Raw genomic sequence first — 55,700 nt, 5'->3', positions numbered from 1 at the left:
CTGCACGGACCATATGGGGAATCATCAACCCAATGAATACCATATTCCCTACAAGTGCAACGGCAGCCCCTGCGAGAAGGACGATCACGATGAATAGAACACCTTTGACAAAGACCGTACGCTGTCCCAGCCCAACCGCCACCTCTTCATTCAAGCTCAAGATCGTCAGTTGTCTGGAGAAAAATAAAGCTACGAGAATACCGATCACAATAAATGGAACGATCACCTGAAGCTGAGACCAGGTAGTACCGATCATTCCACCTGCCGTCCACATGGAAACATCTTTCGACAACTTGAAAAACAAGCCGACTCCTTCAGCTATGGCAAATAAAAAGGCAGATACGGCAGCACCCGCCAGTACGATTCTAAAAGGGGAAAAGCCTCCTCTTTTCATGGAGCTGATCCCGAACACCATTAGGGCACCGGCTGCAGAACCAATAAAGCAGGCAATCATGATCCCGTAATAGCTGATGGAAGGGATGAATGCGAGAGCGATTGCCAGGGAAGCATTCGCTCCGGCTGTCAGGCCAAGTAAACCGGGATCTGCCAGGGGATTACGTGTCATGCCCTGCATGATGGCACCTGATACGGCAAGGGATGCCCCGACCACGATGGCGGCCACTTCCCGGGGGAAGCGGATCTCCTGGAGAATAGTGATCTTGTCTCCCTCAGCCGAGAACGTGAGGGCATGAAAGACATCCTTCACCGTTGTCTCGGCAGCTCCAAAAGTAACAGATACCAAAAAGGCAGCTACAAAAAGAAGGGTCGCACCGATCAATTTATAAATAAAAGGAATTTGTTGATTTTGAATGGTCATCATCAATCATCTTTTCTTTTTAGAGTATAGAAAATGGGGAATTCTCATCATAAGAATTCCCCAATACCACTTAATTGCCTAGAAATTTCTCTTTGAAGAAATCCAGCTGATAATCCAGAGTAAGAGGATCATTAAAGTAAAATTCCATCATATTCACTTCAAATACCTGGTTGTTCTTCACTGCAGGAATGTTCTTGTATGTTTCGGTTTCCATAAACGAGTTATCTGCTTTAGGGTCCTTACTTATAATCAGATAATCTCCCGCAAACTCAGGCATCACCTCAGTGGAAAGGGCAAAGTACCCAGGTTCCAACGCTTGTTCTTTTACTTTTTCAGGCATCTTCAAATCCATTTCCTGATAAAGGATCTCTGTCCCGCGACCCCAATTGTTCCCGTATACGTATAATTGCTTATTGAAGCTTTCAATGACGGAAACGGTTGCATCTTCGCCGATTTTTGCTTTGATATCCTCACCGGCAGTTTGTGCGCGCTCTTTAAAGTCATCGACCCATTGCTGAGCTTCTTTTTCTTTGTTTAATAGTTTTCCAATTTCAATGTGCTGAGTTAAATAGTCTACTTTTCCGTAAGTGTATGTAACAGTAGGAGCGATTTCATTTAATTTATCCACATTTTTAATATTGGATAAACCGATGATCAGATCCGGATCAAGTTCAATAATCTTCTCAAGATTTTCGTCGGTAACTTCTTCAACACCTTCGAGCTTTTTTTCCCAACGAGGATTCATTTTGGACCAGGAATCTACACCAACGAGATCCACATCAAGTGCCATTACATTTCCTGCAAATGAAGATAGAACGACGACACGCTGTGGATCTGCCGGCACTTCAACGGGACCATTTTCTGACTGATATGTGATGGTATCTGATTTACTTTCCTTTTCCTTTGCATCTGAACCTTCTTCTTTTGATGAACCGTTGCTGCAGGCGCTAACCAGTAACACTAACAGCAGAGTGAATGGAATGACCCATTTTTTCATGTTGATCTTCTCCTTTGAGTAAGTTATATGTGATACACATTGGTTTATTTGTTCTAGGATCTCTCCCGATTTCGGCATCAATCTGAAAAACCTTTTTCAATACGTCGTGTGTGATGACTTCTTCGCAACTTCCCGATTTAACAATCTCACCTTCTTTTAAGGCTACGATATAATCGGCAAAACGGGCTGCCTGGTTTAAATCGTGCAAGACCATCACAATGGTGCGTTCCTGTTCCTGATTGAGCTTTTGTAACAGCTCAAGGACTTCAAGCTGGTGGGCCATGTCTAAGTATGTAGTAGGTTCATCGAGGAAGATGATGTCCGTTTCCTGGGCAAGCGCCATGGCGATCCATACCCGTTGTCGTTGACCACCTGATAATGCATCGACTTCTCTGTACTTAAATTGGAGTGTTCCTGTTACTTCAAGGGCCCAATTAATCACATCATAATCTTTCTTCTTCAGCCGACCCATTCCTTTTTGGTGGGGGAAACGTCCGTAAGACACCAATTCACCAACCGAGAGTCCACTTGCACTTTCTGGTGTCTGAGGAAGAATCGCCATCTTTTTAGCCAATTCCTTCGTATCACCTTTTGAAATATTTTCACCATCCAACACCACGTTCCCGGTTTGATGGGAAATGATCCGGGTAATCGCTTTCAGTAAAGTGGACTTTCCACATCCATTGGAGCCGATAATTGTCGTGATTTTCTTGTCGGGGATTACGACATTAAGATTCTTAACGATTAAGCGCTCACCATAGCCAATGTTTAAATCCTCCGTATAGAGGCGTGCCATTTTATAACCTCCCAAAAAGTATTGTGAGTGAATATCTAAGTGATAATGATTATCAGTCTCGAACAATTTCCATACTATAATTCATTTTTCCTAATGTCAATAGAAATTTTTTATTGTCATGGAAGAAAAAAAGTTGTAGGATGTAGTTGAGAATGATAATCAGTTGCGTTCTGATTACCAAGGAGTGAACGGATATGATAAAAGAAATATTCGACGTAACCGTCATTGGCGGAGGGCCTGCTGGACTTTACTCAGCCTTTTACAGCGGATTAAGAGAAATGAAAACAAAGATCATTGAATTTCAATCAACCTTAGGCGGAAAGATACACGTATATCCTGAGAAAATGATCTGGGATGTAGGGGGACTTACGCCAGTACCGGGGGCAAAATTGATCGAGCAACTTGTTCAACAAGGGTTAACGTTCAACCCGACTGTCGTCCTGAATGAAAAAGTGGAATCGATTACAAGGAACGAAGATGGAATCTTTATTTTAGAGGGTTCCTCCGGTGAAAAGCATTATTCAAAAACGGTCATCGTCGCAGTGGGTAGCGGGATCATCAATCCTCAAAAGCTTGACATTGAAGGGGCAGAACGATTTGAAGTCTCCAATTTAAACTACACTGTGAAGTCATTAAAACGATTTAAAGGAAAGACGGTCATCATTTCTGGGGGAGGGAATTCCGCAATCGATTGGGCAAATGAACTGGAGCCTGTGGCTAAGAAGGTGTATATCGCCTATCGAAAAGATGCTCTAAAAGGACACGAGGCACAATGCGCACAGCTCATGAACAGCTCGGCGACTTGTTTACTGAATACGTCTATATCCAAATTGCTTGCAGGAGCCAATCACGATTCCATTGAGAGGGTCGAGTTGACCAATCATCAGACAAAGGAAGTGTCCTATCTGTCAATCGATGAGGTGATTATCAATCACGGTTATGAAATCGATACATCCTTACTTAAAGATAGTTCACTCGATATCGCCATGATCGATGAATATTATATAGCAGGTTCGACAACGAGCGAATCCTCCATAGATGGACTATATGCGGCAGGAGATATCCTGAAACATGAAGGAAAGGTGAATCTGATTGCGGGTGCTTTCCAAGATGCTGCAAACGCAGTCAATAAAGCCAAGCAATTCATTCAGCCTGACGCAAATGAATTTGCCATGGTATCATCCCATAACGAAGTATTCAAGAAAAGGAACAAAGAACTGGTTAAACAGATGATGAAATCATAATCTAAAACCCCCTCCGCGTGTGGAAGGGGTTCTCATTTATACAGATAGATTTTTATTTGATCCTGCTTATCTATCGTTGCCAGCAAGACATCATGAACTGTTGCATCATAAGAGCTTCTCAATTGATCGTGCAGCCAGGATACGTCTTTATTCAGGTTCAGTAATTCAGATAGATTGATTCTGCCATCCTCAATAATCGGTATGGGGAGGTCAAATGCTTGAAATGGAAGCGCAACATCCTGATGTGTCACTGGCTGATATTGTGGTTTGAGGAAGAATGAAATTTCTCCTCCCGGCTCCCACATGGCTATTGCCACTTTGTGAACTTCTTCGATTTGTTGCTTCCTTAATTCAGATAACAGGCTTTCTAAAGGAATCCTTGCTTTCTTTAGATTTTTATATAAGATGTCACCATTATATATGATGGAGATAGGGGACGGGTCCAGTATTTTCCGTATGATGGTTGAATGAAGACTGAGGTAGACCCCTATGAGATAGAGAAAGACCAATGTACCCATAGTGAGCATAGATCCTTTCATTCCTAACCCTTCGTCTGACAAGGGGTGAGCCATGATATTCCCTATGAGGAGGGCCATAACAAAATCAAGGAATCGCAGTTGAGAGATGGACCGTTGTCCCATTAATTTGGTTATGACAAGTAAAAAGATGAATCCTATAGCCGCACGGAAAATCCATTCCATAGCAGTCAGTGAATGCTGGCTCATGAAGAAATCCAATACAAACGTCCTCCTCCTTAATTGACTGGCAATTAGTCTTTCCAAAAAGGTCTTTCACAAAACAAAAAAGATGCCTACGCGTGCAGGCATCTTTTTTGTTTATGCATTATATTGTTGAACATTTTTATGATCAGATTGAGTACGCTTATTTGCCAGGAAACCACCAAGAAGAATGGCGGCAGTCAGAACGATTGTAATAATGGTCGTAATCGCTCCATGCTCAATATTGATAAGGTGTAAGAACTTCTCATCTGACACGATCATTTCCCCTGCTGTGTAGGCAAGGATCCCTGCTCCAAGGTAGGCGATCCAGCGGTATCTTTCCAAAATTTTCACGATCGCTTTCGAGCCAAAGATCATAATCGGGATCGAAATGAAGACGCCAAGGGCGATCATACCGATATGTCCGTGAGCAGCACCTGCTACAGCAACGACGTTATCTAGACTCATCGCGGCATCGGCAATGATGATGGTCGTAATGGCCTGTCTAAGCCCTGTATGCGATTTGATATTGGCTTCTTCTTCATCCTCGACAAGTACCTGATAGGCAATCCATAGCAGCAGAACGCCACCGATGAGATGCACATAAGGAATCTGAAGTAAATAGACGATGATCGCTGCAAAGAAAATACGGAGGATGACGGCACCGGCCGTTCCCCAGAATATCGCTTTATTTTGAAGGTCTTTTGGTAATCGCCTTGTTGCCATGGCTATGACAATGGCATTATCGCCAGACAGAATGATATCGATGGCAATGATTTTTAAAAGGGCAATGATTGCACCGGTAGAGATGGCTAGTCCAAGTGGAAATAGGAAATCCATATTGCTTCCTCCTTGTGTATACGAATCTATGAAATAAATTACCAACTAATCTATTATACCACATTTTATTAATAGAAAAACGTTCGTCATTATAATAAAGAGGGAATCTCCATTCCATGGGAGGAATTTCATGGTTGAAAAAGAAACATGACATAAACCATAGTAGCCGACGTTTGATTAAATAATGCAACCGTAAAGAAATCCCCGACTCCATTCAGGAATCGGGGATTTACCTCGTTTCTATATTTATTGTGGGTACGGTGGTGGATAGGGATAAGGGTACGGATACGGATATGGATAAGCAGGCGCGGGTACCGGGTAAGGTCCAGGTGATACAGCAGCACCAACGGCTAATCCTGTCACTGTCCCGGCAGCAAAACCAGGGTATCCCCAGCCGTGATTCCAATTTCCTCCGTGATTCCAGTTCCCTCCCTGGTTCCAGGTTGTTCCGTGTCCCCAACTTGCGTGTCCGTGTCCATTTCCCCAACTTGCATGCCCTCCACCGCCATGAGCGGGTCTATACATATTCAATGGTTTTCTCACCTTTCTCAACTAAGAGGAGTTGTTATATCATATGTGGGTTTGGGTGAAGAGGAATACGAATTTGAAATCATCGGTTTTAATCATACAGCACGTGGTATATGAAACATAGTCTATAGTAAGAGGAGGATTCACAACGTTTTGGCAACCATCGTTACATTAGGGGCCCTTCTATTTATTTTGGTAAACCTAATCTATTTTTTAAAAGATAAGCATTTCAAGTATAGCTATTTCAGCACCGCGCTATTTTATAAACTGTTCTTTGTCCTTTTTGGTATCATGATTGCATTTGCTGTACTTTATTATGCATTGTCCTTCGATAATCCTATGCTACGGGTAAGCTCGCCTGGTGGAAAGCCCGTAGAGCATACATTTTCTAATTACCTTTATTATAGCGGCGTGACGATCCTGTCAGTTGGGTACGGTGATTATATCCCCACCGGGTATCTCAGGTTCTTTGCTTTGTTGGAAGCAGCTATCGGGTTGTTACTACCGACTGCCTATTTTATGAAAGTGTTGGATTCGAAGGGTAATAAGGGGAATGAATAGGGTGTTTTTACTTCCAAACAAAACTTGGCACAAGTTTTGTTATAGTGGCACAACAAAAGCTGATTAATAACATTAATATAGGTGTGGGTATGTGAAGATTGTCGCTATAAAAAAGCTCAGTCATACGAAAAAGCGTGTACCAGGCACAATCAACCAAAATTGTACCTGGCACACACTCTTTAAGCCCACATTTCCGGCTTTACAACCATAAACCACAGCATTGCCAGTAAGAGAATGAGATATATCCAGACGGTCCGGTGCAACTTTCCGACCAGCTTTTCCCTGTTCGCATCATCTTCCCTGAATTTCCTCAGGGTCGGTGAAAATGCCCGTGCGAGAAAGAAAAGGGAGCAGAACAGAATGACGAGGGTCATAATGATCCAGGGTGTCGTCCATGTCCATGGTCCAAGCAGAACCAGGAGAATGCCAGTTCCTACAAGGACGTGCCCTGAATGCTTTGAAAGCTGTACAGTGAAACGGAACGTTTCCAAGTAAGAAGGAAGGACGGTCTCAGAGGCGGAACGCAGCTTCTTCATCATCGGCAATAGAATGAAGAAAGGCCCAATTGAAGCTACGACACTAATGACATGAAGGTAAATCAGTGTTCTGTATAGAAGTTGTTCCATATATAGGACCTTATTCTGTCACTAAGCTGAATTCATGGACCCATACTTTCATGTCGGGGTGCCAAGGCATTCCAGGGTGATAGGAGAGAATGGTATTTTTATATTCCTCCACCGTTTGAAACCCTTCCTGCTTTGCATGATCATCCGTCAGTTCACCTAGTGATTGTGAATAGACACTGTTCACTATGTATTTCTTTCCTTTTAGCTCCATGATTTCCCCGATATCCGCGTATCTTCCATTGCGGCGTGTCGCCGTTTTCGTTCCTTGAAGAACCTTTTGGACATCCTCAGATTTTGTGACAAGACGTTCGATGGTACATGTCTTTGGTGGCAGTTGTTGATTTGTCATTTTTAGAAAACCCCTTTCGACTTTAACTATAGCATAGTCCATGAGTGATAAGAATATGGATTTATTCTCTGGCAGAGAAGGTTTTTGGGTGCTATGATTGGATGAAATATCCGAAATAGAAAGAAGGCGCCGTAAGTTTTGAAAAAATGGCAAACCTATTTGATTCTTGTATTCATCATGTTGATATGGGGATTTAATGTCCCGGCATTAAAAACGTTGGTAAGTGAATTTACACCTGTGACGATCACTTCACTCCGGATTTTTACGGCAGGTATTACGGTATTCATCATTCTTGGTTTAATGGGGAAGGTCAGGAAGCCGACAGCCAAAGAACTTCTGTTCATCACTAGCGGTGGTCTGTTGAATGTGGTCAGTCACCATTATTTTTTATCAGTCGGGTTAACGGGTACTTCGTCTACTAACGGTGGGCTGATCCTCGGAACGGGTCCACTCTTGACTGCTTTGATGGCGACGATCATTCTTCGGAACAGGCCGACTGTAATTAAGGTAATCGGGTTTCTTTCCGGGAGTGTCGGCGTGACGATCATCGTATTATCGGGAGGGGAGGGAATCGGAGGACTGAAAATGGGTGATCTGTTCATCTTCATCTCCATTTTTTCTCAGGCATTGAGCTTCATCATCATAAGCCATGCTGCCAAAACGCTGGACCCACGTTTGCTGACGGGTTATATGCTCGTATTCGGTTCCGTCGTCCTGTTTATCATCAGTCTGTTCACAGAGCCGGGGGGATTGAGACAATTAGGGGATGCTTCTGCCTCGATATGGGTATTATTCTTTGCATCGGCCATCTTGGCGACAGCTGTGGGACATATGATTTACAACCATTCAATTGGGAAAATCGGGGCTGCGGAAACATCGATTTTCCTTAATCTCAATACTTTTTTCTCCCTGGTTGGAGCATCTATCTTCCTGGGGGAAACCGTGACATATTATCATCTGATCGGATTGGTGTTCATTGTACTTGGCGTCGTGTGCGGTTCCGGTACTCTGGAAGAGCTGGTGACGAGAAAGAAACAAAAAAGGTACGTTGAACGAAAGCAGAACCATCAAATGTAGATGGTTCTGCTTTTTTATCTCCTCATATTTTAAGGTCCCTCTCAATAAAATAGAAGGTCAGTACATTATTGAGGAGGATTGCGATGCTTAATGATCAAATTCAATAACTGGTGAATAATCTGATTCAGATTGAGCATGTGTCAACGACATTATATCTGGCTATGTCGGCTTATATGGCGAACCAAAATTATAGCGGGATGGCTAAATGGTTAAGAATTCAATCGGAGGAAGAGCGAACACATATGTTGAAACTCATTGACTATCTGACGGACAGGGGAGGAGTGGTGGAGCTTCAGGAGCTTCCAGCCCAGCCGAAAGAATATGGCTCCCCTCTGGAAACCTTTCAAAAGGTGTTGGAGCATGAGCAATTCGTTACAAATTCGTATCGTCAAGCCTATAATTATGCAGCCCAGACGGATCAACAGACTGCGGTGATCATCCAGGAATTTCTAAGGGAACAAATCGATGAAGAAGCACAGTCCCAGAAAGTTGTCGACCGCTTAAAGATTGCCGGGGATAATCCTTCTGCCTTACTGGTAATGGATCAGGAGCTTGGTCAACGTGCTGCAGGACCAGCAGGTGGTTAAATACATCCGTAAATGCCGATTCCTGTACTCTGGGAAGCGGCGTTTTTTTTTTATTGATGCATGGAATGGGATACAGTCTGCTCATCAGGTTCATACTGAAGGAAAATGAACTTATTCAAAGGGTGGGCATATGATTTATATTTACAATGATTTCGGTGGAACCCATACAACGTCTATGGCTGCTGCCTATCACTTACAGTTATTAAAACAAGGTGATCTTACAAAGGATGACATCCTTTCAGTGCCTTTTTTTAACAAGCTTACCAAAAAGGACACCGGTCACATTCTTTTTCATGGGTTGGACCAAGATGATAATCCTGTGTATACAATTGGAAGGAGAAATTCCAAGTATGTTGTTCCTGCCTTAACTGATTTATGTGGCATTCTCCTTAGTCGATATGATCAACAAGAGAAAATCATCATTTCCAACACTTCTCCTACTGTACCCCCATTCATGACTGCGGGGGGATTATTCTCGAGAGAACTTGGCATCGATTGGATAGGGGTTCCCCTCCTTGTCAAAGGAGCGAAGCAATGTCACCGGCTCATTCAACATCTAGTGGAAGAAACCAAACATGTGGCAGAGCTATCATCTGAACAAATCGTCGTATTAGAAAATAAAGAATATCAATATAAAATGGGAAAAAAGGATATCTTCTGGAAATGAGACATATTATAATTAAGTAAATACTACCAGGTAAAAGGTCTGTGCCTGAAAAAATGGATAGACCGTTACATAATGGCTAAACTATAGTAAAACGGAGGTGTCGACATTGGAAGGTAAACCATTTCACTTTGATGGCAGTCACCATTTCACAACAGGGGAAGCACAAGAGAACACTCCATTTGAACTAACAGACGAAATGAGAAGAAATATCGGGGGAAACCCTTTTGAAATGCCTGGTGAAGAAGACTAAGGTATTTCACTTAATGCTGCCCTAAACAGGCAGCGTTTTTTTTTGATTCGTAAATAAGGATAATTCCATCCATTTCTTCATAAAATACTGTTGTGAATAAAACGAAGCAAAGGATGGATGATCAATGGCACAAGTATTATATATAACAGCGCATCCCCATGATGATACACAGTCCTACAGTATGGCGGTTGCAAAAGCATTTATGGATACATATAAGGAAGTGAACCCGGGAGATCAAGTGATACACCTCGATTTATACCGGGAACATATTCCTCATATCGATGCGGATGTTTTCAGCGGATGGGGTAAGCTTCAATCTGGTAAAGGATTCGAGGAGCTTTCACCGGAAGAACAGAAGAAAGTGAATCGGCTGAATGAATTATCGGACCAGTTCATAAGTGCCGATAAGTATGTATTTGTCACTCCGTTCTGGAATTTCTCATTCCCGCCGGTGATGAAAGCTTATATTGACTCTGTTGCAGTGGCAGGGAAATCGTTTAAATATACGGAACAGGGGCCGGTTGGGTTATTGACGGATAAGAAAGCCATCCATATCCAGGCTCGGGGAGGTATTTACTCTGAAGGACCTGCAGCTGGAATGGAGATGGGCCACCGATATTTAAGTATCATCATGCAGTTTTTCGGGGTACCTTCTTTTGAAGGAGTCATTGTGGAGGGACATGCTGCCATGCCGGACAAAGCAGAGGAAATCAAGCAAAATGCCATTTCCCGTGCGAAAGATGCAGCTCATACTTTCTAAGATTAACTGAAGATAAAAGAAAGAGCCTGATCCTGTGATCAGGCTCTTTCTTGTTTACACAATCGCAGACTTTTCCACATCATCTTCCTTTGGCTCTGGAACGAAGGCGAGTACCACAATTCCGATGATAAAGAGGATGACAAGACTGAACACACCGCTGTTGGACGCACCTGTCACTTGAGCTGTGACCGCCACTAGCAGCGGACCAAGTATGGATGCGAACTTACCGAAAATATTATAAAAACCAAAGAATTCATTGGCATTTTTCTTGGGTATCAGTTTGGCGAAATAGGCCCTGCTGAGTGCCTGAATGCCCCCTTGAGAAGAGGCGACAAGCATGGCTAATATCCAGAAGTCCAGGGTCGTTTCCAAGAAATAAGCATAAATGCACACGATGATATATACGCAGATGCCTACATACAACATCTTCTTCCCTGTGAATCTTTCTGCCAGTCTTCCATATAGAATGGCAAATGGCCCAGCCACTACCTGTGTAACAAATAGGATGATCAATAGATTCGTGGATGAAATACCAAGGTCCGATCCGTAAGCAGTGGACATCGTAATGATGGTACCTACACCGTCAATATAAAAGAAATAAGCAAGAAGGAATAAAAAGAGTGCCCGATATTTTTTGATTTCTTTCATCGTTTTTCCCAGGCGTTTAAAGCTATTTGCCACCGGGCTTTTCTCACGTTGGATAAAATAGCGCTGGTGAACATTCTTTAATAGAGGGATGGAAAAGAGTCCCCACCATACAGCGGTGATGACAAAGGCGATCTTACTGGCGACGGTGACAGAGAAAGGGATAGTGCCATTTTGGGATAATACGATGATGGCGATACTGATGATGAAGGGAATCGTACTGCCTATATATCCAAATCCAAACCCCCGGGACGATACCCGGTTCATCCGTTCTTCCGTGGTAACGTCGGTCAAAAATGCATCATAGAAGACGTTCGATCCTGCTGAACCGACGGCAGCCACTGTATAAAAAATCAATAAGAGCAGCCAATTATCGCTCGGAACAAAAGCGAGAAGGGCGGTGAACGTTACACCCAATGCAAAGAAGAAGGAAAAGAACTTCTTCTTGTACCCTTCATAATCGGCGATGGTACCAAGAATCGGCCCGATCATGGCAAGGATGAAGGTGGCAATGGCAATCGTATATCCCAGATAAGCCGTTGAATTAGCAGCACTCACCCCTGCATTGGTGGCGGCGGCTTTATAAAACAGCGGAAAGACGGCGGTGGAAATGATGATTGAATAAGCGGAGTTCGCCCAATCGTAAAAAATCCAGCTGCTTTCTTCTTTCGAAAAACGCTTCATTGTTTTTCCCCCTAAGGAAACAGATTCTTCTTTATATGTCGAGTATGGCTTCTATCGGTTTTCCGTCAGTGTCACCTAAGCTGAGTCCGAGCAATGTGGCGAATGTAGGTCCTTCATCGACGAGGCGCATAGAAATGAGGTCCTGATGCGGGCGAATGCCTTTTCCTGCCGCCATAAAAATCGTGAAGTAGCCCTCTTTTTCTGGAGAATAGCCATGAGATCCATACGTATAACGCTTCTTCCTGACATCTTCCGGGGTGATCGTATGAATGAAGGAACCTTCCAGTGCGTCTTTAAAATAAAAACCTGGACGGGCCTCAAGCATAAACGCACAATGTCCGTCGGCCCCCTTTTCAGCTGCTTCCTCTCCAGTGAGAAAGGATTCGATTCCGTTGGAAGGATCGGGTTGCAACTCTTCCAAAAGCCGTTTTACTTCCTTTGTTGCTTTATCATCTTTTGTGTAGACGTAGGCTGAGCCATCACATCCTTTGCAATAAGCCTTCCATTTCGAAATCTTCCCCCGTCCGTTTACGGTTATCATTCCTTTTTCCTTTAGGAGAATGTTGAATTGAACGGCCATGGATTCATCAAGTGCACTATGATCCCCCAAGGCGACGATCGTCGTTTCTTCATACATGTCGTTTTCCTTTAACGCTTTCATGATTCTCCCCAGTCTCTCATCATGACGATGAAGAGCCTTCTTCGCTTCTTCGGAAGAGAAGCCATGATAATGCCGCTGGGTATCAAGATCCGTAAAATGAACAAGCAATAAGCCGGGCTTCCTTTTGATCGTTTCGACCGTTGATTCCAGGACGAAATCATCCAGTTCCGGCTGGTTAAGACCACTCCGGACCCCGCCGAAGAGACGATTCATCTGAAGTTGATAGAGCGGACTGCCATTCAGAAGGGAAACAAGGATCTGATTATGCCATGGTCGATTGGCGAATATTTCAGGCATATTATAATCTATGTCTGCTTTAGCTGTCACCGGCCAAAGCAGGGCAGCGGTCGTCATCCCGGCCTTCTTTGCTTCATCATACAGGGTGGTGCCTCTAATGGATTTCCTGTACCAATGCCAATCAGGGGAATCCCTCCCCGGCTGAAGCAGGGTGTTGTTTACAACACCGTGTCGATTGGGGTACTTCCCGGTAACGATGGTTGCGTGACATGGATAGGTAACAGAAGGATAGATGGTTTCAACCTGTTTGCAGTAGGATCCTCGTCCAAGCAGTTCCCGGAAGTGGGGAAGCTCTTTCAGAATCGGATAATCCAGGGCAGACAAACAATCAAAAGAGATGACTATCAGGTGATCGGTCAAACGTTTCATAAAGTCCTCCATATGCAGTGCAGGATTGTACTATATACCTATTAATATAGCAGAACATTCAGAATAAAAATATGAAATTCAGATGTTAGAGGGGGAAAGGTGGTGTAAATAAGGGGAGATGGTAGAAAAAAGGGAAGGCAAAGCCCATCCCCTTCCTCCAATATGTTAGATTTTCACTTTGTTTCTGATGCGGCTTTCTTTGTGCACATCGATGGAGCCGGAATACTCAACCGTATCGATATCGCAATGCTCACTAATCACGACGTTTTTACCGCGAACGAGCTTCGCTTTCGTATTCTCAAGATAGACCTCATCACCTTCGATTAAATCTGAAAATAAATAGTCTTCCTTTTGCAGGAAGAAGTTGACCACTTGCTTAATCAGCCTGTTCGAGTTGTGGTGAGTCACGGAGATCTTCTCCCCGCCGATTTCTTTGATGGATGATTCGTGATTGATCTCAATTTGAACGTTGTCAGCATTGAGCAATCCGTCGATGTGGACAGAGCCTGAAGATGAGAAGGTTTCAACTTCACAATCCTGCCCCACCTTCAGGGAACCGCTTGCTTTGATCAATCCGCCCTGAAGCTTTCCTCCCACTTTGCATGAACCGCTTACTTTGAATTTTTCCACTATAAGGTCACCGGTTATTTTACTGGAGCCACTGATATTCATTTCAGCGGCCATGACGGAGCCGTTATATTTAGAACTCCCGCTCGTTGATATATTTTCAGCTTTTGTATTTCCTTCAATAGTGGAAGAGCCGCTTGTTTTGATGACGCCGGCTTTTACATCACCTGCAACCGTCCCGGATCCTGAAATCTTCATCTCCCGACAGTCAATATCTCCTGCAATCTTTCCGCTTCCACTGATTTTCACTTCATCAAATTGTCCTCCGCCGGATGTTCCCGACCCGCTGATCTTTAAGTCATGCAACTTTTTCTTTTCTACTGTATTCATCCATTTCTCCTCCAGTTCAAGGGTGTTAGATCCCTTCCGTATTCGTTAACGTCAATTTCAATTCTTCCGTCATTTGTTGTAAATCGAATCGCAATACGACTTGAGCCATATGGTCTACGTGAAAGTCCGAAGGGAGGGGCAGGAGCATCCATATATACGCTTCATCTTTTCGGATACCGATAAGCTCAAGGGAAGATTCTTTCAGTGGAGTAAACTTCTCATGAAGAAAAAGAAATAGGGTTCGCTGAGCTTCTTTAGGAATCTCTAATAGGTGTGCCTTTTCGACAATCACCATATTTAAGATATCCTGGAATTCATAAGCGCCTTTCATTGCTAACAGCGATGTACAGAATGTCATGGTGTCCTCTGTAAGAATGTTGTGTGAGCGCAATCCTTCTTCACTGACTTCGACCTTGGTGGGATGGGGTGAGAAAAAGTCCGAAAGCTCATCCAGGGAATAACCATCTTTCATCTCTTTGATAGTATCAATTCTGGCAAGCATCTTTTCCCTTGGGAAGAAAGTTTCCTGTCCTGTATAGCTGGATTTCTTGATGAACCAGCTTTCCGGGATGATATTCTTCCGTTTCCATCTGTATAGCTGTCCATAGGATATGCCAGTCAGCTCCAATACTTCCTTTTTTGAAATTAAATCTGTTTCCAATGAGGAATCACCTCTTTTTACGTAACAAAACATTGTTACGTTAATTTACATCCAGTTTAACAGAACAATGTTACGCGGTAAAGTATTTTTTTGAAGCTTTGTATTTATCCGCATGTATTGCATGTTTAAATCATCCCATCAAGGGTACAAATGAAACAGAATGTTTTACATAGTAAACATTAATTTAGATGGAGAGGGATGAAAGAATGGGAGACGATCGTCATACGAAAGTGAATGGCAGCAGTAAGGATGAACAGCTTGAACAGTATCGCGTGGAAGATGAAGGGAAGCATCTTACAACCAATCAAGGGTTGAAGGTATCCGAGGATGAGTTCTCGCTGAAAGCCGGAGACCGCGGTCCTACGTTAATGGAGGATTTCCACTTCCGTGAAAAGATGACTCACTTCGACCATGAGCGTATTCCTGAACGGATTGTCCATGCCCGGGGGTTTGCGGCTCACGGGGAATTCGAACTCTATGACTCTATGAAAGAATATACACGTGCCAAATTCCTGCAGGACACCACAAAGAAGACACCGGTATTCGTCCGTTTTTCTACTGTGGCAGGCTCAAAAGGTTCTGCGGAGACGGTAAGGGATGCACGTGGATTTGCCACGAAGTTTTATACCGAAGAAGGGAATTATGACCTTGTCGGCAACAACATCCCTGTTTTCTTTATACAGGATGCAATCAAATTCCCGGATTTGATCCACGCAGTGAAGCCGGAGCCACACAATGAAATGCCCCAGGCTGCTTCTGCCCATGATACGTTTTGGGACTTTGTAGCGAACAACCAGGAATCTGCACATATGGTCATGTGGGCCATGTCCGATCGGGCAATTCCGCGAAGCCTGCGTATGATGGAAGGCTTCGGAGTTCACACATTCCGCTTGGTTAACGGGGAAGGCAAGGCACATTTCGTGAAATTCCACTGGAAACCGGTACTTGGGACACATTCCCTTGTATGGGATGAGGCACAGAAAATCAATGGGAAGGACCCAGATTTCCATCGCAGGGACCTGTGGGAATCCATTGAAAACGGGGACTATCCTGAATATGAGCTTGGTGTTCAACTCATTCCGGAAGAAGATGAATTTAACTTTGACTTTGATGTCCTTGATCCGACCAAGCTGTGGCCGGAGGAAGAGGTCCCTGTGAAGATCGTCGGGAAAATGACCCTCAATCGCAATGTGGATAATGTATTCGCAGAAACGGAGCAGGCGGCGTTTCATCCGGGATCTGTCGTGCCAGGTATCGATTTCTCCAATGACCCATTATTACAGGGCCGCTTATTTTCCTATACCGATACACAATTGATCCGCCTTGGAGGACCAAACTTCCACGAGCTTCCTATTAATAGACCGGTGTGTCCTTTCCACAATAATCAGCGTGACGGATACGGTCGACATACAATCAATAAAGGGCAGGTAAGCTATCATAACAACTCACTTGCTCACAATACACCAGCTCCTGCTTCCAAAGAAGACGGTGGATACACCCACTACCAGGAAAAAATGGAAGGGCGTAAAGTACGTGCGAGAAGTGAAAGCTTTAAAGATCATTTCTCACAAGCCACCATGTTCTGGAACAGCATGAGTGCCCCTGAGAAAGAGCATATTATTCAAGCTTTCAGTTTTGAACTTGGGAAGGTGAAGAGTAAATCGGTGCAGAAACAGGTCGTTGACATGTTTGCAAATGTAAGCAGGGAGCTGGCAAAAGGATTTGCCGAAGCGATCAATGTAGAAGTCCCTGATGGTGAAGAATCCAAGGTGACTAAATCTTCGAAAGCCCTTAGCCAGGAAAATACAATCAAGAAACCTGCTACTAGAAAAGTGGGAGTAATCGTAGGAAACGGCTATAAAGGGGAAGAAGTGGACATGGTCCTTACTTCCCTTAAAGAAGAAGGGATTCAGCCTGAGGTCATCAGTGACAAGCTGGGGATTCGAAAAGGCGACAATGGTTCAGAGCTGGAAGTGGACCATACGTTCCTAACGGGAGAATCGGTTTTATTTGATAGCCTTTACATTATAGGCGGGGAGGACGTAGATAAGAAATTCTCTCAAGATACGGCCTACTTTGTAAAAGAAGCGTATTCTCATTATAAGCCAATCGGAGCCACACATGAAGGGATCCATTGGCTGGATGAAGCCGGTGTTGGCGGTTCCGGTGTAGTAACTGGGGATAATATGAAGGAATTCGTCCAGGAATTCATAACAGCGATTGCCGCTCATCGCCATTGGGATCGCGAATTGGTATAAAATAATAGTAAGAGTTTAATTCTCTAGTATATTCATTAACATGCTAGGCCTGGTCTTTCAGGTCTAGCATTTTTTTTGGATAAAATAGCCCTTTTTATTATCAAATAGACGATTATATCATTCGAATCTAGCAATCTATACATAAGATACCATGTAGAGTGCTTTACAAGTACTGAATAAGTGAGGTGATGATGGATGGGTGCGAGTCATTCTCATAGCGAATTTGATTTTTACAGTTTGCTTTTGGTGTTGTTAATTGTGGCTTTTCTAGTACTACTTGCGATTAATCCTCTAGCAGCATTGATTGTAGGAATTGCAATTCTCGTTCTGCTTGCGGTAGGTGCCATTAGCTAAACCAGGATTTAAAACATTCCTTGAACATGGGCAGCCATATTCAAGGAATAGTATTACATCGAATGATAAAGAATTGGAGGGGAAAACAATGAGTGAGAAAAATAATCCACTTGAGGGGATCATGGATTTGATCAACCAATACACAAAAGAAGATGCAAGTAAGCTTGACCTTAATTCGGTAAAAGATCAATTAAGTTCATTATTAAATAATGATCAATTAAAAGGTCTGTTGAATTCGGGTTCTGGAGGGAAGGGTTCCCTGGATGCACTAGGATCACTTGGAAGCATGGGAAATATGGCGAACGTGATGAACGTCCTGCCAATGGTTGAAAAGGTGGTGAAACAACGTATGTCTAATAAACAATCAGATTGCTCTAAGCATCGTGACAACGATATTAAAGAACTTCTTAAAGACATTTTGGATGAGTTAAAGAAGATTAAGAAATGTACCTGCCATAAGCAGAAACATTGTTGTCATAAAGATAACTGGGAACATTGGTATTAAGAGAGCTGGCATGAATGCCGGCTTTTTTTTTGTACCAATAAATCAATTAATTGAATTCTATTCTAAAATGTCCTACACTCTTCTTCAACACTCAATCACAAGCTCGTTTATGTAAAAATTCCCATAAGCAAAAACATTGAAAGTCAAAGAAGGTCAAAGTATACTATTTATAAGGTCAAAGAAAGTCAAAGTCAAACTTGATAAATTTGACCTTTCTAATTCAACTAATAATGAAAATGAATTTATAGATAAGACTACAGGAGGTCATGTTTCATGAAATGCCAAGTATGTCATCACAATCAAGCATCAGTTGAAGTGTATACGCAAGTGAATGGTAAGAAGTCCAGTATGAAAATGTGTTCAGCTTGCTTTAAAAAGCAGCAGACACCTTCTGGCATGAGCGGAGGGTTTCCGTTTGATGAGTTGTTTAAAGGCATAAGCATGGGTGGAAATCAGAATGATGGGTTCCAAAACCATCATCAGCAAGCTACTCCCGAAACCAGGGGTGGCCATGGAGGTAACGGCATTCTTGATCAATTCGGCCGAAATGTCACAGGCGCTGCCAAAGCAGGCTTGATCGATCCAGTCATTGGCAGGAATAAAGAAGTGAATCGTGTCATCGAAATCCTGAATCGCCGAAACAAGAACAATCCGGTTCTGATTGGGGAGCCTGGTGTAGGGAAAACCGCCATTGCAGAAGGATTGGCACGTAAAATTGTAGCTGGGGATGTACCATCCAAGTTATTGAATAAAGAAGTATATGTGATGGATGTTGCTTCTTTGACAGCGGGTACAGGCGTCCGTGGATCATTTGAGGAGCGGTTGAAAGCCATCATCAGTGAATTGCAAAACCGTGAAAACGTCATGCTGTTCATAGATGAAATCCATCAATTAGTCGGAGCCGGTTCCGCCGAAGGTTCAATGGATGCAGGGAACATTTTAAAGCCTGCCCTGGCCCGTGGAGAGCTGCAGGTGATTGGGGCTACTACGCTCAAGGAATATCGTCAAATTGAGAAGGATGCGGCCCTTGAACGCCGATTTCAACCGGTCATGGTCAATGAACCGACTCCAGAAGAAGCAATCGACATACTTAAGGGTCTAAAAGATAGATATGAAGACTATCACGGGGTGACATTTACAGATGAGGCCATCGAAGCTTGTGTGAAACTTTCACATCGCTATATCCAAGACAGGTTCCTGCCGGATAAAGCCATTGATTTAATGGATGAGGCAGGTTCAAAAGTCAACCTTCTATCAGAGGGCAAAGACAAAACGGCGATCCACAAAAAATTACATGATGTACGAATAAAAAAAGAACAGGCAACAAAGGATGAGAACTATGAGCAGGCAGCGATTCTCCGGGATCAGGAAACGGAACTGGAGAAGCAACTTGGACAGGAATCTACTGATTCAGCAGCTGTTGTAGAAAAAGAATTAATCCAGACCATCATCGAAGGCAAAACGGGTATACCGGTAGGAAAACTCCAAAGTGATGATCGTAAGCGAATGAAATCACTGGAAGAAAATCTGGCTCATAAAGTGATCGGCCAGGAAGAAGCAGTGAAGAAAGTGGCAAAAGCCATACGCCGCAGCCGTGCAGGATTGAAAGCGAAGCATCGTCCAATAGGTACATTCCTATTCGTCGGACCGACGGGTGTAGGGAAGACAGAGTTAACAAAAACACTCGCAGAAGAATTATTTGGATCTAAAGATTCCATGCTTCGGTTGGATATGAGTGAGTATATGGAGAAACATTCAGTATCTAAACTGATCGGTTCCCCTCCAGGATATGTTGGACATGAAGAATCCGGTCAACTGACGGAGAAGGTTAGAAGAAATCCGTATTCCATCATTCTTCTGGATGAAATTGAAAAAGCACATCCTGATGTGCAGCATATGTTCCTGCAGATTCTTGAAGACGGGCGTCTTACGGATAGTCAGGGTAGAACGGTCAGCTTCAAGGAGACCGTGATCATCATGACAAGTAACGCAGGCGTCACGGATAAGAAGGCCGCTGTAGTCGGTTTCGATACTGGCGGCACAGATGCCATTAAAGAAACGAATATTCTTCAATCATTGGGTGCCTACTTTAAACCGGAATTCCTTAACCGTTTCGACAGTATCATTGAATTTAAGACTCTTGAAAAAGAAGAGCTCTTAGAAATCCTTGATTTAATGCTGGAGGAGTTGCAGGTTGAACTTAAGGAGCAGGGGATTACGCTGACCATCGACGGTGAAGCGAAGCATAAGCTCGTTGAACTGGGATATCACCAGGAATTTGGTGCACGACCATTACGGCGCGTCATTCAGGAGAGAGTAGAAGATAAGATAGCCGACTTCTTACTGGATGAAGAAGGTGTAACGGAGCTTTTAGTCTCAGTTGAAAATAATGAGATTATCGTGAAATAAAATGTAAAAGAAGCATCCTCCAGGGTGCTTCTTTTTTTCATTCTTTCCTTTTTAAAATGGCGATATAAATAGCCATGATTAAATAAACGCCTAAAACCAATATAATAAATAGAGGAGTAGAAAAGGAAGACATTTAAACACCCTCACTTTAAATCTTGTAAAGATGGATGGAAAAGGAATAATAGAATGGCAATGATAGGCAAGGAAATTATGATGGCAAGTAAAGGCTTCTTGTGATGCAAACCCAAGATGGAAAACATGATGATATTAAACACAGCGGACCACCCTAAATTCCAGCCATTCTCATACAGAAACAGACCTTTTTTATGAAACAGGTATTCCAGAAACGTGAAATAGGTTATCCAGCAGGTAAGGTAAATCCATTTCTTTTTTCCGTATGGATAATAACGGAGAAAGATCATGATTACAACAGGAATGATGAAAAAGGTGAAGACGAGGTCGATCAGAGTATGGTTTAGCCATTCCACCGTAACAGCTTTGTACTTCCATAAAGTATGATTATAAAAGATCACATTATATGTAAGATTACAGATAATATAATATTGAACCGTTGGATAATACTCTTTCCAGCGTTTCCAATCAATAAAGAGCTTAGCAAAAATCAGATAAACAACCACTACCAGTAATAGATACATGTCGGATACAATCCTTGTTTTTGTATTCAGTATGTACCTAATGTAATTATAATAGACACGGTGGAAAGTGAAAGTGCCTGATTCGCATTGAATCAGGCACAGTAATGAAAATGGTTATTCCATATCAGCAAGCACTTTATCGATCGCTTGGGCCACGCCATGATCGGTATTTATACCCGTTACCCAATCGGCTGCTTCTTTTACCATTTCCTGAGCGTTGCCCATGGCCACACCGAAACCGGCTTCACGTATCATGGCAATGTCATTCATACTGTCTCCGACCGCCATGACTTGTTCCATGGAAAGATCCAGCCATTTACATACTTTCACTAATGCCGCGGCTTTATTGACACCCGCCGGATTAATTTCAATATTCGTCGGGGATGAATTCGTAATCTCGAGTGCTTCATTTTTCACGAGTTCGTCCATCATGACTTTACGGACATCATCATCCTGTATATCAAAGCCAAACTTCAGCCAATTATAGGTTTCTATGTCCTGATCAAAAGGCTTCTTACTATTGAACAGCCCTTGAGAGGTAGAGGACCAGAAGTAGACATCATGCTCTTCTTTCAACGCCCAAAGCTGCTTCACAAGGTCGATATCCAAGGGGATGCTGTCTACGAGGTTGTATTCATGATCGTAGATTTCCCCACCATTCACAGTCACAAGATAAGATGAACGTCCAAGTTCGTCTGAGATATCCCGGCATGTGAAGAGGGAGCGTCCGGTACTTAACACGACATGAATACCTTTCTCCTTCGCACGTTGAATGGCTTGTTCGTTCTCAGGAGATACCTCTCCTTCATGGTTGACGAGAGTCCCGTCCATATCCAGTGCAATCAGTTTAATATCCATTTCATCATCACGTCCTTTTATTCTTTCATATACAGTTTAATATAAAGGAAGCAAATCTTCTAGGAACCTGACTTATGAAGGCAGTATAATAGGGGGAGTGGATGATTGAGAGTGAAAGAGGAGGTGACGAGCATGGAGCCGTTTACCGAAAGAGCCGTGAAAATAATAAAGAGGATACCTCCCGGAAAGGTCATGACGTACGGACAAATCGCTGCGCATGCGGGCAGTCCGAGGGCGGCAAGGCAGATCGTCCGCATCCTCCATTCTATGAGTGGAAAGTACAATCTGCCCTGGCACAGGGTGCTGAATAGTAAAGGGGAAATCGGGTTTCGTGATGAGGAGCAGAGGATGACCCAAAAACTATCGTTGGAAGCAGAAGGAATTCATTTTATAGGGGATAACCGGATTGATCTGGAGGAATTTCAGCATCAGCCCGAAATTAGTGCTAATCAAGTAAGGTCAGAATAATGAACAATAAAGATGCAAGGGCCGTAAATCCAATCATTGCATACCCGATGATCCGGATTCCGAGTGGAAGGCTGCTCATTTCTGGCTTACTCATGGGTGTGCCTTCGATCTTGGACATATGATCGGTCACATCATTAAACGATTCTTTACGATTTGTCATAGTATCCCTCCTGTTTGTATTTTGCCGTAAAAAGGTAACCATATTATTCATAGGTTACCTTTTTACATTTAATGCAGTTGCCCATTCTTCAATTTCTTCAGCCAGGCTCTTTCTCTTATAGCAGTCATCCAATACAAAGCGGAACCGAATACGGCAAGTCCAAAGCTTCCCTGCCAGGTGAACTCCAATTCCAAGCCAAGTCCTGCAAACCCGCCGATGATTCCGGCCAGTAGAAGAATGTAAGCATGCTTCTTTTGGCTCTCGAACAGAGTGAACTGAAATTCATTTAGCTGATGGCGGTCCTTTTGTTCCAGTGCTCTTTCTGGTACGTCCAACAGCTGCCGTACTTTTTGAACAGTCTGAAAGAGAGGCTGTGAACCCACCCATTTCATGAGGAGCTCCCATTTGTTGGTGTTGCCATCCTTCACCCAATCTAAAAAAGCCGGTTTAACGACATCAAGGGTTTCTTCATCCGGACTCAGCGTATGGACAAGCCCCTCGATGGTTGCAAATGATCGACCCAAGAAGATAAAGCGGGTCGGTACCTGAACAGGGAGTGATTTCACCATGTCGTTGATTTCCTTTTTAACTGAAATCATATCCATCTGCTTGAACTGCTCCATATCAAGTGTGACAAATTCCTTCAGCACAGGCTCAATCGTCTTCGGACTTGCGTTTGGGAGCAGGAAGCCCAATTGAGACAGCGCCTCAGAGGCTTTCCGGAAATTCTTTAATAGGACACCTTCCAGAAGATCTTGAAAATGTGCAGAATCTCTTTTCGAAATTTCCCCGATCATTCCAAAGTCCAATAAAACAAATGAACCATCAGGCTGAAGCAGTATATTTCCTGCATGGGGATCGGCATGAAAGATCCCAGGCTCTAGCCACTGAGGGAGAAAGAGGCGGAATAAATCCTGTGCTAGCTTTTGTCCGTCAAGTCCATAACCTTTCATCGCTTCTTTATCATTCAATCGGACACCATCAATCCACTCCATTACAAGCACTTTATCCGTGCAAAGGTCAGGATACATCGCAGGGATTTTCACATTGGATTGATCCTTGAACCGTTGTTTAAAGGAAATGGCGGTACTCATTTCCTTAGAAAAATCCAGCTCCTGTTCAATCACCTGCTTTAATTCCCTATAAAGCATCTTGAAATCAATGAACCCTTTCGGCATGGGAGCGAAATGCCGTGCGAACCAAATGATGATGGAAAGAGTACGGAAATCAGTCTTGACGAGTGTCGGGATTTCAGGGCGCTGCACTTTGATGGCTACTTGTGTGCCATCAAGCAGTCTTGCTTTATACACTTCGCCAATGGAGGCAGATGCAACGGCATCTTTGTCTATGTCCATGACCTTCGAGGAAATGGAGGTGCCCCATTCACGTTCAAGAACCGTTTGTATTTCCTCCCACGTTGATGGAGGTACATGATCAACCAAATCTTGAATTTGACTGATAAAGCCTTTGGGGAGCAAATCTTCCCGGATACTGAGAAGTTGCCCGACTTTAATTAACACCCCGTTCAGTTCGAACAGGGTATCTTTGAACTCCTTACCGATTCGTTCCCACAGTTTCTCCTTCTCCCATTGGGACTTACCCCGTAGTCGGTACCAGTAGACCCTTACGACGATGGATAAGGCAAGGGACAGGACTTTCCACATTCTCCAAAGCTTGTTCTCTGATTTCATAATTTTATCCTCCGTAATCGGGAACTTTTATCTCTATTATGTAATACGGATTTGAAATAGGAAAGTTTCGAGTATAAACAGACTATAAGTGATTTTTATTGTGAAATTTCTTTGATTCGTGTGTTGTCAGGATAGATGAAAGAAGCAGGGGAGGTACAGGGATGAAAGTAAGGATTTAAGGATGTGAAAGAGGCTGGGCCCCTTTCACAGCTATGTTTGAAAAAGCCATTCTATTAGTTCTCTTCCTTGGTCTAGATCGATCTTTTCATATTCAATGGCCGCCAGGATAGAGCGCCAGGATGGAAGTACAATGAATTTCAGGCCCTCAATGCTTCCTTCAAGAAGCTGTAGAACAAATTCTTCGATTTTATCGGCTGCGTGTAGATTTTCTTCACATAATAACCGCCCGACTCTTAGCTTTATTGTAGCATCGAGTCCTGTTACTAAAGCTGTTTTAAGTTTATTGACAGGATCACTGACAGTATCCGCCGCACCTTCCATCCTGTCAATAATCCGCTGCTCGACATCTTGTCTGATTACTGAATATAACTGTGCTTTTGAACCAAAATGGTGATAAATGACACCGGTCGTCATGTTCGCCTCCTTCGCTAAATCCTTTATATTGACTCCTTCATACCCTTTCTCTTTAAATTGTTCCAGTGCTAATCTGATAATTGTTTCCTTTTTACTTCCTGGTACAGGTATCCAATTTTTCATATTTGGATTATACCATATTGACAAGGGTTTGTAACTAAGTTACGTTATACATAACCAAGTTATGTTTTGGTAAAAATATCAATTGAGGTGGAGTATATGAAGCTGGCTTTTCTATGTCATCCTGTAACAGATTTAAAGAAATCTCTCAATTATTATCGTGATACGTTAGGATTTGAAGAGGCATGGAGGGAGGGGGACCATACAATTGCCCTTAAACTGCCGGGAACGGATGTTCAATTAATGATTGAAAATGACGAGGCGGATTTAGGACCAGGCGGAATTTTCATCGTCGACAGCGTAGATGGTTATTTTGAACAATACAAGGAAAAGCTTCATTTCATTAAAACACCAAGTGATATTCCTCCAGGAAGGTATGCTATATTCCAAGATGAGAGTGAGAATTTGATCCGGATCATTGATTTGAGTCGCGAGGGATAATAGAAAAGGTTATCTGGTGGTCAAATTTAATATCAGGCAAATTCACGTTAGTTAATATAGATCGATTGATGAGTAACCGAAAATCCTCCTGTTCAGCTGCTGATTTCTACATGAAATTCAGCAGCTAAACTACGAGTAAGCCACCTCACAATAAAAATCATTTCAGCACAAGATAAACTGATATTGACACCTTTGTGAACGCAGCAAAAGCCTATTGTATTTAGGTTGATGTGGAGGTATATTATAGATGTAAAGCAAATGTGAAACATTTCACAATCATTCATTCATCACCTGACATCAGGTTCTTCAATCCGACATAACATGTGAATTGTTTCACAAAAAAACATTACCATAAGGAGATGATCAATCATGAGATGGTGGGAAAATCAAAAGGTGAGTGTGGTTTGGACAATGTTGAGAATTTGGTTGGGCGTTCAGTGGCTGGAGGCAGGATGGCATAAGGTGAATGACGGGTTTGATGCACGTGGTTTCCTGCAAGGGGCAATGACAAAAGCAACTGGTGAACATCCAGCAGTTCAAGGCTGGTATGCAGAGTTTCTGAACGGATTTGCACTACCAAACGTTGAGCTGTTCAATGTTCTGATTCCGTGGGGTGAGATATTGGTGGGAGTGGGCTTGGTTGTGGGATTCATGACCTTACCAGCTCTGATTGCAGGGGCATTCATGAACCTTAACTTTTTATTGGCGGGAACTGTGAGCACGAATCCAGTCCTGTATACAGCGGCCATCATTCTTCTTTTTGCAGGTAGAGGGGCATACTATTGGGGAGCTGATCACTGGATCATGCCATACATGAAGCAATTGATTCACCATAATGAAAAGAAAAACAAAAAGCCGATTGTGGTTTGAGAGAGTAACATAAGAAGGGACCCGTGCTTTCACAGCAGGGGTCCCTTTTTACCTGAATTTTCAACTAACGGGATTGCACTATTGGTTTTTCTTCACTCGCGCACGCTGATTGGCAGCATTTGCACGGGCTTGCGCTTCCATGTCAGCCTGGTCGGCAAGTTCTCGTGAGAACTCTTCGTCAACACCATTAGATTTGAGCTGAGCGGGTGTTTGTGGCAGGCTGTTTTTATTTCCTCTTTTACTATGTCCGCGTGATCTTCCCAATATCAACATCCCCTTTTCGCTAAAAAATAAAGGCACAGGCTTGTAACCTGTACCTTTATCTTTCTTCAAAGTAGGGGTTTTTAGTTAGGAAATAATTGACTATCTATGGGCTTTGGAACTGAATCCGCCTGCACGGTCGGCTGCTTTGAACTCCCTTGAGTACGTCACTTCCTGAGCGCTAGATAAAACTGACTTGTTCTTGTCTTTCTTTTTCTTATTATCCATTCGTATGTACATCCCTTCTTTTCAAGATTAGTTCTATTTTTGCCGTGAAAAGGAAGGGACATACCTCTTACTTATCGATATATTTCCATCAGGGCACTCTTTAATTCAGGGTATTTGAATTTGAAGCCATGTTCTGAGAGGACACTTGGGAGAACTTTTTGTCCTTCCAGCACAAGTGAACTCATTTCCCCCATCGCGACTTTTAAAGCGAATGATGGGACCGGTATCCAGTGTGGCCTGCCCATAACGGATCCGAGTGTCTTTCCGAATTCTTTCATGGTGACTGGGGAAGGAGCGGTGACATTAACCGGTCCTGCGATCCCCTCCGTTTCAGCAACAAAATGCAGGGCTCTCGCGATGTCTTTAATATGAACCCATGACATCCACTGTTCACCTGAACCGACCGTGCCTCCGACAAACATTTTATAAGGAAGCGCAATACGGGGAAGGGCACCTTCGTCTTTACCGAGGATGATGCCAAATCGTGTATATGCTACGCGAATACCCAATTGTTTGGCCTTGGCCGCTTCCTTTTCCCATATTTGCACGGTTTCCCCAAGGAAATTGTCTGCCGTTTCCGTCGAGGCTTCTGTATACGTATTCGTCTTTGAAGAAGGATAATAGCCGATTGCGCTCGCATTGATTAGGCATGCAGGCTTTTCTTTCAGGGCCTTTATAATATTGATTACTTCCCCAGTCGAGGTGATCCGGCTATTGATGATGCGCTTCTTGCGTTCATCGGTCCAGCGTCCGCTGTTGATGGATTCGCCTGCAAGGTTGATAAATGCATGGATTCCTTCAAGGGTCTCTTCGGGTCTTGCTCCATCAGACAGCCATTTCACATATTTCACGCCTGGACGTGCCTCATGTTTATCCGGATTACGTGTAAGAATCAGTATTTCATGTTCTTGTGAGAGAAGTTCCTCCGTCAGTGCCTGGCCGACAAAACCTGTTCCACCTGTAATGGCGATCTTCATCTTCATCCCTCCAGTTATATTATTATTTTACCTATCTTCAGAATAAAAAACATGTTGGATGTGTTAGGATTATGGTGAGGTGGAAAAAATGGGTAAGATTACGAAAATAACGAAACAAGTGAAGAATGATGAGCGTTACAATTTATTTATAGATGGGAAATATGCCTTCAGTGTAGATGAAGCGGTCCTTGCAAAGTTTCAGCTTAGAAAAGGCCTTGAGGTGGATGAGCTGGAGATTTCAGAGCTTCAATACGAAGACGATGTGAAAAAAGCATTTAACAAAGCGATTCAGTATCTGGCCTATCGGATGAGGACGGAAAAAGAAATCCGCGATCATTTGCAGGAAGGGGACCCGGAAGATGGAATCATACAGGAAGTGATCCATAAATTGAATGAGATTAAATACATCAATGATTTGGAATTCGCCCATGCGTTTGTCGGGACACAGATGAATACAGCTGACAAAGGACCTGTATGGATACGAGGTGAATTAAGGAGAAAAGGGGTAGGTGACTCACATATTGAAGAGGCACTTGCTGCTTTCACACAAGAAAAGCAGGTAGATAAAGCCGTCGCTTTAACAGAAAAGCTCCTTCATAAATATCGAAAAGACTCCAAGATGATCGCCAAGCAAAAGATCGAGCAAAATATGATGAGAAAAGGATATCCTGGCTCGGTCATGAAAATCGTGTGGGAGACAGTCGAATCCGAAAGGGATGACGATGAGAGATGGGATGCGGTTTATCATCAGGGATTAAAGGCTCACAGAAAACTTAGTACAAAATATGATGGATATGAATATGTACAAAAGATGAAACAAACGTTGTATCGAAAAGGGTTTTCCATGGAAGATATCGAAAGGCTGCTGGATGAATTAAAAGAAAATGAAGGGTGATCTTTTTCAGCATTAAAAGGTTGTGGAAAGGGGTAGTTCAGTGGAGATAGTTGCTCTTTTGTTCGTTATTGTCACGCTGCCACTTATCATTAGAACTAGTAGAAAATTCAAGATATACGCTGGTGGAATAGTAATTGGTACAGCCCTTATATTTCTTATCGGTGAATTGACGATTAAAGTGCGAACGGACTTCTTTTCAATAGGCAGGCAGGAGTGGCATAACCAGGGGTTCGCTGAAGATATGGGGAAATGGGTCGTGCCATTCTTCCTTCTCGGAGTCGCAATCTTCTTGATCCTGGTCAATATCAGGATGATACAGCAGTTTCTAAAACGGAAAGATGGCATCCGGTGGGTATGGATCGCCTTTGTCGTGGTCATTGATGTATTTGCATTGTTTTTAGTTCCTATGCTTTTATTTTTTGTGGCCTTTATGTTTTTTCCTTTTGCTCCTTAAAATCAAGGCAGCTTTCGTTTATCGAAGGCTGCCTTTTTAGATTTATTTTTTTGATTCGATGACAATTTCATCTTTTTCCTGGTATTCATTCACGATCATCTCCGCCACTTCACGGGGAGAACGAAGTCGTGAAGGATCGCTAATATGGTCGCTATTATCCCAGAACGGAGTATTCATGCCCCCCATATAAGCATTGACGATACGAAGATGGGTCCCTTCATATTCTTTTTGCAGACTTTCCCCAAATCCTCTTAGTGCGAACTTGCTTGCGACATATAAGGATTCATTTTTCTTACCTCTAAGACCAGCTGTAGAAATGATATTGATGATGGTGCTATCCTGCTCAAGTTGAGGCAGTAATGCCTTCGTTAACCGTATTGGCCCGAGGGCATTGGTCTCGAACATGCTTACTAATTCGTCGTCGTTTGACTCGTTGAATGGTCCGAAGTAGCCTACACCTGCGTTATGTATGAGTAATGAAATGCTGCTGTTTGTAAGATGGTTTTCATACACCTTTTCTATTTCTTCATTTGAATTGATATCCAATATGGCAAAGGATGCTTTGCCCCCAATATGTTCAATTTCAGCTGCCGCTGTTCTTAAAGTATCTTCCGTTCGTCCAAGCAGGAAAATATGAAATCCCTGTTTGCTCAGAAGTATGCCTAATTCTTTCCCGAGGCCAGAGCCTCCGCCTGTGATGATGGCTGTTTTCATGTTGAATTCATCCTTTCTTGTGCTTATCGGGGCTGATCAGTCGTCTCCGCTTTTCTTTGTCCAGCTCCAGCGGCTAGCCCCCTCGAGGTCATAAGTCGTGATGGCCAAAAAGGCAAAGAGCGCCTTTCCGGCCATCCCGTCTTATGCTTGTCGGGTCTGACCAGCCGCTTCCGCTTTTCTTATTGTCCAGCTCCGACTCCTAGCCCCTCGAGGTCATTTCCAATCAAACAGTTGAGGGCAAAGAGCGCCCTCATCTGTTTGCTCGGAAATGCTTGTCGGGCCTAACCAGTCGTCTCCGCTTTTCTTATTGTCCAGCTCCAGCGGCTAGCCCCTCGAGGTCATAAGTCGTGATGGCCAAAAAGGCAAAGAGCGCCTTTCCGGCCATCCCGTCTTATGCTTGTCGGGTCTGACCAGCCGCTTCCGCTTTTCTTATTGTATCATTTTCTCTATACTACTATTAGTAGAGGTGATGAGGAATGGAACAAGAGAGAAGATATAGTGAGATGACAGAGCATGAGTTGAAGCAGGAAATTGCTTCGTTGAAGGAGAAGGCAAGGAAGGCCGAGCAGCTGGGAATTGTGAATGAGTTTGCTGTGTTGGAGCGGAAAGCCCTTATGGCGCAGGCTTATTTAATGGATCCTGATGCATACAAGCCTGGCGGCATATACGCAATCGAAGGAGATCCCGGTACATACTTCAAGGTGGATTACTTAAATGGTGTTTTCGCATGGGGGTACCGCCTTGGGGGTGATGGGAAAGAAGAGGCTTTGCCGATTTCCCTATTGGCAGGAGAGAAGAAATAAGGAAGAGGTCCGTCAAGAGGGACGGACCTCGGAAGGTCTAGGAACGTTTACGTGTCTGGTTCTCTAGAATGATTAAGTCTTGAGTTTGTGTAGTCTGTCCATTTGCCTGGGAATGGGCATGCTTCGGATTGTAGAATGCCTTGTTAAATGGACTGCTGTACTTATTTCGGTAAAAGTTGTTTTTCATGTTTGCCATCGTGACTACCCCCTAATCAAATTTCACTCGCATTAAAGTGAGTCGTGATCTCGTTGTCCAGAAGATTTCATGCGTTCTTGAGGATGGGTATTGATGGTGCCGTTAGCCCTTTTAGATGCATATTCCGCTTTTGCTCTCGGTTCACCTTCAAATTTATTATTGTTCATATTGGGGAACCCTGTCGATTTATTTCGCATAATGTGCCTCCTAAAAGGTGAAATTTACTGACTCATACCGTGAAGAAGCAAAGATTCACAACTAAGCTTAACCACGTACCCTTAGTATGGGTGAAATGGTCGACATTATCATAAAAGCATGAACTAAATATTTGGAAAAGGAGGAGACAAAATGGAGTCTACATTCCACGAATTAACACAGTTGTTAATTGAAAAAAATAATAAGCTCTCATATGAAAAAGCGAGGACTTGGATCGAACTTGTTTGGGAAGATTTCGAAGCGACATACGCAAAAGCAGGTTACGATTACAAAGGAAAAGCAGTAACGGAGAAAGTCGTTCGCCAATGGGTCAACACGTACGGAGAACAAATCCACGAGTTTGCTGCCCAAAACCCGAAATACAAGCACTTGATTGATGATAAAGAAGATGATGATTTAGTACATTAACATGATGAGGGACGGACCTTTAAAGGTCCGTCCCTCACTGTCTTTAATCAATTAATATGTCGATGTCGACTTTTGAGCGAAGTTTTTCTTCGCTGAAGACCCATCCTGTGTAGGAGCTGACGATGTTCAGGTCCTTGTCGAGCTGCACGAGGGCAACGAATGGGTAATGTCCATTATTTCGGTAGCGGAGGTCAATGAAACGGACTTCGTAATGGTCATCGTATTCATCCACTTCCCAGCGGTAAACCGGGGAAAAGGAAAGGAATGCTCCCAGGTTTTTATCTTTCTTAGCGGCAATGATGACTGGGTTTTCAGGAATCGGCACCCGTTCAAATTTATCAAAGATCGTGATAGACCTTCTATAGGCTCTCGCTACATAGTAATGGTGCTTTGTGACAACGGCAAGACGCCATTGGAAAAATCGAATCGTCGGTGAAACGATGATTTTCTCCGCTTTCGGAACCCTGCGTTTCACCGCATTTTTTACGGCTTTCTGAACCTGGAACCTCAACACATAATAAGCGAAAATTACAATGTACATGACCAAAAAGGTTTTTCCCGGAGGAAGTCCTACTCCCCATAGAATTAAACCGGCAACATGAATCCCGAAGATAATCGGATCAAACGTGTTGATTACCCCTAAAGCGACCCATTTCGACGAAATCGGTCTGATGGCCTGTGTGCCATATGCGTTGAAAATGTCGACAAATACATGGAGGAATACGGCTAAAAATGTCCAAATCCATAAGTGAAGCAAATCTGCACCAGGAAAAAAAGGATAAAGACAAGCGACGATCAACAGCGGCCAGAGAACAACCGCCGGTATACTATGTGTAATTCCTCGGTGATGACGAATATAAACCGCATTATTTCGAAGTTTCAAGACGGTATCGATATCGGGTATTTGAGAGCCGATGACTGCTGCAAGCAATACGCTTTGAGAAGTGGCCGCACTCTCGGCAACAACGGGATCCAATGTAGCCAACCCCCCGAGAGCGAAACCCATGACGATATGAGTACCTGTATCCAAAAAAAGTCCTCCCTTGGCTCGCATTTCTAAGATTTGTTTATGACGTAGCATTGGTGAACATGATATGGTTAAAAGGAGATTATTTCAATGAAAAACACCTTGCACATTTACTTAGAATATGAAATAAAACAGCATCTAAAGCCTCGATATAAGCAAATTATGACCAGTATCGCAGAGACATTACCACAATATGATGCTTGTGATATCAGTTGGGAGAAGGCTGAAGACACTTCTAACCGTTATATCGAAACCTTCGTTGTCCCGACTGAATCTCATTTTCATGTGTTAAAACGTTTACGAAAATCCCGTCGTCATTTATTATTTGGATTACTGGACGAATGTATTTGTGGTGGTGTAAAAGAAATAAACCTTATCTGCTTAAAAACAGAGCATTAATTATTTATTCCCTAATCAATGTAACATTTAACATCCTGGAGGTACAAAATTGATAGAAGATTCACTGAGACATTTACAGACCATTAACCGTGAGGAATTTCAAAAAGATCTGATTTCCTGGTTTTCAAGGGAACAGCGCGATCTTCCGTGGAGGAAGGATCAAGATCCCTATAAAGTGTGGGTATCTGAAATCATGCTTCAACAAACAAGGGTGGATACGGTCATACCTTATTTTAACCGATTCATTGATAAATTTCCCACGATAGATGCTCTTGCCTCTGCTGATGAGGAGGATGTCCTGAAAGCATGGGAAGGCCTTGGTTATTATTCACGAGTAAGGAACTTGCAGTCTGCGGTTAAAGAAGTGAATGAAAAATATGAAGGAATCGTTCCGGATACGCCTAAAGAAATTTCATCTTTAAAAGGAGTGGGTCCCTACACAGCAGGGGCGATACTCAGCATCGCCTACAGTAAACCCGAACCCGCTGTAGACGGAAATGTAATGAGGGTTTTTTCACGGATCCTTTCCATTTGGCTTGATATTGCCAAGCCTTCATCCAGAAAGGTGTTTGAAGAAGCGGTAAGGAACCTGATTTCTAAAGAAAATCCTTCTTATTTCAATCAGGCATTGATGGAACTTGGGGCATTGATTTGTACCCCAACTTCACCATCTTGCCTTCTCTGTCCTGTAAGGGAACACTGCCAAGCTTTTGAAGAAGGGGTCCAAACCGAGCTCCCCATCAAGTCAAAGAAAAAATCGGCACGCAAGCTCAACATGGCTGCAGCCGTTCTTTTTACAGAAGATGACCGGGTCGTGATTCACAAACGACCTGGAAAAGGGTTGCTCGCCAACTTATGGGAATTCCCTAATTTTGAAATGGGAAATTCGGGCAGCGGACGTGCGCAATTACTTGATTCTTTGGAAGAAGAGTATGAAGTGGACTGCTCATTAAAGGCGGGGGTTGTGACAAAAATCCAGCATGTATTTTCTCATATTATTTGGGATATTGAAGTATATGTAGGATCGATCGACAGCAATTCTCTCGAGGGCAGCAGCTTGTTGGCAGTTACACCTGAAGAAATGGAGAAGTATGCCTTTCCCGTTTCACATCAGAAAATTTGGCAGGAAACCGGGGAAGGGATCTTGCAAAACTAGAAAGGGGCAGCGGGAACCGCTGCTCCTTTCATCATTGCAATTTCAGTCGTAGCTGATCTTCGTGCCATGAGTATAATCGGCTTCGCCACGCTTCAACCCGCCACGGTTTTCAATTTCTTCGACAATTTCCCGGTGAATAGATTGTCCTTCTGCATTCAAATAAGGTACTATTTGTTGTAGTGAGTGATGAAAGAAAGCAAGTTCGCTTTTCTTCCATTCATCTTTTGGAATCATTGAAAGCTCTGTCATATCTCTGCCTACATACATAACTCATTCCTCCAATTAACTATGTTCTTATTAGTTTGCATGTTCAGAGTCTCTTTATGCCCTGGACCAATTGGAAAATGAAATTTGAAAGGATGAAGAAACATGAGTCAAAAAGTAGCATTAGTAACAGGAAGCAGCCGCGGTCTCGGAAGGGAAATCGCCATCCAGCTTGCAGAAAAAGGATACGATATCGTCGTCAATTATGCCCGCAGCAAAAAAGGTGCCCTTGAGACGGCTGAACAAGTTGAAAAGCTTGGCCGTAAAGCGTTTGTTGTCCGGGCAAATGTCGGGGATGTAGATAAAATCAAATCCATGTTTGAGCAGATCAAAGAAGAATTCGGACGCCTGGATGTATTGGTAAGCAATGCGGCGTCCGGAGTACTGCGACCTGTCATGGAGCTTGAAGAGTCTCACTGGGACTGGACAATGAATATCAATAGTAAAGCATTATTATTCTGCGCCCAGGAAGCGGCTAAATTGATGGATAAAGGTGGACGCATCGTAAGCATCAGCTCTTTGGGATCGATCCGTTATTTGGATAATTACACGACAGTAGGTGTTTCTAAAGCTGCCGTTGAAGCATTGACGCGCTATCTTGCCGTAGAGCTTGCGCCTCGTGACATTATCGTAAATGCCGTTTCCGGTGGTGCCATCGATACAGATGCACTTAAGCATTTCCCTAACCGTGAAGAGCTCCTGGAAGATGCCCGCAGCAAAACGCCTGCAGGACGAATGGTCGAAATCGATGATCTTGTGAAGTCAGTCATGTTCCTCGTTTCGGACGATTCCTCCATGATCAGAGGGCAAACCATCATCGTAGACGGTGGTCGTTCGCTTCTCGTTTAATGGAATGTTTTTCCTGAAATTAATCGAATAGTGAAATCCACGCTTGGTTATCTTAATAAGCGTGGAGGTGATTACAATGGCAAAACAACCAAACAAAACTCAATCTGGTACAAACGTTCAACACGTGAAACAACAAAACGCTCAAGCTGGTCAAGCTCAGCAACAATACGGTACTGAGTTTGCTTCAGAAACGACTGCAGCTCAACACGTAAAGCAACAAAACCAACAAGCAGAAGCTAACAAAGCGAAAGCTTCTGGTAAATACGGACAACAACAATAATTTCATTGTTCTTGACAGGAAAAGCACCCATTCAGTTGGGTGCTTTTTCATTTTTGCCCTGATTATAGGATAGGAAGTCCAATAAGTGCGTAAGATGCCCCTTTTTGAGGATGCACTAAAGGGGGGGCATTGCGTCATTTTGGATGATGATTGCGTCGTTATAAAAATAATTGCGTCATTTTCATTTTAATTGCGTCAATTTTTAAATATTTTGCGTCATTCTGGGTGACAATTGCGTCTTTTAACAAATATTGAAAAACAACCTTACAAAACGGCACCTCAGTTCTCAACATTCCCATCGACAAAACTTTCATGTTTATGACAGAAAAAGTCAAAGGGTTTGTGCACTGAAAGGAGAATGTGTTAGGAGAGCTTGTTTAGAGGAGTTGGTTGAAGTGATGCAGCAGCGTTTTAATGAGTTGGTTACGGTGCAGTTGGAAACGATGGATAAGTTGTTATATCTTCAGTCCGAAATAGAGCGCTGTCAGGCGTTGGAGGAAGAATTGATCGAGCTTCAGGAAATGACAAAGGCTGAATCGATTCAGAAAGAAATCCTTACTAAAAAGAAGGATCTCAGGGAAATACAGAAAACCTTTCAAGAGCAGACCGATGAAGTGATCCGCTCCTATCAAAAGGAACAAAGCGGCGTCACATCATAAACTTGAGGAATCATCGGCCGGTTCGGCAGAAGCACCACTTATATTTCCATAATACACCCCATTTTGAAGTTATTTCGGGCCGTTCTTAAAGGATATTTTCTTTAAGGATAGCCCTTTTGTTTTAAATTTTCTGAGGAAACGTTATAATGATAAAATAGACTAGTATATATAAGGGTAATTTTGAAATGAAAGAAGGGGATACGATGGCGGTTCCCACTGAAGGAAAATCTGTACAAATACATAGCTTTAAGCATGATGGAAACATTCACCGCATTTGGAATGAGACGACGGTCCTGAAAGGGACCACGAATCAGATCATCGGTGGAAATGACCGGACGATGGTGACGGAATCAGACGGAAGGACATGGATGACCCGTGAGCCGGCCATCTGCTATTTTCATTCGGAGCTATGGTTTAACATTATTTGTATGATTCGTGAGGACGGTATTTATTATTATTGTAACTTAAGCTCACCATTTGTATATGATCATGAGGCGATCAAGTATATCGATTACGACCTGGATATCAAAGTGTTTCCCGACATGACATATACACTGCTCGATGAAGATGAGTATGAAGCTCATCGGAAACTATACGGTTACCCTGATGTGATCGATCACATCCTGAAGCGGAATGTTGATAAGCTTGTCCGTTGGATCAGGCAAAGAAAAGGGCCATTCGCCCCGGACTTTATTGATATTTGGTACGAGCGTTATCTGACCCACAGGGGATAACAGAAATCCTCAAAAATTGTATAGGTATCGTAGGGCTGACCCGGTAAGGAGCAACCTACTCCTGAACGATTATTCGATCAGTAGTAGGTGCAGTGCTTCTTTCAGTAAAGGGTCACCCCTTTTTATTGGGGCAAACTAAACACATACAACTTAGAAAGGAGTAATCACTTGGATAGTATCAAAAGATACCTTCAGTTTGTCAAACCATATAAGTGGCAAATCATAGGTACATTAATCATAGGTATCATAAAATTCACGATCCCACTGTTGATCCCCGTTTTAATTAAGTATGTCATCGATGATATTGTAGGGGCCAAAGGGCTATCGGCCGATGAGAAGACAAGTCAGTTACTCATGATCATGGGGATCATGCTCGTCCTGTTCCTCCTCGTCAGACCACCAGTGGAATATTACAGACAGTACTTTGCCCAGTGGACGGGAAACAAGATCCTGTATGACTTGAGGGATTATCTTTTCTCTCATATTCAGCGGCTCAGCTTTAAGTATTATTCAAATACAAGGGCAGGAGAAGTCATTTCAAGGGTCATCAATGATGTAGAGCAGACAAAGAACTTCGTCATCACCGGCCTGATGAATCTATGGCTTGACGCGGCCACCATTGTGATTGCACTATCCATCATGTTCACGATGGATGTATCTCTGACCCTGGTGTCTCTCATTGCTTTCCCATTTTACGCTTTCTCTGTCCGTTATTTCTTCGGCAGGCTCAGGGGCTTGACGAGGGATAGATCCCAGGCACTTGCTGAGGTGCAAAGCCACCTGCACGAACGGGTTCAGGGGATGGCTGTCATCAAGAGCTTTGCTGTTGAAGATTATGAACAGAAGCAATTCCAGGAGCAGAACCAAAATTTCCTGACAAAAGCGTTAAAACAGACAAGCTGGAATGCAAAGGCGTTTGCGGTTGTCAATACCATCACGGATATTTCCCCCTTGATCATCATCGGCTATGCCGGGCTGCAGGTGATTGAAAAAGATCTCACAATTGGTACGATGGCAGCATTCATAGCCTATATCGACCGTTTGTACGGCCCGCTCAGACGACTGGTAAACTCTTCAACAACACTGACTCAATCGATTGCTTCAATGGACCGCGTTTTTGAATTCATGGACGAGAAGTATGATATTGATGACGAACCAGGAGCTATTCCATGCAATGATGTTCGAGGAAATATTCAATTCAAAAACGTTTCCTTCCGATATGAATCAGAAGAAGACAGAGTACTGCGAGACCTCAATCTGGATATCAAAACAGGGGAAACCGTCGCGTTGGTCGGGATGAGTGGCGGAGGTAAATCATCCTTCGTCAGTCTTATACCCCGCTTCTATGATGTAACCGAAGGGGAAATCCTTTTAGACGGCACGGACATCAGAAGGTTTCAAGTCAGATCTTTACGAGACAATATCGGAATGGTCCTGCAGGATAATATACTCTTCAGTGAATCCGTCAAGATGAATATTAAGTTCGGTAATCCCGAAGCGACGGACGAGGAGGTCATTGAGGCAGCGAAAGCGGCAAATGCCCACGACTTCATCATGAAATTACCTCAAGGGTACGATACCCGAGTGGGTGAACGTGGCGTGAAGCTGTCAGGCGGCCAGAAACAAAGGGTTGCGATTGCAAGGGTATTTCTTAAGAATCCACCGATCCTTATCCTTGATGAAGCAACATCTGCCCTTGATTTAGAAAGTGAACACCTCATCCAGGAATCCCTTGAAATCCTGGCAAAAGATCGAACGACCTTTATCGTGGCTCACCGTCTATCAACCATCACTCATGCGGACAGGATCATCCACATGGAACACGGTGAAGTTGTTGAAATGGGATCACATGAAGAATTGATGGCAAAGCAAGGTCACTATTACAAACTCTTTCAAGTACAACAGCTTGATCAATAAAATTGAAAGTCATGACATATCACCCTTTGTGTGATAAAAGTCATGACTTTTTTTGTTGGTTGAAAAAATATATCAAACTTATTTCAGGGGTGTTATGAATAAAGTAGGTATAAATTACTTTATATGGAAGGAATGAACAGGTTAATTGGACATATATTGAATTGAAATGGGAATTTTGAATTTATGTAGAAAAATTCTGAAAATAGATTGCAACATTTGTAACATCTTGTATAATAAGAAACATATAAAATTTAGAAAATAAGCACTATTGAGAAAAGAGAGATAGTTTCGAAGAGGAGGATTTGAATGGCAGAACAGCGTCCTTTACTAAAAGTGGAAGATTTAAGGACCTCCTTTTTTACTGATGATGGAGAAGTTCCGGCAGTCGATGGAGTCAGTTTTCATGTGAATGAGGGGGAGGTGCTCGGGATCGTCGGGGAAAGTGGATGTGGAAAAAGTGTGACATCCCTATCCATTATGGGTCTCGTACCAAAACCACCCGGGAAAATAGTAGGTGGAAAGATTCTTTATAAAGATGAAGATTTGACACAGGCATCTGAGAAGCGGATGAGAGATATCCGGGGAAATGATATCGCGATGATCTTCCAGGAACCGATGACATCGTTAAATCCTGTTTTTACCATAGGTGATCAATTAATTGAAGCAATACGAATACATACGAAGGTTGGAAAGAAACAGGCAAGGGAAAAGGCAGTAGACATTATGAAAATGGTCGGCCTGCCGAGGGCGGATGAATTGATAAAGGAATATCCCCACCAATTATCCGGAGGAATGAGGCAAAGGGTCATGATCGCCATGGCGATGGTTTGCGATCCGCGTGTCCTGATCGCGGATGAGCCGACAACCGCACTTGATGTGACGATCCAGGCCCAGATTTTAAAATTAATGAAGCGATTAAATAAAGAGTTGAACACCGCTGTCCTCTTGATCACACATGATTTAGGGGTGGTGGCAGAAACATGTGAACGGGTGGTCGTGATGTATTCGGGGAAAGTCGTGGAAGAAGGGACCGTTGAAGAAATCTTCAAAAATCCCCAACATCCATACACGAAGGGCCTGATCCAGTCCGTACCCGATATGCGGATCAAGCAGCAGCGACTGCATTCGATCCAGGGGAATGTGCCTAAACCCGGATCCATCAAGACCGGGTGCCGATTTGCAGCACGCTGTGATTCAGCATTCGATCGCTGTTTAGTGGAAACACCAGAGTTATATGAAACATCACAAGGACATTGCACACGATGCTTCCTGTTCGATGAAGTGGAGGAGGGAGTTTATGACGGAACCGTTGCTAAAGGTTGAGAATCTTAAGAAACACTTCCCCATTACAGGGGGAATCCTGGGACGACCTGTCAGTTCTGTGAAAGCAGTGGATGGGGTTTCCTTTACCGTAAATAAAGGGGAGACCCTAGGAATCGTTGGAGAAAGTGGCTGTGGAAAGTCGACGACTGGCAGGATGCTCATGAGACTCATCGATCCATCCGAAGGAAAGGTTACATTCGAGGATCGGGAGCTTACGAGTCTATCAAACTCGGAAATGAGGAAGGTACGCAGGGAAATGCAGATGGTCTTTCAAGATCCCTTTGCATCCTTGAATCCGAGACATACGGTGGAAAAGATTCTTGAAGAACCTCTCAAGGTTCATGGAATGGGCTCTGCCAAGGAAAGAAAAGAGAGGGTTCATGAACTCCTCAATATCGTCGGGCTAAGCAGCTATCATGCCAAGCGTTACCCACATCAGTTCAGTGGGGGCCAAAGGCAGCGAATTGGTATTGCAAGGGCACTTATGACAAAGCCGAAGCTTATCATTGCCGATGAACCGGTATCTGCACTCGATGTATCCATACAATCCCAAGTACTTAATCTGATGCAGGATTTACAGAAAGAGTTCGGACTCACCTATATCTTCATCGCGCATGATCTCGGTGTAGTCAGACATATTAGTGACCGGGTGGGAGTGATGTATCTCGGGAAAATGGTAGAGCTCAGTAATAGTGAGAATCTCTATGAAAAGCCGCTTCATCCATACACCCAGGCACTCCTGTCGGCGGTTCCGGTACCCGATCCCGATTTCAAAAGGGAGACCATCCTCTTGCAGGGGGATATCCCGAGTCCGTCAAATCCTCCGAGTGGATGCACTTTCCATACCCGATGTCCACACGCAACGGAGATTTGCAAACAGAAAGTGCCGGAATTCAAGGAACACCAACCAGGGCATTATGTAGCTTGTCATCTTTACTAAGTTGGCATGTCTCATAAGTATATAAACATTATTCAGGAGGGGATTTAGTTGAGAAAAAAGAGCTGGTCAATTTTAATGCTGCTCATCCTGCTCGTATCATCCGTACTTTACGGATGCGGAGGAGATGAAAAATCTTCAGGGAACAGCGGCGACAGTGGAGACAAGGGAGATCCTAAAGTACTGATCTTTGGTCGCGGAGGAGACTCTGTTGGACTTGATCCAGGAACAGTCACTGACGGTGAATCATTTAAAGTAACGAAGAACATCTTCGAAACGCTTGTGAAATTCGGAGAGCAGGATACAGAAGTAAACCCGGGATTAGCAGAAGAATGGAAAGTATCCGATGATGGTTTAACGTATACATTCATGCTCCGTGAAGGCGTGAAATTCCAGGATGGCACTGACTTCAACGCAGATGCCGTTGTGAAGAATTTCGAACGCTGGATGAACGGTAATGCAGATCAATTCCCATATTACGGTTCCATGTTCGGCGGTTTTAAAGCCGATGAAGGTCATGTGATCAAAGAAGTGAAAGCTACTGATGATATGACGGTTGAATTTGTGTTAAAGCGTCCTCAAGCTCCATTCTTAAAGAATGTTGCCATGAGTCCTTTCGCAATCGTAAGTCCGAAAGCAATTGATGAAATGGGAGACAAGCTTGCTGAAGCTCCGACTGATGCAGGAACTGGTCCATTCAAATTTGTTGAGTGGAAGCGCAATGACAAGATCGTACTTGAGAAAAATGAAGACTATTGGAACAAAGATCTACCAAAGTTAGATCAAGTCGTATTCAAATCGATTCCTGAAAACTCAGCTCGTCTGAATGCACTGATTTCTGGTGAAATCGATCTTGCCGATGGTGTGAATCCAAGTGATGCAAGTAAAGTCGAGGGTGACGACAACCTTCAATTATTCGAACGTCCGTCTATGAACGTTGGATACTTAGGTTTAACATCTACCCGCAAGCCATTCGATGACCCTAAAGTACGTCAGGCGATCAACTATGCAATCAACAAGCAGGAGATCATTGATGCTTTCTTCGAAGGAAAAGCTGAAATGGCGAAAAACCCGATGCCTCCGGTAATCGGTGGATACAATGACGATATCGAGCCTTATGAGTACGACCCTGAAAAAGCGAAAAAACTACTTGCTGAAGCGGGTCATAAAGATGGATTTGAAATGGAATTATGGGCTATGCCTGTACCTCGTCCGTATATGCCGGACGGTCAAAAAGTAGCAGAGGCTATTCAAGCAGATCTTGCTGAAGTAGGGGTAAAAGCCAAAATCGTATCTTACGAGTGGGCTACTTACCTTGAAAAAGCGAAAAACGGAGAAGCAGATGCATTCTTACTTGGTTGGACTGGTGATAATGGGGACGCAGATAACTTCCTATATGTCCTTCTTGACCAAGACAATATCGGAAGCAACAACTACTCTTACTACAAAAACGATGAGGTACACAAAATCCTGATCGATGCTCAAACAGAAGTAGATCCTGCAAAACGTGAAGAGCTGTACAAGAAAGCACAGGAAATCATCCATGAGGATGCTCCTTGGGTACCACTTGCTCACTCTACACCATTACTTGCAGGAAGCGCAGCTCTTAAAAACTTCAAGCCACATCCAACTGGTTCAGACTGGTTAGGCGCAGTGGACATGGAGTAATAAGCAACAAACCAAAGGGGAGACATCTACGATTTCTCCCCTTTGTACATAGAAAAGCGGAGCCGACTGTTCAGCCCCGACAAGCATTTCCGAGCAAGCAGATGAGGGCGTTCTTTGCCCTCAACTGCTTGATTGGAAATGACCTCGAGGGGCTAGGAGGCGGAGCTAGACAAAAAGAAAAGCGGAGCCGACTGTTCAGCCCCGACAAGCATTTCTGAGCAAGCAGATGAGGGCGTTCTTTGCCCTCAACTGCTTGATTGAAAATGACCTCGAGGGGCTAGGAGGCGGAGCTAGACAAAAAGAAAAGCGGAGCCGACTGTTCAGCCCCGACAAGTAATGAAGTAATAATATCCACAATGCATTTTCATTACATTAATACTAGTTAATCAGAATCTCCACACAGAGAGGTGAACTTAATGTTCCAATACACCATTCGTCGATTACTGCAACTCATTCCTGTTTTACTCGGGATGACTCTTATCGTCTTTTTCATCATCCGTGCGATTCCGGGAGATCCGGCTCAGGTCATTTTGGGACAGCAGGCTACGAAAGAAGCCGTGGCTGCGTTAAGAGATCAGCTTGGTCTCGATAATGCCTGGTATATCCAGTACATTGATTATCTTAAAGGATTATTGACAGGGGATTTAGGTAGTTCCCTTCGCACAAAGACGGAAGTTTCATCTGAAATCTGGCCATATTTGGCGGCTACAGCGGAGCTTGCAATCGTGGCGATCATCATCGCAGTCGTCATCGGAGTGAATGCCGGCATCATCAGTGCATGGTTTCAAAATTCCTGGTTCGATTATACGGCCATGATTCTTGCTCTTATCGGTGTTTCCGTACCTATTTTCTGGCTGGGGTTAATGGAACAATGGACATTCGGCATTCAGCTGGACATCCTGCCTACAACAGGCAGGGAGAATATACGGAACCCCGTAGATTCCATTACCAACTTCTATATTCTTGATACCCTCATGCAAGGGCGGTTCGACCAGCTTGGTGACGTGTTGAAGCATATCATCCTTCCGGGAATTGCACTGGCAACGATTCCGATGGCGATCATTGCCCGTATGACTCGTTCAAGTATGCTGGAAGTAATGCGTTCTGATTATATCCGTACTGCACGTGCAAAGGGCTTGAAAATGTTCTGGGTCGTGTATAAACATTCGTTGAAAAATGCCATCATACCCGTTCTGACTGTTATCGGGTTGCAGATGGGCCTTCTCCTTGGGGGAGCGATCCTGACCGAGACCATCTTTGGCTGGCCAGGGATCGGAAGATATATTTACGAGGCAATCGGTTATCGGGATTATCCTGTCGTGCAATCTGGAATCCTGGTCGTTGCCATGATTTTTGTCACGATCAATCTAATCGTCGACTTACTCTATGCGGCTGTCGATCCCCGCATTAAATACAACTAACATCAATAGAAAGAGGTGATCTCTCATGGCAGAATTAGCAGAACCGCAAAAGGAATTTCATCCTTCTATGGAGGAAGAGACGGTCTCTCCCTGGAAGGAAGCATGGAAAAGCTTCACAAAAAATAAAATTGCCTTAGTCGGCTTTTGCATTGTTCTTTTCTTTGTCATCCTTGCGATTGCAGCACCGGTTATCGCGCCGCAGGGAATCAATGAACAGGATCTTTCAAAACGGCTTCAAGCCCCGTCTTCCGAGCATTGGTTAGGGACGGATGACTTTGGTCGGGATATATTATCAAGGATCATCCATGGAGCCCGTATTTCTCTATGGGTCGGGTTCTTCGCCGTCATCGGGTCTTCTGTGATTGGTAGTTTACTTGGGATCGTTGCGGGTTATTACGGCAGATGGGTCGATACCATCATTTCCCGTATCTTTGATATCATGCTTGCATTCCCAAGCATCCTGTTAGCGATTGCCGTCGTAGCTGCTCTTGGGCCATCACTAAGAAACGCATTGATAGCCATTGCCATCATCAATATCCCGAATTTCGGTCGACTCATCCGGTCAAGGGTATTGAGTGTGAAGCAAGAAGAGTACGTAATGGCAGCAAAAGCCATCGGCATGAGCGATTTCCGGATTCTATTCAGTCATGTGCTGCCAAATAGTATGGCTCCAATCATCGTGCAGGGAACATTGGCCATTGCGACTGCCATCATTGAAGCAGCGGCTCTTGGTTTCCTTGGCCTCGGAGCCCAGGCTCCTGAACCTGAATGGGGGAAAATGCTGTCTGATGCGAGACAGTATATGCTTCAGGCTCCTTGGACAATGATTTTCCCGGGGCTTGCCATCATGCTGACGGTATTAGGATTTAACCTGATGGGCGACGGTCTTCGTGATGCCCTGGATCCAAAAATGAAAAACTAATAAAAACGGAGCAAGGACATCATCCTTTGCTCCGTTTTTTTATTCTTCTTCTTCTCCGATCATGACTTCATTATCCTCTTTATGATACGACTGGAAGCTGGTGATCAGTTTTTCCAAATGTTCCAGATGTTCGTCATATTCAAAAATGGCAGAGAAAATATGAAGAAGATGGAAATTGTGAATATTGTCTTCCTTTGTATGATGTTTGACTTCCTCGAGCATGATTTTCATCAGTTCTTTCCGGTGAAGGCATACATCCTGCTGTGCTTCTGATTCTGCATGGGGGTGCATCTTACCAAGGAATTTCAACAGTAGTTGTTCATGATATGTGAGTAGACAGTCGAGTTGATTTTTAATCACGCCCCGTAACTCGTCAGGTAATTGAAAGATTTCGTTTTCATATCGATTCAGCCGCTTCAATATCTCAAAGCTTCTGTTGGTTGAAGAAATCATTTGTCTGAAAATCACGAGCTTACGACTTTTGACGATTGAGTTTTTCTTAAAATAATCCCGTTCTTCTTTATAAAGAAGATACAGCTGGTCGACTTTAATCAGCTTTTCTTTAATTCGTTCCAGATCTTTCTTTAAGAGGTGGAACTCTGTTGCGTGTCTCATGCTCAACCTGATCCATTTCAAGATTTCCTCTGTTGAGTCCGATACTCTATGATAAAGCTTGGTTTCATATTTTGGCGGCAGAAAGACCAGGTTCACAAGGAACGAAGAGAAAACACCGATCATGATGGTTGAGAAACGGATGAATGCAAATTGGATAAATGCCTGATCCGTCACTTCCATGATCGCAATCATTGTTACTAAGGCCAGCCCGATCGTGTTTTGCAGCTTTAATTTTAATATGATGGCAATGGCTATGACCGTCGCAAGTCCGACGATCAGTGGATTACTTCCGAATAATAGGACGAAAAGTACGGCAATTCCGGCACCGATCAGGTTCGCCTGGATTTGTTCAATGATGGTTAAATAAGAGCGGTAGATAGTGGGCTGGACGGCAAAGACTGCCGCAATCCCCGCAAAGACCGGAGAAGGTATACCCAGTAGCTCGGATACAAGTAAAGCTAATACAATCGCAATTCCCGTTTTGAGGATGCGAGCACCAAATTTCATGGAATTAGAATCCTTTCTTGTGTTACTTTTTAATAAACAATACTGTACTATACATGTACTTACAAGCAATATCAATAGGAAAATTTAAATAATTTCCTACAAAAATATGTACCTTTTTTAGAGGCAGAATAAACAACCGTTCTACTACAAAATTCATAGTTATGTAAGCATCGAAGGAAATATTCCTAAAGATCAAAAAAGACTGCCCCAGAGTAGATCATTCTGGAAGCAGTCTTTTTTTCTTATCTTTCACATTATAATTGTGCAAATGCACGGTCCACGGCTTGGAGTGTAACTCTGATGTCCTCTTCAGTATGAGCCGTTGTCAGGAACCATGCTTCATATTTAGAAGGAGCAAGATTGATTCCTTCATGAAGCATGAGCTTGAAGAACTTTGCAAACATTTCCCCGTCCGTTGCTTCCGCCTGTTCGTAGTTTTCCACTTTTTCCGTAGTGAAGTAGAGAGTGAGGGCTCCCTTTAATCTGTTAATGGAAATCGGCGTATTATGCTTTTCTGCCGCGGCTAATATCCCTTTTTCGAGCATTGCGGCAAGGTCGTCTAACTTCTCGTATACACCTTCTTCTTTTAATACTTCAAGACAGGCGATTCCAGAAAGGATGGAGGCAGGATTACCCGCCATCGTTCCAGCCTGGTAGGCAGGTCCTAACGGTGCGACCTGTTCCATAATTTCTTTCTTCCCGCCGTAAGCACCGATCGGAAGTCCGCCGCCGATGATTTTTCCAAGGGCAGTCAAGTCCGGTTTCACCTTTAACATGTCCTGTGCCCCTCCATACATAAATCGGAACGCCGTAATGACTTCATCGTAAATAACAAGGGAATTTGAAGCGTGGGCTATGTCATTCACTTGCTCAAGGAAACCTTCCTTCGGTTCCACGATTCCGAAGTTTCCTACGATCGGTTCAACAAGGACCGCTGCGATTTGATCTCCCCATTTTTCCATCGCTGCTTTAAATGGCTCGATGTCATTGAATGGGACGGTGATGACTTCCTGAGCGATGCTTTTCGGAACCCCTGCAGAGTCCGGGGTACCCAGGGTAGAAGGGCCTGAACCAGCTGCAACCAGTACTAAATCCGAATGGCCGTGGTAGCAGCCTGCAAACTTGATGACTTTGTCTTTGCCTGTATACGCTCGAGCTACTCTAATCGTGGTCATCACAGCTTCGGTACCAGAGTTGACAAAGCGGACTTTATCCATGTAAGGCATGGCTTCTTTAATCATTTTGGCGAATTTCACTTCATGACGTGTTGGTGTACCGTAAAGGACCCCATTTTCTGCTGCCTTCGTAATCGCTTCTGTGATATGTGGATGAGCATGACCTGTAATAATCGGACCATAAGCTGCAAGGTAATCAATGTATTTGTTTCCGTCCACATCCCAGAAGTATGCACCTTTTCCTCTTTCCATGGCAACGGGAGAACCGCCTCCCACAGCTTTATAAGAACGGGATGGACTGTTCACGCCTCCGACGATATGTTCCAATGCTTCTGTATGTAAAGTTTCTGACTCAGTGAATTTCATGTTTTCCTCCCTGTTAAAGCGTATTTTTCTAGACCGTACTCTACTATTGTAGTACGGCCTTTTCCACTTTAGCAAATACGGAATCAATTGGGTATCCTAATTTTCAAGCAGACTGTTCAAAGAGACACGGTTCTCTATGGTACACTAATCTATGTTTGTAAAAAGAGAGACCTATTTTAATTGGATCTAGGAGGACGCAAGATGAATGCAATTGAAGTGAATCATTTGCGTAAGGAATTCAAGGCTTTTTCCAGTCGTTCGGGGCTGAAGGGTGCCTTCAGGGATTTGTTTACGCGTAATTATAAAGTCGTTCCTGCGGTGAATGATATTTCATTCAATGTGAAGCAGGGGGAAATGGTTGGATATATAGGTGAAAATGGGGCAGGAAAGTCCACCACCATCAAAATGTTGACGGGCATCTTGACTCCGACAGGGGGAGAGTTGACTGTCAATGGAATGAACCCCCATCGTGACAGGGAAAAATTCGTTCAAACGATCGGCGTTGTGTTCGGACAACGGTCACAACTCTGGTGGGATATTGCCGTACAGGAATCATTTCAGCTTTTAAAAAAGGTGTACAAAGTGCCGGATCAACAATATAAGGAGCATATGGATCATGTGATTGAGACGTTGGATATTGCTCCGCTTTTGGACAAACCGGTCCGCAAGCTGTCTCTTGGACAGAGAATGAGGTGTGAACTGGCCGCGGCACTTGTTCATAACCCACCTTTATTATTCCTGGATGAACCCACCATCGGGCTGGATGTCCTTGTGAAATTGAAAATCCGTCAATTTTTAAAGGAAATCAATGAGAAGTACAATACAACCATTCTACTTACGACCCATGATTTATCGGATATCGAAGCCCTATGTGAACGGGTCGTTATGTTAGATGAAGGGAAGATCATTTACGATGGTGAACTGAGTCGGCTGAAAGAAAACTGGGGAGACCAGAAAGAGGTTGTTTTTCAGTTCCTCGACGAAGTGTCACTTTCAGCTTTATCCGATTTAACAAGGGACCATCATATCTCCTGGTCTTTTGACGAGAAGAAGCAATCTTATGCCGCCGTGACGGAAGCGGATGAAGAGGTCATCTCACAGCTTATCACGAATGTTGTTTCACACTTCAAGGTGAAAGATATGAAGATAGAAGAAACGACGACGGAGGAGATCATTCGGAACATCTATGAAAAAGGGGCTGTGACAAGATGAGACGTGCAATAGCATCTGAATGTCTTCTTGATTGCGAGGGGATGTATCGTGGCTAAGTATATCGAGATGATTCGAATCCGTTTTTTGATGATGCTCGCCTATCGTACGAATTATTATAGTGGAATCTTAATTTACAGTATCAATATTGGCGCGTACTATTTCTTGTGGCAGGCGATTTACGGAGGCAAACAGGATATTGAAGGATTATCGATCATTCAAATGACCACATATGTAGCGGTATCATGGATGGCCAGGGCCTTTTACTTTAATAATATCGACCGCGAAATCGCCCAGGAAATTAAAGAGGGGAAAGTGGCCGTTGAATTCATCAGGCCGTATAACTATCTTGGGATGAAGACGATGCAGGGACTTGGTGAAGGGATATTCCGATTGGTGTTTTTCTCCTTCCCGGGAATGATCATCGTAAGCCTTGTTTTCCCGCTGCAGATTGGAACGGGATTTGATACGTTGGGCCTCTTTGCATTATCCATCATGTTCAGTTTCATCATTAATACTCAAATCAATTTGCTGACAGGGATCACCACCTTTTTCTTATTTAATAATGATGGTCTCATTCGTGCAAAACGGGTCGTCATTGATTTGTTCTCGGGCTTATTGCTGCCTATCCATTTCTTCCCTCTTTGGGCGCAGGATGTGATGGGGTATCTGCCGTTTCAAAGTATCAGCTATGTACCGAGTATGATTTTTACCAATGGTTTTTCTGCCTCGGAATCATTCAATGCCCTCATGATGCAGGGGCTTTGGTCGCTGATCCTTCTTATACCTATCAAAGTGCTCTGGGTTATGGCAAAAAAACAAATGATCATTCAAGGAGGGTGACCGATGTTCTATGTAAAGATGTTCTTTCAATACGTCGCCCAATATATGAAAATACGACTGCAATATCGAGCCGACCTGATCGTCGAAATACTGTCTGATTTACTATTTCAAGCAGTTAATCTTGTATTTATCCTAGTAGTCTTCGGTCATACCCAGCTGTTGAGCGGGTGGACAAGGGATGAAATCATATTCATCTATGGTTTTTTCCTCGTTCCGTTCGCCCTGTTCAGTTCGTTCTTCAATATTTGGGATTTTAACGACCGGTATGTGGTGAAGGGAGAGTTCGACCGGATATTGACAAGACCGATCCACAGCTTATTTCAAGTGATCTTAGAGCGGATGGAGTTAGAGTCCCTTTTCGGAGTGATCACTGGTATGGCTGTCATGTTCTACGCAGGGGGCAGGCTTGATATTACGTTTGAATGGTATGAACCGATTCTCTTCGTCGTGTTTGTCTTCGGTGGTGCCCTGGTTTATGCGGGAATCTTCATTGCACTTGCAAGTATTGCCTTCTGGTCTGATGCGAAGACGTCCATCATGCCGATGATGTACAATATAGGAAACTATGGAAGATATCCGGTTGATATTTATAACAGCGTGATCCGATTTGTACTGACCTGGATCTTACCTTTTGCGTTCGTCGGGGTGTATCCATCTGCCTTTTTCCTCGAAAAGACGGAATGGTACCCATATTCCTTTCTCACTCCATTTGTGGGAATCGGATTTTTTATCTTTTCCATCGTTCTTTGGAATGAAGGTGTGAAAAGATACAGAGGAGCAGGTAACTAGAATTTTTCCAGGATGATAAGCGTACATATACTAAGAGACAAGCAGAAAAAGAGGGTATGTACATGCTTTATATCATTGGATTTTTTATATTGTTCTGCATGGCTATGAGTTTACGGGCATTATTTTATCCTTCAAGATGGAAAGAACATCATGTTTCCCTGCATCATTTCCTCTTTTTAGGGATGAGTTATATTACGATCATGATTGGATTCGGACTATTATTTACACTTCTGGAGCTTGAGGGGATTCCGATCCTTGTTGAGGGCGGAATTCCTATTAGGGGAGACTTCCTCGATCATTTTTTTACGACGATGTATTTCAGTGGCATCACCCTCTTCTCGGTAGGATACGGAGATGTCACACCGGTCGGCATCGGGAGAGGGATCGCCCTCATTGAATCCTGGCTTGGTTATACCATCCCGGCAGCCTTTGTCGTGAAATCCTTCCTCAACTATGAAAACAAGTAGCGTATAGTTTGAGTTTTTCCTTTCTATTGGGTACGCTAAAGTCAGAACAATATCCAATAGGAGGGAAAACATATGACAGTAGGTCAAAAAGCACCCGAATTTGAATTACTCGCAAGCAATGGAGAAAAGGTGAAGCTTTCCGATTATCATGGGAAAAACGTTGTCTTATATTTTTATCCAAAGGACATGACGCCTGGCTGCACAACAGAAGCATGTGATTTCAGGGATCAGCATGAGAACTTCGAAGACCTTGATGCGGTTATCCTTGGAGTGAGTCCCGATCCTGTTGATAAACATGAAAAATTTGTAGACAAGCATGGATTGCCTTTCCTGCTTCTAGTAGATGAAGATCATAAGGTGGCAGAGGAATATGGCGTCTGGAAACTGAAGAAAAACTTCGGTAAAGAATACATGGGGATAGAGCGTTCCACGTTCATCATCGATAAAGAAGGAAACCTGTCCAAGGAATGGAGAAAAGTGAAAGTGAAAGGGCATGTAGAGGAAGCTCTCCAGTACATTCAAGACAACCTTTCGTAAGCCTATTTTAACGGGTTTGAGGCTTTTGTCCATTCACAATAGCGATAAGGACATATAGTAAGAGTAGGGCAACCTCCTCAAATAAGTCAGTCTCATCCGTGTAGCAGGATCGACCAGGTCGATCCTCTTTTTTTTGCCCTTAGGAATGCTGGCGCTAGGGCGATTCAACCTCTATATGGTAAAATAATGGTCAAATGGGATGGGGGGCAACCACATGAAGATCATCTTTACATTTCAACCTAAAGAAGAATTCGTCTCAGATTTGAAGAATAGCTTCCCTGAGGCTGAGTTTCATTTTTATAAAAAGGTAAAGGAAGCAGAACATGAACTGGCGAATGCAGAAGTGATCGTCACAATGGGGGAAGATTTGACGGACGATCATATCGAAAGAAGTGAAAAGTGCAAATGGATCATGGTCACTTCGGCGGGCTTGGAAAAGATGCCGTTAGATGCCATTAAAAGAAGAGGTATCCTGGTAACAAATGCAAGGGGAATCCACAAAATCCCCATGGCTGAGTTCTCGATCGGATTGATGCTTCAGCACGCCAAACAGCTACAGTCGGTATGGGAGCAGGAAAAGCAGGCCGTCTGGAGCAGAAGGCTACCTACCTCTGAACTTTATGAAGCATCCCTTCTCATTCTTGGAGCGGGAGCCATCGGCGGGGAGATTGCCCGTCTGGCAAAAGCATTTCGGATGAATGTCAGCGGAGTGAATTCAACTGGTTCAGATGCAGATTATTTCGACAAGATGTTTACATTGGATACATTCAGGGAGCAGTTGCCAAAAGCCGATTACATCATATCCGTTTTGCCAAGCACGGCTCGTACGAAGGCAATCCTGAAAGTGGATCATTTTGAGGAAATGAAAGACACCGCCGTATTCATCAATATCGGCAGGGGCGACCTCGTGGAAGAATCAGTACTTCTGGAAGTGGCGGAAAAGAAGGCAATCGGACATATGTATCTCGACGTATTTGATCAAGAACCACTGCCAGAAGGTCATCCCTTCTGGACGAAGGAAGGAATTACGGTGACGCCTCATCTTTCAAGCATTACAAAAAAATACATGCCCAGAGCACTTGAAATCTTTAAAAAGAATTTATCTACATATAGTAATAACAGGGAAAACTATATTAACGTTATTGATGCAGAGAGGGGATATTAAGATGAAGATCTATACTAAATCGGGAGATAAGGGTACGACGTCATTGGTGTATGGAACACGCGTATCAAAAAAAGATCAGCGAGTAGAAGCATACGGTACATGTGATGAGGCAAATTCCATGATTGGTCTTGGTCTAAGTTATATCAAAACTGAATACTTTGATGGAAAAGAACAATTTGAAAGGTTCTTTCATAAAGTGCAGACGGTTCTCTTTCATGTCGGGGCAGAACTCGCTACACCTGCAGGAAAAGAAGTGAAATGGAAGCTGGATGAGACACATATCAAGGAATTAGAAGAACAAATCGATTTTCTGGACGGGTCTCTATCTCCACTCAGCAATTTCATTCTTCCAGGTGGTCAGCCGGCCGGTGCCGCCCTTCACACTGCAAGGACGATTGTCAGGAGAGCTGAAAGAGAAGCGGTAGGGATTGATGAAGACATTAATCCTTTGGTGCTCTCTTATCTGAATCGACTTTCTGATTATCTATTTGTAGCTGGCCGTTATATCAACCAGCAGCTGGGGGAACAGGAGAAAAACCTCCACGAGTAATAGGGTGAAAGATTGACAAAAGGGAAGGTTGATTAGTACACTATTTATAAAGATTATAAAATAATAATTCTTATGAAAAGAGGTGCATGACGATGTCTGAAGAAGGACAATTAAAAGAAGCGATTTCGACATTAAAGGAAACGGGAGTCCGCATCACTCCTCAGCGTCATGCGATATTAGAGTATCTCATTGATTCAATGGCTCATCCAACTGCCGATGACATATATAAAGCACTAGAAGGAAAGTTCCCAAATATGAGTGTGGCGACCGTATACAATAATTTACGCGTATTCAGGGAAGTAGGACTAGTGAAAGAGTTGACCTACGGTGATGCCTCCAGTCGTTTTGACTTTGTGACGACCGATCATTATCATGTCATCTGTGATGGTTGCGGCAAAATTGTCGACTTCCATTACCCTGGGCTGGATGAAGTGGAACAATTGGCTTCTCATGTCACAGGATTTAAAGTGAACAATCACCGTATGGAAATATACGGAACGTGCACGGAATGTTCGGTTAAAGAAACGCATTAAGTATGAATGGTTCTGGTTTTCAGGACCATTCTTTTTTTTATCAAAAAAAGACCTTCAGTCGAAGGTCTTTTCTCATGAAGCTTTATCTTTTCTTTTTATTATAGTCTTCATCAAATTCTTCACCTTCAAGGTTCGGGTCAAGAGTGAGCGGCTCGTTGCAATACATACACATATCTACGCGCCCGAGGACCTTGGTGACCTTTCCGCAATTGGGGCATGTCACCTGCACAGCCTTTGTGGACAGCATCCCAATCCAGAAGTAGACAACCGTACTTCCGATGATTCCCAGAAAACCCAGCAGCATGAATGTTGTCATGACCCATGGATGTTCTCTAAAATATATACCGACGTACATAATGATAAAACCGATGAAAACCAAACTTAAGGCAAACGTACGGATTTTATTGATTTTACTTGAATATTTCTTAGCCATTTGTTTGTCCCCCCTAAAAAAATACTATACCATATTTGTTATAAGAAGAGGGATACGAAACCGTTTTGTCGAAAAATGACTATATTCAGAGAAGGAAATCCTCTTTGGATGTCGAAATAGTAACCAACCAATGAGTGATGTGGAGGAGTATGAAATGGAAGACATTTTACGACCGATATACCAAGAGCGTACCAGTCACCCCAATACTTTAGGAGCGCTTTTAATAGAACAAAGCAAGAAATCCAGTCCGTTGACCGATACATTCGATATAGTTCTGTTCCTGGTTGTGAAGGAAGCCGAAGAGCCGGTTTTCATCAAACACTATTCTTATAAAGAACAAAAGGCGGCATTGCATATTGTGACAGAAGCCAAACTGAACGAATGGATTTTGCTTGGATCCAATCGTAAAGTGATTGATTGGCTGTTCAATGGGAAAGTTCTGTTTGATCGGAACGAATATATTCATAATCTCAAAACAGAGTTAAGGGATTTCCCTTTCTATGGAAGAAAGATCAAGATGGGGATGGAATTTGCCAAATTGATCCGTCGCTATATGGATGGCAGAGAATTCTTCGAAAGCAAACATTACTTAGATGCCTATAATCACATCGTGCATTCATTGCATCATTTAGCAAGGCTTGCTGTTATTGAAAATGGTTTCCATCCGGAGGTCACTGTATGGAACCAGGTTAAGCAAATAGAGCCTGAAATATACAAGCTGTATGAAGAGCTCGTGACAAGTGATGAAGAGATCGATAAGCGACTTGAACTGTTGTTCCTGGCAAGCGAGTTTCTCATCCACTCAAGAACCAAGGTTTCAACCGAGCATTTATTAGACATCCTTGGTCAAAAAGAACACTGGACGTTCCAGGATCTGCTTAACCATTCAGAGGCAAGACACTACTCTGTGGATTTGAGCATGCTCATTGAATATTTGACGGATAAAGGATTTGTTGAAATCGTCGATGTAGAGACGAAAGGACAGGGCATCTATCACCGATATTACCGTGCCGTGAAATAATTATAGTGAAATATTAATTTTTCGTTGACTTCATTCTGAAACCTTGTTATATTAGTAAATGTCGCTGCTGAACGACGGCAACGAGCGGTCAGTGGCGACTTAAATAAACTTAAAAAGTTGTTGACAATTACGACGCGACTTGATAAGATAAAAAAGTCGCTTCAAACGAAGCGCTTACACATTGAACCTTGAAAACTGAACAAAACAAGACAATAACGTCAACGTTAATTCTAGATTTATTTTAAGAGCTATTCAAACTTTTATCGGAGAGTTTGATCCTGGCTCAGGACGAACGCTGGCGGCGTG

67 protein-coding genes (1 of these 67 running past the window's edge) are annotated in these 55,700 nt (G+C 43.3%); 39 read left to right on the top strand and 28 right to left on the bottom strand.

Annotated features, from left to right (window positions below; genetic code table 11):
* The 3 genes from SLH55_RS14650 to SLH55_RS14640 all read right to left on the bottom strand — a co-directional run.
* Positions 1-817 carry the 5' portion of a FecCD family ABC transporter permease gene (locus SLH55_RS14650; protein ID WP_219167804.1) on the bottom strand. It extends 191 nt beyond the left edge of the window, so only the first 817 of its 1,008 coding nucleotides appear in the window; it begins with the start codon at positions 815-817; its stop codon lies off the left edge, out of view.
* Positions 818-887: 70 nt separating this feature from the next.
* A complete protein-coding gene (locus SLH55_RS14645; RefSeq protein ID WP_320323809.1) occupies positions 888-1,814 on the bottom strand; it encodes an iron-hydroxamate ABC transporter substrate-binding protein in 927 nt (308 codons plus the stop codon).
* The gene (locus SLH55_RS14640; protein WP_219167046.1) at positions 1,765-2,610 is read right to left on the bottom strand and encodes an ABC transporter ATP-binding protein; all 846 of its coding nucleotides are present in this window, start codon (positions 2,608-2,610) and stop codon (positions 1,765-1,767) included. Before SLH55_RS14640 ends, SLH55_RS14645 begins: the two co-directional genes overlap by 50 nt.
* Positions 2,611-2,804: 194 nt before the next feature.
* Between SLH55_RS14640 and SLH55_RS14635 the strand changes: the two genes are divergently transcribed.
* A complete protein-coding gene (locus SLH55_RS14635) occupies positions 2,805-3,854 on the top strand; it encodes an NAD(P)/FAD-dependent oxidoreductase (RefSeq protein WP_219167045.1) in 1,050 nt (349 codons plus the stop codon).
* A gap of 32 nt (positions 3,855-3,886) precedes the next feature.
* Here the strand turns inward: SLH55_RS14635 and SLH55_RS14630 are convergent, their stop codons facing one another.
* The 3 genes from SLH55_RS14630 to SLH55_RS14620 all read right to left on the bottom strand — a co-directional run bounded on the left by SLH55_RS14630 (position 3,887) and on the right by SLH55_RS14620 (position 5,938).
* Positions 3,887-4,591, bottom strand: coding sequence for a DUF421 domain-containing protein (locus tag SLH55_RS14630; protein WP_219167044.1), 705 nt, complete (start codon positions 4,589-4,591; stop codon positions 3,887-3,889).
* A 99-nt stretch (positions 4,592-4,690) separates the two neighbouring features.
* Positions 4,691-5,413, bottom strand: a complete 723-nt coding sequence (locus tag SLH55_RS14625) for a TerC family protein (protein ID WP_320323808.1) — start codon at positions 5,411-5,413, stop codon at positions 4,691-4,693.
* Positions 5,414-5,659: 246 nt separating this feature from the next.
* Positions 5,660-5,938 carry a hypothetical protein gene (locus tag SLH55_RS14620; RefSeq protein ID WP_219167802.1) on the bottom strand — a complete coding sequence of 93 codons (279 nt, stop codon included), beginning with the start codon at positions 5,936-5,938 and terminating at the stop codon, positions 5,660-5,662.
* Between the two features lie 156 nt (positions 5,939-6,094).
* On the opposite strand from SLH55_RS14620, the gene SLH55_RS14615 reads away from it, so the two are divergent.
* Entirely contained in the window at positions 6,095-6,502 is a 408-nt protein-coding gene (locus SLH55_RS14615; RefSeq protein WP_320323807.1) for a potassium channel family protein, read from the top strand.
* A gap of 179 nt (positions 6,503-6,681) precedes the next feature.
* On the opposite strand, the gene SLH55_RS14610 is transcribed toward SLH55_RS14615, so the two are convergent.
* Positions 6,682-7,128, bottom strand: coding sequence for a hypothetical protein (locus tag SLH55_RS14610; protein ID WP_219167041.1), 447 nt, complete (start codon positions 7,126-7,128; stop codon positions 6,682-6,684).
* Between the two features lie 10 nt (positions 7,129-7,138).
* Entirely contained in the window at positions 7,139-7,477 is a 339-nt protein-coding gene (locus tag SLH55_RS14605) for an ASCH domain-containing protein (RefSeq protein ID WP_219167040.1), read from the bottom strand.
* A 138-nt stretch (positions 7,478-7,615) separates the two neighbouring features.
* Here SLH55_RS14605 and SLH55_RS14600 point away from each other — a divergent pair, with 138 nt between their 5' ends.
* The 5 genes from SLH55_RS14600 to SLH55_RS14580 all read left to right on the top strand — a co-directional run bounded on the left by SLH55_RS14600 (position 7,616) and on the right by SLH55_RS14580 (position 10,818).
* The gene (locus SLH55_RS14600) at positions 7,616-8,554 is read left to right on the top strand and encodes a DMT family transporter (RefSeq protein WP_320323806.1); all 939 of its coding nucleotides are present in this window, start codon (positions 7,616-7,618) and stop codon (positions 8,552-8,554) included.
* A gap of 107 nt (positions 8,555-8,661) precedes the next feature.
* Entirely contained in the window at positions 8,662-9,141 is a 480-nt protein-coding gene (locus SLH55_RS14595; RefSeq protein WP_320323854.1) for a ferritin, read from the top strand.
* Between the two features lie 130 nt (positions 9,142-9,271).
* Positions 9,272-9,808, top strand: coding sequence for a DUF3189 family protein (locus SLH55_RS14590; protein ID WP_219165624.1), 537 nt, complete (start codon positions 9,272-9,274; stop codon positions 9,806-9,808).
* 106 nt (positions 9,809-9,914) lie between these two features.
* Positions 9,915-10,058: a hypothetical protein gene (locus SLH55_RS14585; RefSeq protein WP_219165623.1), complete on the top strand. Its 144-nt coding sequence runs from the start codon at positions 9,915-9,917 to the stop codon at positions 10,056-10,058.
* Positions 10,059-10,182: 124 nt separating this feature from the next.
* On the top strand, positions 10,183-10,818 hold the full coding sequence (locus SLH55_RS14580; protein ID WP_219165622.1) for an FMN-dependent NADH-azoreductase: 636 nt from the start codon (positions 10,183-10,185) through the stop codon (positions 10,816-10,818).
* Positions 10,819-10,872: 54 nt separating this feature from the next.
* Here SLH55_RS14580 and SLH55_RS14575 read toward each other — a convergent pair whose 3' ends face one another.
* The 4 genes from SLH55_RS14575 to SLH55_RS14560 all read right to left on the bottom strand — a co-directional run bounded on the left by SLH55_RS14575 (position 10,873) and on the right by SLH55_RS14560 (position 15,092).
* Positions 10,873-12,147 carry an MFS transporter gene (locus SLH55_RS14575; protein WP_320323805.1) on the bottom strand — a complete coding sequence of 425 codons (1,275 nt, stop codon included), beginning with the start codon at positions 12,145-12,147 and terminating at the stop codon, positions 10,873-10,875.
* A 31-nt stretch (positions 12,148-12,178) separates the two neighbouring features.
* The gene (locus SLH55_RS14570; RefSeq protein ID WP_320323804.1) at positions 12,179-13,474 is read right to left on the bottom strand and encodes an ectonucleotide pyrophosphatase/phosphodiesterase; all 1,296 of its coding nucleotides are present in this window, start codon (positions 13,472-13,474) and stop codon (positions 12,179-12,181) included.
* 165 nt (positions 13,475-13,639) lie between these two features.
* Positions 13,640-14,431 carry a polymer-forming cytoskeletal protein gene (locus SLH55_RS14565; protein WP_219165619.1) on the bottom strand — a complete coding sequence of 264 codons (792 nt, stop codon included), beginning with the start codon at positions 14,429-14,431 and terminating at the stop codon, positions 13,640-13,642.
* Between the two features lie 25 nt (positions 14,432-14,456).
* A complete protein-coding gene (locus SLH55_RS14560; RefSeq protein ID WP_320323803.1) occupies positions 14,457-15,092 on the bottom strand; it encodes a DUF4004 family protein in 636 nt (211 codons plus the stop codon).
* Between the two features lie 206 nt (positions 15,093-15,298).
* Between SLH55_RS14560 and SLH55_RS14555 the strand changes: the two genes are divergently transcribed.
* The 4 genes from SLH55_RS14555 to SLH55_RS14540 all read left to right on the top strand — a co-directional run bounded on the left by SLH55_RS14555 (position 15,299) and on the right by SLH55_RS14540 (position 20,618).
* A complete protein-coding gene (locus SLH55_RS14555; RefSeq protein ID WP_320323802.1) occupies positions 15,299-17,350 on the top strand; it encodes a catalase in 2,052 nt (683 codons plus the stop codon).
* A 195-nt stretch (positions 17,351-17,545) separates the two neighbouring features.
* The gene (locus SLH55_RS14550; protein WP_219165616.1) at positions 17,546-17,704 is read left to right on the top strand and encodes a hypothetical protein; all 159 of its coding nucleotides are present in this window, start codon (positions 17,546-17,548) and stop codon (positions 17,702-17,704) included.
* Positions 17,705-17,792: 88 nt separating this feature from the next.
* A complete protein-coding gene (locus tag SLH55_RS14545; RefSeq protein ID WP_219165615.1) occupies positions 17,793-18,209 on the top strand; it encodes a hypothetical protein in 417 nt (138 codons plus the stop codon).
* A gap of 273 nt (positions 18,210-18,482) precedes the next feature.
* A complete protein-coding gene (locus SLH55_RS14540) occupies positions 18,483-20,618 on the top strand; it encodes an ATP-dependent Clp protease ATP-binding subunit (RefSeq protein WP_219165614.1) in 2,136 nt (711 codons plus the stop codon).
* Positions 20,619-20,761: 143 nt separating this feature from the next.
* Here the strand turns inward: SLH55_RS14540 and SLH55_RS14535 are convergent, their stop codons facing one another.
* Both SLH55_RS14535 and SLH55_RS14530 read right to left on the bottom strand, forming a co-directional pair.
* Positions 20,762-21,274 (bottom strand): CBO0543 family protein, encoded by a 513-nt coding sequence (locus SLH55_RS14535; protein ID WP_219165613.1) that lies wholly within the window; start codon positions 21,272-21,274, stop codon positions 20,762-20,764.
* 114 nt (positions 21,275-21,388) lie between these two features.
* Complete coding sequence (locus tag SLH55_RS14530) at positions 21,389-22,153, bottom strand: Cof-type HAD-IIB family hydrolase (protein WP_308807536.1); 765 nt, start codon at positions 22,151-22,153, stop codon at positions 21,389-21,391.
* Positions 22,154-22,264: 111 nt separating this feature from the next.
* Here SLH55_RS14530 and SLH55_RS14525 point away from each other — a divergent pair, with 111 nt between their 5' ends.
* Positions 22,265-22,600: an MGMT family protein gene (locus SLH55_RS14525; RefSeq protein ID WP_219165629.1), complete on the top strand. Its 336-nt coding sequence runs from the start codon at positions 22,265-22,267 to the stop codon at positions 22,598-22,600.
* Here SLH55_RS14525 and SLH55_RS14520 read toward each other — a convergent pair.
* The 3 genes from SLH55_RS14520 to SLH55_RS14510 all read right to left on the bottom strand — a co-directional run bounded on the left by SLH55_RS14520 (position 22,578) and on the right by SLH55_RS14510 (position 25,168).
* Positions 22,578-22,760: an amino acid transporter gene (locus SLH55_RS14520; protein WP_320323801.1), complete on the bottom strand. Its 183-nt coding sequence runs from the start codon at positions 22,758-22,760 to the stop codon at positions 22,578-22,580. The two genes, SLH55_RS14525 and SLH55_RS14520, sit on opposite strands and share 23 nt — an antisense overlap.
* A 68-nt stretch (positions 22,761-22,828) precedes the next feature.
* Positions 22,829-24,451, bottom strand: a complete 1,623-nt coding sequence (locus SLH55_RS14515) for an ABC1 kinase family protein (RefSeq protein ID WP_320323800.1) — start codon at positions 24,449-24,451, stop codon at positions 22,829-22,831.
* A gap of 210 nt (positions 24,452-24,661) precedes the next feature.
* Positions 24,662-25,168: a helix-turn-helix domain-containing protein gene (locus tag SLH55_RS14510; RefSeq protein WP_320323799.1), complete on the bottom strand. Its 507-nt coding sequence runs from the start codon at positions 25,166-25,168 to the stop codon at positions 24,662-24,664.
* Positions 25,169-25,264: 96 nt separating this feature from the next.
* Here SLH55_RS14510 and SLH55_RS14505 point away from each other — a divergent pair, with 96 nt between their 5' ends.
* Both SLH55_RS14505 and SLH55_RS14500 read left to right on the top strand, forming a co-directional pair.
* A complete protein-coding gene (locus SLH55_RS14505; protein ID WP_320323798.1) occupies positions 25,265-25,606 on the top strand; it encodes a VOC family protein in 342 nt (113 codons plus the stop codon).
* Between the two features lie 369 nt (positions 25,607-25,975).
* Positions 25,976-26,476, top strand: coding sequence for a DoxX family protein (locus SLH55_RS14500; protein WP_320323797.1), 501 nt, complete (start codon positions 25,976-25,978; stop codon positions 26,474-26,476).
* A gap of 78 nt (positions 26,477-26,554) precedes the next feature.
* Here SLH55_RS14500 and SLH55_RS14495 read toward each other — a convergent pair whose 3' ends face one another.
* The 3 genes from SLH55_RS14495 to SLH55_RS14485 form a co-directional block, all read right to left on the bottom strand.
* A complete protein-coding gene (locus SLH55_RS14495; RefSeq protein ID WP_413787097.1) occupies positions 26,555-26,809 on the bottom strand; it encodes a YfhD family protein in 255 nt (84 codons plus the stop codon).
* 30 nt (positions 26,810-26,839) lie between these two features.
* Complete coding sequence (locus SLH55_RS14490; RefSeq protein WP_079531092.1) at positions 26,840-26,965, bottom strand: YfhE family protein; 126 nt, start codon at positions 26,963-26,965, stop codon at positions 26,840-26,842.
* A 71-nt stretch (positions 26,966-27,036) separates the two neighbouring features.
* Positions 27,037-27,942, bottom strand: coding sequence for a TIGR01777 family oxidoreductase (locus SLH55_RS14485; protein ID WP_320323796.1), 906 nt, complete (start codon positions 27,940-27,942; stop codon positions 27,037-27,039).
* Positions 27,943-28,030: 88 nt separating this feature from the next.
* Between SLH55_RS14485 and recX the strand changes: the two genes are divergently transcribed.
* Complete coding sequence (recX, locus tag SLH55_RS14480; protein WP_320323795.1) at positions 28,031-28,837, top strand: recombination regulator RecX; 807 nt, start codon at positions 28,031-28,033, stop codon at positions 28,835-28,837.
* A 40-nt stretch (positions 28,838-28,877) separates the two neighbouring features.
* Entirely contained in the window at positions 28,878-29,291 is a 414-nt protein-coding gene (locus tag SLH55_RS14475) for a hypothetical protein (protein ID WP_320323794.1), read from the top strand.
* Between the two features lie 42 nt (positions 29,292-29,333).
* Here SLH55_RS14475 and SLH55_RS14470 read toward each other — a convergent pair whose 3' ends face one another.
* The gene (locus SLH55_RS14470; RefSeq protein ID WP_320323793.1) at positions 29,334-30,005 is read right to left on the bottom strand and encodes an SDR family oxidoreductase; all 672 of its coding nucleotides are present in this window, start codon (positions 30,003-30,005) and stop codon (positions 29,334-29,336) included.
* A 476-nt stretch (positions 30,006-30,481) separates the two neighbouring features.
* Here SLH55_RS14470 and SLH55_RS14465 point away from each other — a divergent pair, with 476 nt between their 5' ends.
* Positions 30,482-30,808, top strand: coding sequence for a YfhH family protein (locus tag SLH55_RS14465; RefSeq protein ID WP_219165604.1), 327 nt, complete (start codon positions 30,482-30,484; stop codon positions 30,806-30,808).
* A 37-nt stretch (positions 30,809-30,845) separates the two neighbouring features.
* Here the strand turns inward: SLH55_RS14465 and SLH55_RS14460 are convergent, their stop codons facing one another.
* The gene (locus tag SLH55_RS14460; protein WP_082051311.1) at positions 30,846-31,004 is read right to left on the bottom strand and encodes a YpzG family protein; all 159 of its coding nucleotides are present in this window, start codon (positions 31,002-31,004) and stop codon (positions 30,846-30,848) included.
* 32 nt (positions 31,005-31,036) lie between these two features.
* Complete coding sequence (locus tag SLH55_RS14455) at positions 31,037-31,201, bottom strand: small, acid-soluble spore protein K (protein ID WP_034762570.1); 165 nt, start codon at positions 31,199-31,201, stop codon at positions 31,037-31,039.
* 151 nt (positions 31,202-31,352) lie between these two features.
* On the opposite strand from SLH55_RS14455, the gene SLH55_RS14450 reads away from it, so the two are divergent.
* Entirely contained in the window at positions 31,353-31,628 is a 276-nt protein-coding gene (locus SLH55_RS14450; RefSeq protein ID WP_034762572.1) for a YfhJ family protein, read from the top strand.
* Between the two features lie 43 nt (positions 31,629-31,671).
* On the opposite strand, the gene SLH55_RS14445 is transcribed toward SLH55_RS14450, so the two are convergent.
* Positions 31,672-32,658: a metal-dependent hydrolase gene (locus SLH55_RS14445; RefSeq protein WP_219165603.1), complete on the bottom strand. Its 987-nt coding sequence runs from the start codon at positions 32,656-32,658 to the stop codon at positions 31,672-31,674.
* A gap of 87 nt (positions 32,659-32,745) precedes the next feature.
* On the opposite strand from SLH55_RS14445, the gene SLH55_RS14440 reads away from it, so the two are divergent.
* Positions 32,746-33,054 carry a hypothetical protein gene (locus SLH55_RS14440; protein ID WP_219165602.1) on the top strand — a complete coding sequence of 103 codons (309 nt, stop codon included), beginning with the start codon at positions 32,746-32,748 and terminating at the stop codon, positions 33,052-33,054.
* Between the two features lie 49 nt (positions 33,055-33,103).
* On the top strand, positions 33,104-34,210 hold the full coding sequence (mutY, locus tag SLH55_RS14435; protein ID WP_320323792.1) for an A/G-specific adenine glycosylase: 1,107 nt from the start codon (positions 33,104-33,106) through the stop codon (positions 34,208-34,210).
* Between the two features lie 42 nt (positions 34,211-34,252).
* Here the strand turns inward: mutY and SLH55_RS14430 are convergent, their stop codons facing one another.
* Positions 34,253-34,477, bottom strand: a complete 225-nt coding sequence (locus tag SLH55_RS14430) for a hypothetical protein (RefSeq protein ID WP_034762579.1) — start codon at positions 34,475-34,477, stop codon at positions 34,253-34,255.
* Between the two features lie 102 nt (positions 34,478-34,579).
* Here SLH55_RS14430 and fabL point away from each other — a divergent pair, with 102 nt between their 5' ends.
* From fabL to nikC, 10 genes are all read left to right on the top strand, one after another.
* Complete coding sequence (fabL, locus tag SLH55_RS14425; RefSeq protein ID WP_034762580.1) at positions 34,580-35,323, top strand: enoyl-[acyl-carrier-protein] reductase FabL; 744 nt, start codon at positions 34,580-34,582, stop codon at positions 35,321-35,323.
* Positions 35,324-35,399: 76 nt separating this feature from the next.
* On the top strand, positions 35,400-35,603 hold the full coding sequence (locus SLH55_RS14420) for a gamma-type small acid-soluble spore protein (protein WP_219165600.1): 204 nt from the start codon (positions 35,400-35,402) through the stop codon (positions 35,601-35,603).
* A 398-nt stretch (positions 35,604-36,001) separates the two neighbouring features.
* Positions 36,002-36,262 carry a YgaB family protein gene (locus tag SLH55_RS14415; protein WP_219165628.1) on the top strand — a complete coding sequence of 87 codons (261 nt, stop codon included), beginning with the start codon at positions 36,002-36,004 and terminating at the stop codon, positions 36,260-36,262.
* Positions 36,263-36,465: 203 nt separating this feature from the next.
* Entirely contained in the window at positions 36,466-36,996 is a 531-nt protein-coding gene (locus tag SLH55_RS14410) for a DUF402 domain-containing protein (RefSeq protein WP_034762875.1), read from the top strand.
* A gap of 168 nt (positions 36,997-37,164) precedes the next feature.
* Positions 37,165-38,913: an ABC transporter ATP-binding protein gene (locus SLH55_RS14405; protein WP_320323791.1), complete on the top strand. Its 1,749-nt coding sequence runs from the start codon at positions 37,165-37,167 to the stop codon at positions 38,911-38,913.
* A gap of 306 nt (positions 38,914-39,219) precedes the next feature.
* Positions 39,220-40,236, top strand: a complete 1,017-nt coding sequence (locus SLH55_RS14400; protein ID WP_219165598.1) for an ABC transporter ATP-binding protein — start codon at positions 39,220-39,222, stop codon at positions 40,234-40,236.
* The gene (locus SLH55_RS14395; protein ID WP_219165597.1) at positions 40,211-41,176 is read left to right on the top strand and encodes an ABC transporter ATP-binding protein; all 966 of its coding nucleotides are present in this window, start codon (positions 40,211-40,213) and stop codon (positions 41,174-41,176) included. The genes SLH55_RS14400 and SLH55_RS14395 overlap by 26 nt, the downstream gene beginning before the upstream one ends.
* 75 nt (positions 41,177-41,251) lie before the next feature.
* Positions 41,252-42,841: an ABC transporter substrate-binding protein gene (locus SLH55_RS14390; RefSeq protein ID WP_219165627.1), complete on the top strand. Its 1,590-nt coding sequence runs from the start codon at positions 41,252-41,254 to the stop codon at positions 42,839-42,841.
* Between the two features lie 416 nt (positions 42,842-43,257).
* On the top strand, positions 43,258-44,262 hold the full coding sequence (locus SLH55_RS14385; RefSeq protein ID WP_219165596.1) for an ABC transporter permease: 1,005 nt from the start codon (positions 43,258-43,260) through the stop codon (positions 44,260-44,262).
* Between the two features lie 25 nt (positions 44,263-44,287).
* Complete coding sequence (gene nikC, locus SLH55_RS14380) at positions 44,288-45,184, top strand: nickel transporter permease (RefSeq protein ID WP_219165595.1); 897 nt, start codon at positions 44,288-44,290, stop codon at positions 45,182-45,184.
* A gap of 39 nt (positions 45,185-45,223) precedes the next feature.
* On the opposite strand, the gene SLH55_RS14375 is transcribed toward nikC, so the two are convergent.
* Positions 45,224-46,306, bottom strand: a complete 1,083-nt coding sequence (locus tag SLH55_RS14375; RefSeq protein ID WP_320323790.1) for an aromatic acid exporter family protein — start codon at positions 46,304-46,306, stop codon at positions 45,224-45,226.
* A gap of 254 nt (positions 46,307-46,560) precedes the next feature.
* Positions 46,561-47,847: a glutamate-1-semialdehyde 2,1-aminomutase gene (locus SLH55_RS14370; protein WP_320323789.1), complete on the bottom strand. Its 1,287-nt coding sequence runs from the start codon at positions 47,845-47,847 to the stop codon at positions 46,561-46,563.
* A gap of 201 nt (positions 47,848-48,048) precedes the next feature.
* Here SLH55_RS14370 and SLH55_RS14365 point away from each other — a divergent pair, with 201 nt between their 5' ends.
* The 8 genes from SLH55_RS14365 to perR all read left to right on the top strand — a co-directional run bounded on the left by SLH55_RS14365 (position 48,049) and on the right by perR (position 53,940).
* Positions 48,049-49,059 (top strand): ATP-binding cassette domain-containing protein, encoded by a 1,011-nt coding sequence (locus tag SLH55_RS14365; protein WP_320323788.1) that lies wholly within the window; start codon positions 48,049-48,051, stop codon positions 49,057-49,059.
* A gap of 48 nt (positions 49,060-49,107) precedes the next feature.
* On the top strand, positions 49,108-49,899 hold the full coding sequence (locus tag SLH55_RS14360) for an ABC transporter permease (protein ID WP_320323787.1): 792 nt from the start codon (positions 49,108-49,110) through the stop codon (positions 49,897-49,899).
* A gap of 3 nt (positions 49,900-49,902) precedes the next feature.
* The gene (locus SLH55_RS14355; protein ID WP_226672780.1) at positions 49,903-50,688 is read left to right on the top strand and encodes an ABC transporter permease; all 786 of its coding nucleotides are present in this window, start codon (positions 49,903-49,905) and stop codon (positions 50,686-50,688) included.
* Positions 50,689-50,750: 62 nt separating this feature from the next.
* Positions 50,751-51,155 carry an ion channel gene (locus SLH55_RS14350; RefSeq protein ID WP_206853181.1) on the top strand — a complete coding sequence of 135 codons (405 nt, stop codon included), beginning with the start codon at positions 50,751-50,753 and terminating at the stop codon, positions 51,153-51,155.
* A gap of 72 nt (positions 51,156-51,227) precedes the next feature.
* On the top strand, positions 51,228-51,692 hold the full coding sequence (gene bcp, locus SLH55_RS14345; RefSeq protein ID WP_219165589.1) for a thioredoxin-dependent thiol peroxidase: 465 nt from the start codon (positions 51,228-51,230) through the stop codon (positions 51,690-51,692).
* 214 nt (positions 51,693-51,906) lie between these two features.
* Positions 51,907-52,857, top strand: coding sequence for a D-2-hydroxyacid dehydrogenase (locus SLH55_RS14340; protein WP_320323786.1), 951 nt, complete (start codon positions 51,907-51,909; stop codon positions 52,855-52,857).
* A 1-nt stretch (position 52,858) separates the two neighbouring features.
* On the top strand, positions 52,859-53,407 hold the full coding sequence (locus tag SLH55_RS14335) for a cob(I)yrinic acid a,c-diamide adenosyltransferase (RefSeq protein ID WP_320323785.1): 549 nt from the start codon (positions 52,859-52,861) through the stop codon (positions 53,405-53,407).
* Between the two features lie 92 nt (positions 53,408-53,499).
* On the top strand, positions 53,500-53,940 hold the full coding sequence (perR, locus tag SLH55_RS14330; protein ID WP_307513390.1) for a peroxide-responsive transcriptional repressor PerR: 441 nt from the start codon (positions 53,500-53,502) through the stop codon (positions 53,938-53,940).
* Positions 53,941-54,022: 82 nt separating this feature from the next.
* Here perR and SLH55_RS14325 read toward each other — a convergent pair whose 3' ends face one another.
* Positions 54,023-54,373 carry a YgzB family protein gene (locus tag SLH55_RS14325; RefSeq protein WP_219165585.1) on the bottom strand — a complete coding sequence of 117 codons (351 nt, stop codon included), beginning with the start codon at positions 54,371-54,373 and terminating at the stop codon, positions 54,023-54,025.
* Between the two features lie 154 nt (positions 54,374-54,527).
* Between SLH55_RS14325 and SLH55_RS14320 the strand changes: the two genes are divergently transcribed.
* Entirely contained in the window at positions 54,528-55,394 is an 867-nt protein-coding gene (locus SLH55_RS14320; RefSeq protein ID WP_219165626.1) for a nucleotidyltransferase-like protein, read from the top strand.
* Positions 55,395-55,700: the final 306 nt, after the last annotated feature.

This window comes from Rossellomorea sp. YZS02 (genome assembly GCF_033963925.1).
Lineage (GTDB): Bacteria > Bacillota > Bacilli > Bacillales > Bacillaceae_B > Rossellomorea.
Note: the sequence above shows the minus strand (reverse complement) of the source record. Positions and strands in the feature narration are given on the sequence as shown.

What these genes read in the sequence shown, in the direction of transcription:
- SLH55_RS14335 (WP_320323785.1), top strand. Translation starts at nt 52,859, where the DNA reads ATGAAGATCTATACTAAATCGGGAGATAAGGGTACGACGTCATTGGTG.
- SLH55_RS14430 (WP_034762579.1), bottom strand. Translation starts at nt 34,477, where the DNA reads ATGTATGTAGGCAGAGATATGACAGAGCTTTCAATGATTCCAAAAGAT.
- SLH55_RS14400 (WP_219165598.1), top strand. Translation starts at nt 39,220, where the DNA reads ATGGCAGAACAGCGTCCTTTACTAAAAGTGGAAGATTTAAGGACCTCC.
- SLH55_RS14640 (WP_219167046.1), bottom strand. Translation starts at nt 2,610, where the DNA reads ATGGCACGCCTCTATACGGAGGATTTAAACATTGGCTATGGTGAGCGC.
- SLH55_RS14605 (WP_219167040.1), bottom strand. Translation starts at nt 7,477, where the DNA reads ATGACAAATCAACAACTGCCACCAAAGACATGTACCATCGAACGTCTT.
- SLH55_RS14625 (WP_320323808.1), bottom strand. Translation starts at nt 5,413, where the DNA reads ATGGATTTCCTATTTCCACTTGGACTAGCCATCTCTACCGGTGCAATC.
- nikC (WP_219165595.1), top strand. Translation starts at nt 44,288, where the DNA reads ATGGCAGAATTAGCAGAACCGCAAAAGGAATTTCATCCTTCTATGGAG.
- SLH55_RS14450 (WP_034762572.1), top strand. Translation starts at nt 31,353, where the DNA reads ATGGAGTCTACATTCCACGAATTAACACAGTTGTTAATTGAAAAAAAT.
- SLH55_RS14550 (WP_219165616.1), top strand. Translation starts at nt 17,546, where the DNA reads ATGGGTGCGAGTCATTCTCATAGCGAATTTGATTTTTACAGTTTGCTT.
- SLH55_RS14365 (WP_320323788.1), top strand. Translation starts at nt 48,049, where the DNA reads ATGAATGCAATTGAAGTGAATCATTTGCGTAAGGAATTCAAGGCTTTT.
- SLH55_RS14390 (WP_219165627.1), top strand. Translation starts at nt 41,252, where the DNA reads ATGCTGCTCATCCTGCTCGTATCATCCGTACTTTACGGATGCGGAGGA.
- SLH55_RS14465 (WP_219165604.1), top strand. Translation starts at nt 30,482, where the DNA reads ATGGAACAAGAGAGAAGATATAGTGAGATGACAGAGCATGAGTTGAAG.
- SLH55_RS14545 (WP_219165615.1), top strand. Translation starts at nt 17,793, where the DNA reads ATGAGTGAGAAAAATAATCCACTTGAGGGGATCATGGATTTGATCAAC.
- SLH55_RS14645 (WP_320323809.1), bottom strand. Translation starts at nt 1,814, where the DNA reads ATGAAAAAATGGGTCATTCCATTCACTCTGCTGTTAGTGTTACTGGTT.
- recX (WP_320323795.1), top strand. Translation starts at nt 28,031, where the DNA reads ATGGGTAAGATTACGAAAATAACGAAACAAGTGAAGAATGATGAGCGT.
- SLH55_RS14555 (WP_320323802.1), top strand. Translation starts at nt 15,299, where the DNA reads ATGGGAGACGATCGTCATACGAAAGTGAATGGCAGCAGTAAGGATGAA.
- SLH55_RS14460 (WP_082051311.1), bottom strand. Translation starts at nt 31,004, where the DNA reads ATGGCAAACATGAAAAACAACTTTTACCGAAATAAGTACAGCAGTCCA.
- perR (WP_307513390.1), top strand. Translation starts at nt 53,500, where the DNA reads ATGTCTGAAGAAGGACAATTAAAAGAAGCGATTTCGACATTAAAGGAA.
- SLH55_RS14415 (WP_219165628.1), top strand. Translation starts at nt 36,002, where the DNA reads ATGCAGCAGCGTTTTAATGAGTTGGTTACGGTGCAGTTGGAAACGATG.
- SLH55_RS14510 (WP_320323799.1), bottom strand. Translation starts at nt 25,168, where the DNA reads ATGAAAAATTGGATACCTGTACCAGGAAGTAAAAAGGAAACAATTATC.
- SLH55_RS14350 (WP_206853181.1), top strand. Translation starts at nt 50,751, where the DNA reads ATGCTTTATATCATTGGATTTTTTATATTGTTCTGCATGGCTATGAGT.
- SLH55_RS14420 (WP_219165600.1), top strand. Translation starts at nt 35,400, where the DNA reads ATGGCAAAACAACCAAACAAAACTCAATCTGGTACAAACGTTCAACAC.
- SLH55_RS14565 (WP_219165619.1), bottom strand. Translation starts at nt 14,431, where the DNA reads ATGAATACAGTAGAAAAGAAAAAGTTGCATGACTTAAAGATCAGCGGG.
- bcp (WP_219165589.1), top strand. Translation starts at nt 51,228, where the DNA reads ATGACAGTAGGTCAAAAAGCACCCGAATTTGAATTACTCGCAAGCAAT.
- SLH55_RS14535 (WP_219165613.1), bottom strand. Translation starts at nt 21,274, where the DNA reads ATGTATCTATTACTGGTAGTGGTTGTTTATCTGATTTTTGCTAAGCTC.
- SLH55_RS14580 (WP_219165622.1), top strand. Translation starts at nt 10,183, where the DNA reads ATGGCACAAGTATTATATATAACAGCGCATCCCCATGATGATACACAG.
- SLH55_RS14505 (WP_320323798.1), top strand. Translation starts at nt 25,265, where the DNA reads ATGAAGCTGGCTTTTCTATGTCATCCTGTAACAGATTTAAAGAAATCT.
- SLH55_RS14385 (WP_219165596.1), top strand. Translation starts at nt 43,258, where the DNA reads ATGTTCCAATACACCATTCGTCGATTACTGCAACTCATTCCTGTTTTA.
- SLH55_RS14540 (WP_219165614.1), top strand. Translation starts at nt 18,483, where the DNA reads ATGAAATGCCAAGTATGTCATCACAATCAAGCATCAGTTGAAGTGTAT.
- SLH55_RS14410 (WP_034762875.1), top strand. Translation starts at nt 36,466, where the DNA reads ATGGCGGTTCCCACTGAAGGAAAATCTGTACAAATACATAGCTTTAAG.
- SLH55_RS14340 (WP_320323786.1), top strand. Translation starts at nt 51,907, where the DNA reads ATGAAGATCATCTTTACATTTCAACCTAAAGAAGAATTCGTCTCAGAT.
- SLH55_RS14620 (WP_219167802.1), bottom strand. Translation starts at nt 5,938, where the DNA reads ATGTATAGACCCGCTCATGGCGGTGGAGGGCATGCAAGTTGGGGAAAT.
- SLH55_RS14395 (WP_219165597.1), top strand. Translation starts at nt 40,211, where the DNA reads ATGACGGAACCGTTGCTAAAGGTTGAGAATCTTAAGAAACACTTCCCC.
- fabL (WP_034762580.1), top strand. Translation starts at nt 34,580, where the DNA reads ATGAGTCAAAAAGTAGCATTAGTAACAGGAAGCAGCCGCGGTCTCGGA.
- SLH55_RS14570 (WP_320323804.1), bottom strand. Translation starts at nt 13,474, where the DNA reads ATGAAACGTTTGACCGATCACCTGATAGTCATCTCTTTTGATTGTTTG.
- SLH55_RS14590 (WP_219165624.1), top strand. Translation starts at nt 9,272, where the DNA reads ATGATTTATATTTACAATGATTTCGGTGGAACCCATACAACGTCTATG.
- SLH55_RS14375 (WP_320323790.1), bottom strand. Translation starts at nt 46,306, where the DNA reads ATGAAATTTGGTGCTCGCATCCTCAAAACGGGAATTGCGATTGTATTA.
- SLH55_RS14370 (WP_320323789.1), bottom strand. Translation starts at nt 47,847, where the DNA reads ATGAAATTCACTGAGTCAGAAACTTTACATACAGAAGCATTGGAACAT.
- SLH55_RS14470 (WP_320323793.1), bottom strand. Translation starts at nt 30,005, where the DNA reads ATGAAAACAGCCATCATCACAGGCGGAGGCTCTGGCCTCGGGAAAGAA.
- SLH55_RS14490 (WP_079531092.1), bottom strand. Translation starts at nt 26,965, where the DNA reads ATGGATAATAAGAAAAAGAAAGACAAGAACAAGTCAGTTTTATCTAGC.
- SLH55_RS14635 (WP_219167045.1), top strand. Translation starts at nt 2,805, where the DNA reads ATGATAAAAGAAATATTCGACGTAACCGTCATTGGCGGAGGGCCTGCT.
- SLH55_RS14485 (WP_320323796.1), bottom strand. Translation starts at nt 27,942, where the DNA reads ATGAAGATCGCCATTACAGGTGGAACAGGTTTTGTCGGCCAGGCACTG.
- SLH55_RS14355 (WP_226672780.1), top strand. Translation starts at nt 49,903, where the DNA reads ATGTTCTATGTAAAGATGTTCTTTCAATACGTCGCCCAATATATGAAA.
- SLH55_RS14320 (WP_219165626.1), top strand. Translation starts at nt 54,528, where the DNA reads ATGGAAGACATTTTACGACCGATATACCAAGAGCGTACCAGTCACCCC.
- SLH55_RS14525 (WP_219165629.1), top strand. Translation starts at nt 22,265, where the DNA reads ATGGAGCCGTTTACCGAAAGAGCCGTGAAAATAATAAAGAGGATACCT.
- SLH55_RS14440 (WP_219165602.1), top strand. Translation starts at nt 32,746, where the DNA reads ATGAAAAACACCTTGCACATTTACTTAGAATATGAAATAAAACAGCAT.
- SLH55_RS14610 (WP_219167041.1), bottom strand. Translation starts at nt 7,128, where the DNA reads ATGGAACAACTTCTATACAGAACACTGATTTACCTTCATGTCATTAGT.
- SLH55_RS14515 (WP_320323800.1), bottom strand. Translation starts at nt 24,451, where the DNA reads ATGAAATCAGAGAACAAGCTTTGGAGAATGTGGAAAGTCCTGTCCCTT.
- SLH55_RS14455 (WP_034762570.1), bottom strand. Translation starts at nt 31,201, where the DNA reads ATGCGAAATAAATCGACAGGGTTCCCCAATATGAACAATAATAAATTT.
- SLH55_RS14520 (WP_320323801.1), bottom strand. Translation starts at nt 22,760, where the DNA reads ATGACAAATCGTAAAGAATCGTTTAATGATGTGACCGATCATATGTCC.
- SLH55_RS14325 (WP_219165585.1), bottom strand. Translation starts at nt 54,373, where the DNA reads ATGGCTAAGAAATATTCAAGTAAAATCAATAAAATCCGTACGTTTGCC.
- SLH55_RS14575 (WP_320323805.1), bottom strand. Translation starts at nt 12,147, where the DNA reads ATGAAGCGTTTTTCGAAAGAAGAAAGCAGCTGGATTTTTTACGATTGG.
- SLH55_RS14500 (WP_320323797.1), top strand. Translation starts at nt 25,976, where the DNA reads ATGAGATGGTGGGAAAATCAAAAGGTGAGTGTGGTTTGGACAATGTTG.